Origin of the sequence: Pantoea sp. ACRSB (assembly GCF_022346905.1) — a bacterium.
Lineage (GTDB): Bacteria > Pseudomonadota > Gammaproteobacteria > Enterobacterales > Enterobacteriaceae > Pantoea > Pantoea piersonii.
Window position 1 is genome coordinate 788,092 of record NZ_JAKRNL010000002.1, and the last position, 57,075, is coordinate 845,166.

The 57,075-nt window shown below is 58.7% G+C and carries 55 protein-coding genes (2 of these 55 cut by a window edge); 17 read left to right on the plus strand and 38 right to left on the minus strand.

What is annotated here, in order from left to right:
* A protein-coding gene (gene dapE / locus MHZ89_RS10155) for a succinyl-diaminopimelate desuccinylase (RefSeq protein WP_311782893.1) crosses the window boundary here: on the plus strand, window positions 1-572 show its 3' portion. 556 nt of this gene lie to the left of the window's left edge; 572 of the gene's 1,128 nt are visible here — the last part of the coding sequence; the start codon falls outside the window, past its left edge; its stop codon occupies window positions 570-572.
* A 23-nt stretch (window positions 573-595) separates the two neighbouring features.
* Window positions 596-784 (plus strand): YpfN family protein, encoded by a 189-nt coding sequence (locus MHZ89_RS10160; protein WP_311782894.1) that lies wholly within the window; start codon window positions 596-598, stop codon window positions 782-784.
* A 51-nt stretch (window positions 785-835) separates the two neighbouring features.
* Here MHZ89_RS10160 and ypfH read toward each other — a convergent pair whose 3' ends face one another.
* The 6 genes from ypfH to dapA form a co-directional block, all read right to left on the minus strand.
* Window positions 836-1,519 (minus strand): esterase, encoded by a 684-nt coding sequence (gene ypfH / locus MHZ89_RS10165; RefSeq protein ID WP_311782895.1) that lies wholly within the window; start codon window positions 1,517-1,519, stop codon window positions 836-838.
* A 73-nt stretch (window positions 1,520-1,592) separates the two neighbouring features.
* Window positions 1,593-3,566, minus strand: coding sequence for a GNAT family N-acetyltransferase (locus MHZ89_RS10170; RefSeq protein ID WP_311782896.1), 1,974 nt, complete (start codon window positions 3,564-3,566; stop codon window positions 1,593-1,595).
* Window positions 3,566-4,423, minus strand: coding sequence for a neutral zinc metallopeptidase (locus MHZ89_RS10175; RefSeq protein WP_311782897.1), 858 nt, complete (start codon window positions 4,421-4,423; stop codon window positions 3,566-3,568). Before MHZ89_RS10175 ends, MHZ89_RS10170 begins: the two co-directional genes overlap by 1 nt.
* A 124-nt stretch (window positions 4,424-4,547) precedes the next feature.
* A complete protein-coding gene (gene purC / locus MHZ89_RS10180; RefSeq protein ID WP_033753802.1) occupies window positions 4,548-5,261 on the minus strand; it encodes a phosphoribosylaminoimidazolesuccinocarboxamide synthase in 714 nt (237 codons plus the stop codon).
* A gap of 146 nt (window positions 5,262-5,407) precedes the next feature.
* Window positions 5,408-6,439, minus strand: coding sequence for an outer membrane protein assembly factor BamC (bamC, locus tag MHZ89_RS10185; protein WP_311782898.1), 1,032 nt, complete (start codon window positions 6,437-6,439; stop codon window positions 5,408-5,410).
* A 14-nt stretch (window positions 6,440-6,453) separates the two neighbouring features.
* Window positions 6,454-7,332 (minus strand): 4-hydroxy-tetrahydrodipicolinate synthase, encoded by an 879-nt coding sequence (gene dapA, locus MHZ89_RS10190; protein WP_311782899.1) that lies wholly within the window; start codon window positions 7,330-7,332, stop codon window positions 6,454-6,456.
* A 143-nt stretch (window positions 7,333-7,475) separates the two neighbouring features.
* Here dapA and MHZ89_RS10195 point away from each other — a divergent pair, with 143 nt between their 5' ends.
* Window positions 7,476-8,054 (plus strand): glycine cleavage system transcriptional repressor, encoded by a 579-nt coding sequence (locus tag MHZ89_RS10195; RefSeq protein ID WP_311782900.1) that lies wholly within the window; start codon window positions 7,476-7,478, stop codon window positions 8,052-8,054.
* A gap of 141 nt (window positions 8,055-8,195) precedes the next feature.
* The gene (gene bcp, locus MHZ89_RS10200; RefSeq protein ID WP_120457616.1) at window positions 8,196-8,663 is read left to right on the plus strand and encodes a thioredoxin-dependent thiol peroxidase; all 468 of its coding nucleotides are present in this window, start codon (window positions 8,196-8,198) and stop codon (window positions 8,661-8,663) included.
* A gap of 42 nt (window positions 8,664-8,705) precedes the next feature.
* On the opposite strand, the gene MHZ89_RS10205 is transcribed toward bcp, so the two are convergent.
* From MHZ89_RS10205 to MHZ89_RS10245, 9 genes are all read right to left on the minus strand, one after another.
* Window positions 8,706-10,298: a sensor domain-containing diguanylate cyclase gene (locus MHZ89_RS10205; protein ID WP_311782901.1), complete on the minus strand. Its 1,593-nt coding sequence runs from the start codon at window positions 10,296-10,298 to the stop codon at window positions 8,706-8,708.
* 166 nt (window positions 10,299-10,464) lie between these two features.
* Window positions 10,465-11,298, minus strand: coding sequence for a phosphodiesterase (locus tag MHZ89_RS10210; protein ID WP_311782902.1), 834 nt, complete (start codon window positions 11,296-11,298; stop codon window positions 10,465-10,467).
* 10 nt (window positions 11,299-11,308) lie between these two features.
* A complete protein-coding gene (locus MHZ89_RS10215) occupies window positions 11,309-12,298 on the minus strand; it encodes an ABC transporter ATP-binding protein (RefSeq protein ID WP_311782903.1) in 990 nt (329 codons plus the stop codon).
* The gene (locus MHZ89_RS10220; RefSeq protein ID WP_120457608.1) at window positions 12,295-13,110 is read right to left on the minus strand and encodes an ABC transporter permease; all 816 of its coding nucleotides are present in this window, start codon (window positions 13,108-13,110) and stop codon (window positions 12,295-12,297) included. The genes MHZ89_RS10215 and MHZ89_RS10220 overlap by 4 nt, the downstream gene beginning before the upstream one ends.
* On the minus strand, window positions 13,110-13,979 hold the full coding sequence (locus MHZ89_RS10225; protein ID WP_311782904.1) for an ABC transporter permease: 870 nt from the start codon (window positions 13,977-13,979) through the stop codon (window positions 13,110-13,112). The genes MHZ89_RS10220 and MHZ89_RS10225 overlap by 1 nt, the downstream gene beginning before the upstream one ends.
* Window positions 13,979-15,001, minus strand: a complete 1,023-nt coding sequence (locus MHZ89_RS10230; protein WP_311782905.1) for an ABC transporter substrate-binding protein — start codon at window positions 14,999-15,001, stop codon at window positions 13,979-13,981. Before MHZ89_RS10230 ends, MHZ89_RS10225 begins: the two co-directional genes overlap by 1 nt.
* The gene (locus MHZ89_RS10235) at window positions 14,980-16,017 is read right to left on the minus strand and encodes a substrate-binding domain-containing protein (RefSeq protein ID WP_311782906.1); all 1,038 of its coding nucleotides are present in this window, start codon (window positions 16,015-16,017) and stop codon (window positions 14,980-14,982) included. The genes MHZ89_RS10230 and MHZ89_RS10235 overlap by 22 nt, the downstream gene beginning before the upstream one ends.
* 128 nt (window positions 16,018-16,145) lie before the next feature.
* Window positions 16,146-16,754 carry a DsrE family protein gene (locus MHZ89_RS10240; RefSeq protein WP_311782907.1) on the minus strand — a complete coding sequence of 203 codons (609 nt, stop codon included), beginning with the start codon at window positions 16,752-16,754 and terminating at the stop codon, window positions 16,146-16,148.
* A gap of 34 nt (window positions 16,755-16,788) precedes the next feature.
* Entirely contained in the window at window positions 16,789-17,394 is a 606-nt protein-coding gene (locus tag MHZ89_RS10245) for a DsrE family protein (RefSeq protein ID WP_311782908.1), read from the minus strand.
* 734 nt (window positions 17,395-18,128) lie between these two features.
* On the opposite strand from MHZ89_RS10245, the gene MHZ89_RS10250 reads away from it, so the two are divergent.
* Together MHZ89_RS10250 and arsC are read left to right on the plus strand one after the other, a co-directional pair.
* Window positions 18,129-19,592 carry a M48 family metallopeptidase gene (locus tag MHZ89_RS10250; protein ID WP_120457597.1) on the plus strand — a complete coding sequence of 488 codons (1,464 nt, stop codon included), beginning with the start codon at window positions 18,129-18,131 and terminating at the stop codon, window positions 19,590-19,592.
* Window positions 19,593-19,598: 6 nt separating this feature from the next.
* Entirely contained in the window at window positions 19,599-19,940 is a 342-nt protein-coding gene (arsC, locus tag MHZ89_RS10255) for an arsenate reductase (glutaredoxin) (RefSeq protein WP_311782909.1), read from the plus strand.
* Here arsC and hda read toward each other — a convergent pair.
* From hda to upp, 3 genes are all read right to left on the minus strand, one after another.
* Window positions 19,937-20,638: a DnaA inactivator Hda gene (hda, locus tag MHZ89_RS10260; RefSeq protein ID WP_311783023.1), complete on the minus strand. Its 702-nt coding sequence runs from the start codon at window positions 20,636-20,638 to the stop codon at window positions 19,937-19,939. The two genes, arsC and hda, sit on opposite strands and share 4 nt — an antisense overlap.
* A 91-nt stretch (window positions 20,639-20,729) precedes the next feature.
* Window positions 20,730-22,013 carry a uracil permease gene (gene uraA / locus MHZ89_RS10265; protein WP_311783024.1) on the minus strand — a complete coding sequence of 428 codons (1,284 nt, stop codon included), beginning with the start codon at window positions 22,011-22,013 and terminating at the stop codon, window positions 20,730-20,732.
* A 68-nt stretch (window positions 22,014-22,081) separates the two neighbouring features.
* Window positions 22,082-22,708 carry a uracil phosphoribosyltransferase gene (gene upp / locus MHZ89_RS10270; protein WP_120457591.1) on the minus strand — a complete coding sequence of 209 codons (627 nt, stop codon included), beginning with the start codon at window positions 22,706-22,708 and terminating at the stop codon, window positions 22,082-22,084.
* A 239-nt stretch (window positions 22,709-22,947) separates the two neighbouring features.
* Between upp and purM the strand changes: the two genes are divergently transcribed.
* On the plus strand, window positions 22,948-23,988 hold the full coding sequence (purM, locus tag MHZ89_RS10275) for a phosphoribosylformylglycinamidine cyclo-ligase (protein ID WP_126689532.1): 1,041 nt from the start codon (window positions 22,948-22,950) through the stop codon (window positions 23,986-23,988).
* Entirely contained in the window at window positions 23,985-24,623 is a 639-nt protein-coding gene (gene purN, locus MHZ89_RS10280) for a phosphoribosylglycinamide formyltransferase (protein ID WP_311782910.1), read from the plus strand. The genes purM and purN overlap by 4 nt, the downstream gene beginning before the upstream one ends.
* Before the next feature lie 104 nt (window positions 24,624-24,727).
* On the opposite strand, the gene pstB is transcribed toward purN, so the two are convergent.
* Genes pstB through MHZ89_RS10295 form a run of 3 tightly spaced genes read right to left on the minus strand, consistent with a single transcriptional unit; the run spans window position 24,728 to window position 29,229 of the window.
* A complete protein-coding gene (pstB, locus tag MHZ89_RS10285) occupies window positions 24,728-25,495 on the minus strand; it encodes a phosphate ABC transporter ATP-binding protein PstB (RefSeq protein ID WP_311782911.1) in 768 nt (255 codons plus the stop codon).
* A 12-nt stretch (window positions 25,496-25,507) separates the two neighbouring features.
* Complete coding sequence (gene pstA / locus MHZ89_RS10290; RefSeq protein WP_311782912.1) at window positions 25,508-27,148, minus strand: phosphate ABC transporter permease PstA; 1,641 nt, start codon at window positions 27,146-27,148, stop codon at window positions 25,508-25,510.
* The gene (locus tag MHZ89_RS10295) at window positions 27,145-29,229 is read right to left on the minus strand and encodes an ABC transporter permease subunit (protein WP_311782913.1); all 2,085 of its coding nucleotides are present in this window, start codon (window positions 29,227-29,229) and stop codon (window positions 27,145-27,147) included. The genes pstA and MHZ89_RS10295 overlap by 4 nt, the downstream gene beginning before the upstream one ends.
* Before the next feature lie 151 nt (window positions 29,230-29,380).
* Between MHZ89_RS10295 and ppk1 the strand changes: the two genes are divergently transcribed.
* From ppk1 to mgtE, 5 genes are all read left to right on the plus strand, one after another.
* Complete coding sequence (ppk1, locus tag MHZ89_RS10300; protein WP_311782914.1) at window positions 29,381-31,441, plus strand: polyphosphate kinase 1; 2,061 nt, start codon at window positions 29,381-29,383, stop codon at window positions 31,439-31,441.
* A 3-nt stretch (window positions 31,442-31,444) separates the two neighbouring features.
* Window positions 31,445-32,971 (plus strand): exopolyphosphatase, encoded by a 1,527-nt coding sequence (gene ppx, locus MHZ89_RS10305; RefSeq protein WP_311782915.1) that lies wholly within the window; start codon window positions 31,445-31,447, stop codon window positions 32,969-32,971.
* A 38-nt stretch (window positions 32,972-33,009) separates the two neighbouring features.
* A complete protein-coding gene (gene tehB / locus MHZ89_RS10310; RefSeq protein WP_311782916.1) occupies window positions 33,010-33,606 on the plus strand; it encodes a tellurite resistance methyltransferase TehB in 597 nt (198 codons plus the stop codon).
* 124 nt (window positions 33,607-33,730) lie between these two features.
* On the plus strand, window positions 33,731-33,922 hold the full coding sequence (locus MHZ89_RS10315; protein ID WP_311782917.1) for a YfgG family protein: 192 nt from the start codon (window positions 33,731-33,733) through the stop codon (window positions 33,920-33,922).
* Between the two features lie 123 nt (window positions 33,923-34,045).
* On the plus strand, window positions 34,046-35,479 hold the full coding sequence (gene mgtE, locus MHZ89_RS10320; RefSeq protein ID WP_311782918.1) for a magnesium transporter: 1,434 nt from the start codon (window positions 34,046-34,048) through the stop codon (window positions 35,477-35,479).
* On the opposite strand, the gene MHZ89_RS10325 is transcribed toward mgtE, so the two are convergent.
* Together MHZ89_RS10325 and MHZ89_RS10330 are read right to left on the minus strand one after the other, a co-directional pair.
* Window positions 35,473-35,997, minus strand: coding sequence for a DNA-binding protein (locus MHZ89_RS10325; RefSeq protein WP_311782919.1), 525 nt, complete (start codon window positions 35,995-35,997; stop codon window positions 35,473-35,475). The genes mgtE and MHZ89_RS10325 overlap by 7 nt on opposite strands.
* Before the next feature lie 9 nt (window positions 35,998-36,006).
* Entirely contained in the window at window positions 36,007-36,258 is a 252-nt protein-coding gene (locus MHZ89_RS10330) for a hypothetical protein (RefSeq protein WP_311782920.1), read from the minus strand.
* A 196-nt stretch (window positions 36,259-36,454) separates the two neighbouring features.
* Between MHZ89_RS10330 and MHZ89_RS10335 the strand changes: the two genes are divergently transcribed.
* Window positions 36,455-36,634, plus strand: a complete 180-nt coding sequence (locus MHZ89_RS10335; RefSeq protein WP_311782921.1) for a DUF2158 domain-containing protein — start codon at window positions 36,455-36,457, stop codon at window positions 36,632-36,634.
* Window positions 36,635-36,650: 16 nt separating this feature from the next.
* Here MHZ89_RS10335 and MHZ89_RS10340 read toward each other — a convergent pair whose 3' ends face one another.
* From MHZ89_RS10340 to guaB, 3 genes are all read right to left on the minus strand, one after another.
* Window positions 36,651-37,433, minus strand: coding sequence for a DUF3750 domain-containing protein (locus tag MHZ89_RS10340; protein WP_311782922.1), 783 nt, complete (start codon window positions 37,431-37,433; stop codon window positions 36,651-36,653).
* Between the two features lie 99 nt (window positions 37,434-37,532).
* On the minus strand, window positions 37,533-39,113 hold the full coding sequence (gene guaA / locus MHZ89_RS10345) for a glutamine-hydrolyzing GMP synthase (RefSeq protein ID WP_311782923.1): 1,581 nt from the start codon (window positions 39,111-39,113) through the stop codon (window positions 37,533-37,535).
* Window positions 39,114-39,185: 72 nt separating this feature from the next.
* Window positions 39,186-40,652, minus strand: coding sequence for an IMP dehydrogenase (gene guaB, locus MHZ89_RS10350; protein WP_120457561.1), 1,467 nt, complete (start codon window positions 40,650-40,652; stop codon window positions 39,186-39,188).
* Between the two features lie 169 nt (window positions 40,653-40,821).
* On the opposite strand from guaB, the gene xseA reads away from it, so the two are divergent.
* The 3 genes from xseA to MHZ89_RS10365 are packed head-to-tail and all read left to right on the plus strand — an operon-like array spanning window position 40,822 to window position 43,594.
* Window positions 40,822-42,195, plus strand: coding sequence for an exodeoxyribonuclease VII large subunit (gene xseA, locus MHZ89_RS10355; protein ID WP_311782924.1), 1,374 nt, complete (start codon window positions 40,822-40,824; stop codon window positions 42,193-42,195).
* A gap of 47 nt (window positions 42,196-42,242) precedes the next feature.
* Window positions 42,243-43,256 (plus strand): M4 family metallopeptidase, encoded by a 1,014-nt coding sequence (locus tag MHZ89_RS10360; protein ID WP_311782925.1) that lies wholly within the window; start codon window positions 42,243-42,245, stop codon window positions 43,254-43,256.
* Complete coding sequence (locus tag MHZ89_RS10365; RefSeq protein WP_311782926.1) at window positions 43,253-43,594, plus strand: protealysin inhibitor emfourin; 342 nt, start codon at window positions 43,253-43,255, stop codon at window positions 43,592-43,594. The genes MHZ89_RS10360 and MHZ89_RS10365 overlap by 4 nt, the downstream gene beginning before the upstream one ends.
* A 98-nt stretch (window positions 43,595-43,692) precedes the next feature.
* Here MHZ89_RS10365 and MHZ89_RS10370 read toward each other — a convergent pair whose 3' ends face one another.
* The 12 genes from MHZ89_RS10370 to pbpC form a co-directional block, all read right to left on the minus strand.
* Window positions 43,693-43,851 carry a type I toxin-antitoxin system Hok family toxin gene (locus MHZ89_RS10370; protein WP_081141507.1) on the minus strand — a complete coding sequence of 53 codons (159 nt, stop codon included), beginning with the start codon at window positions 43,849-43,851 and terminating at the stop codon, window positions 43,693-43,695.
* A 321-nt stretch (window positions 43,852-44,172) separates the two neighbouring features.
* A complete protein-coding gene (locus MHZ89_RS10375; RefSeq protein ID WP_311782927.1) occupies window positions 44,173-46,605 on the minus strand; it encodes a glucose/quinate/shikimate family membrane-bound PQQ-dependent dehydrogenase in 2,433 nt (810 codons plus the stop codon).
* Window positions 46,606-46,996: 391 nt separating this feature from the next.
* Window positions 46,997-48,487 carry a ribosome biogenesis GTPase Der gene (gene der / locus MHZ89_RS10380; protein WP_311782928.1) on the minus strand — a complete coding sequence of 497 codons (1,491 nt, stop codon included), beginning with the start codon at window positions 48,485-48,487 and terminating at the stop codon, window positions 46,997-46,999.
* A gap of 164 nt (window positions 48,488-48,651) precedes the next feature.
* Window positions 48,652-49,833, minus strand: a complete 1,182-nt coding sequence (gene bamB / locus MHZ89_RS10385) for an outer membrane protein assembly factor BamB (RefSeq protein WP_311782929.1) — start codon at window positions 49,831-49,833, stop codon at window positions 48,652-48,654.
* 19 nt (window positions 49,834-49,852) lie between these two features.
* Window positions 49,853-50,470, minus strand: a complete 618-nt coding sequence (locus tag MHZ89_RS10390) for a YfgM family protein (RefSeq protein WP_120457548.1) — start codon at window positions 50,468-50,470, stop codon at window positions 49,853-49,855.
* A 39-nt stretch (window positions 50,471-50,509) separates the two neighbouring features.
* A complete protein-coding gene (hisS, locus tag MHZ89_RS10395; protein ID WP_269949959.1) occupies window positions 50,510-51,784 on the minus strand; it encodes a histidine--tRNA ligase in 1,275 nt (424 codons plus the stop codon).
* 101 nt (window positions 51,785-51,885) lie between these two features.
* Window positions 51,886-53,007 carry a flavodoxin-dependent (E)-4-hydroxy-3-methylbut-2-enyl-diphosphate synthase gene (gene ispG, locus MHZ89_RS10400; RefSeq protein ID WP_120457544.1) on the minus strand — a complete coding sequence of 374 codons (1,122 nt, stop codon included), beginning with the start codon at window positions 53,005-53,007 and terminating at the stop codon, window positions 51,886-51,888.
* 37 nt (window positions 53,008-53,044) lie between these two features.
* On the minus strand, window positions 53,045-54,055 hold the full coding sequence (gene rodZ / locus MHZ89_RS10405) for a cytoskeleton protein RodZ (RefSeq protein WP_311782930.1): 1,011 nt from the start codon (window positions 54,053-54,055) through the stop codon (window positions 53,045-53,047).
* Window positions 54,045-54,776 (minus strand): type IV pilus biogenesis/stability protein PilW, encoded by a 732-nt coding sequence (pilW, locus tag MHZ89_RS10410; protein WP_311782931.1) that lies wholly within the window; start codon window positions 54,774-54,776, stop codon window positions 54,045-54,047. Before pilW ends, rodZ begins: the two co-directional genes overlap by 11 nt.
* Window positions 54,777-54,858: 82 nt before the next feature.
* Window positions 54,859-56,028, minus strand: a complete 1,170-nt coding sequence (locus MHZ89_RS10415) for a bifunctional tRNA (adenosine(37)-C2)-methyltransferase TrmG/ribosomal RNA large subunit methyltransferase RlmN (protein WP_311782932.1) — start codon at window positions 56,026-56,028, stop codon at window positions 54,859-54,861.
* Window positions 56,029-56,213: 185 nt separating this feature from the next.
* On the minus strand, window positions 56,214-56,645 hold the full coding sequence (gene ndk, locus MHZ89_RS10420) for a nucleoside-diphosphate kinase (protein ID WP_003848684.1): 432 nt from the start codon (window positions 56,643-56,645) through the stop codon (window positions 56,214-56,216).
* A 171-nt stretch (window positions 56,646-56,816) separates the two neighbouring features.
* Window positions 56,817-57,075, minus strand: partial view of a peptidoglycan glycosyltransferase PbpC gene (gene pbpC / locus MHZ89_RS10425; RefSeq protein ID WP_311782933.1) — the 3' portion only. It continues 2,066 nt past the right edge of the window; the window shows 259 of its 2,325 coding nt (coding positions 2,067-2,325); its start codon lies beyond the right edge, outside the window; it ends in the stop codon at window positions 56,817-56,819.

The window sequence follows — 57,075 nt, forward strand, 5'->3', positions numbered from 1 at the left end:
CCATTCATGGCGTACAGGGTCACGTTGCTTATCCTCATCTGGCGGATAACCCGGTGCACCGCGCGATGCCCGCGCTTAATGCGCTGGTCGCCACCGAGTGGGATCGCGGCAATGAATTTTTCCCGCCGACCAGTATGCAGATTGCTAACGTGCAGGCTGGCACCGGCAGCAACAATGTTATCCCGGGCGAATTCTTCGTACAGTTCAATTTCCGCTTCAGCACCGAACTCACCGATCAGATGATTAAAGATCGCGTCGCGGCGCTGCTCGACAGCTATCAGCTACGTTATACCCTGGAGTGGGTGGTTTCCGGTCAGCCGTTCCTGACGGCGCGTGGCAGGCTGGTGGACGCCGTGGTTAAGGCGGTATCGCACTATAATGAAATTAAGCCGCAGCTGCTGACCACCGGCGGCACCTCAGACGGGCGCTTTATCGCGCGAATGGGCGCGCAGGTGGTTGAGCTTGGCCCGGTGAATGCCACCATTCACAAAATCAATGAATGCGTGAAGGCAGCCGATCTGCAAACGCTGAGCCGCATGTATCAGCGCATTATGGAACAGCTGGTCGCCTGATCGCGATCGAGAGGAGCAGGCAAATGGAATTTATTAAAGATTACTGGTGGATCATTGTGATCCTGTTGCTGGTCGGCGTACTGATGAATGTTTATAAGGATCTAAAACGCATCGACCATAAAAAATTTATGGCCAATAAACCCGACCTGCCGCCGCACCGCGACTTTAACGATAAGTGGGATGACGACGACTGGCCGAAGAAGAAAAAGTAACAGGTCAGGCTACGCTTCCCTGATAACGCCCTCGCCTGCGCGAGGGCATTTTTACATCATCATAATCACATCGTCGTCGCCGGGTTTCGCTCCGCTTAACGCCTCATCGAAATAGCGCTTCGGCACGGTGTAGTGCAGGTGCTGCAGCGCCAGCGCCATGCTGCGGTCGTCTACCGCGTGCGGCAGATCTTCCACAATGTCGAGCGTCACGTCTCCGCCCAGCGCGGTGAGCCGCTGCGCAGCCTGCTCGGCGTGCTGCATCGGGATCTGCTCGTCATACTCGCCGTGGATCAAATGAATAGTGGTGCGCGTTGACGCCTGTTCCGGCAGCGTAGCGTAGCGGCCGCTGAAGGCCACGACGCGGCCCGCCAGATCCGGCTGCGCTTTCACACCCTCCAGCACCATGGTGCTACCCTGCGAGAACCCCACCAGCGCGGTAGCGTCGGCGCGCACGCCGCTCTGCTCCTGCCAGTGCCGCACTGAATCAACGAACTGCGGCAGTACGGCGTTAACCCGCTGCTGCTCGCTCTGGTCATGCTGCGCGGTTTCACTGAACCAGTAATGGCCCGGCGCAGGCGCGCCGACCGCGACCACCTGCGCCTGCGGAAACTCGCGCGCGAACCAGCTGCCCAGCTGCGCCATAGAGTGAGGATTATCGCCTACGCCGTGGTAGAGCAGAAACAGCTGTTGCGCTGTCGCGCTCGGCTGCTGAACAATAACGTATTGCAGTGTCATATCGACCTCCTCAGATCACTATACGCCGCCCTGCGCGGAGCGTTATTGGGAAAATTTGAACAAGTTTGTGGATTTATTCCACTTGCTGACGCAGCTGCCTGGCGCGCGCCGCGTCCAGCGCGCTCAGGGCGGCGGCGGCCTCAAGCCGTAGTTGAGCGACCAAAGCCTTGCGCCCGCTCAGCCCCGCCTGCTGCGCAAGTCGGCCAGTATCCGCCTGCGGCTGCAGCGCGGCTTCCAGCAGCGGAGGAACAAAAATCCTGGCGGCGAGCCGGTGCAGCACCGGCAGACTCGCCTCCAGCGGCCGCTGCGCCCAGGCAAACCCCGCCACCAGCAAGGCATCTTCGTCGGTGAAAGAGAGCGGCATTTCAGGCAGCGCAATCGACTCCGCTACCTGCTGACGCAGCTGCGGCCAGTCGCGCGCCAGCCGCTCTGCAGCGCGCCGCTGAAGATCCGCGCCTGCAGGCGTCAGCGCGCGCATCGCCATCGCCGCATAGCAGCCGCTGCTGGCCTCGCGCTGCGTGCCGATACGCACCAGAGTAAAGCCGCAGGCGCGCCAGAAGGCCCACAGCGCATCGGTATAGCCAAAGCTGACAGAGAGAAAATCAACATCCTGTCGCCCCTGCGCGGCGGCCACTAATGCCTGCCCGATGCCCTGAAGGCGCTGTTCCGCCGCCACCGCGATGCGGCTGATACGGCGGGACCGCAGCGTCGCCGCCTCGACGAATCCGGCGTGCGCGGCCAGCGACTGCGCGACCAGATTGCCGCGCGGCCGTCGCCTGCCCGCCCAGACCGCCTGCGCCAGTTCGGGCGTTAAGCCGCCCTCCTCCACCAGCCAGAGCGCACCCTGTAAAGCGGGCGCTTCGCCGCTCAGCCACAGCGTCATGCCAGGCGCATCCATTAAGCGCCTCAGATCGAGCGGCGAGGTGCGATAGTGCGCGCTGGCCAGCAGACGGTATGCAGCTTCCGGCTGCGCGGGGTCTTCGCGCCAGGCGTCGGCGGGCATGAGCCGCGGCGCGGCGGGCAGTGAAACCGGCGCGGGCGCGGCGTCCTCAAACAGCAGCGTCTGGTTGATCCAGGCTTCCAGCGGGTCCTGACGCGACCAGCGCAGCGGCTCATCCAGCGTAAAGTAACGCGCCTGCGCCAGCCCGGCGCAGAACTTCAGGATAAAGCCCCGCCCGGTGCCCTCGTATCCCTGAACCGTGGTCGTCAGCAGCACGCGCGGGAAGCGTGCCACCAGCTGGGTAAGGAGCGGCGCAGGGATCGCCGCGGCTTCATCGACTATCAGCCAGTCAGCGGCGGGAACCTCAGGCTGAGCGAGAATGGCGTCGGGCGCCATAAAGTGAAAATGATCGGCGGCAAAGCGCATCACCACCTCTGTAGAGGCTTTCGCCGGCGCGGTGATAAGCGCCCGGGGGATCTGCTGCGCCAGCATTCCCGCCAGCGCAGATTTGCCGCGGCCGCGTGGCGCGGTCAGCACCGCGACGCCTGACACCATCGCCAGCAGCTGCTGGACTATCGCTTTTTGCTGCTGCGGCGCGCGGCACTGCCAGCGAGGCAGGGCCGGCAACGGCGCGATACGTGCCGGTTCCTCCTGACGCAGTAGCGCCACGCCAGGATCGGCGAGCACCATTTTTTGCAGATGGCGAATAAAGTGCGGCGCAGGGAGAGGTTCGGCGACGTCGGCCCAGCGCAGGCTGTCCTCGTCAGGCTGCTGCGCCCAGCGCGCCCACGGCGGCGCTAACAGCAGCATCCAGCTTCCGGCGCGCAGCGTGCCCGCCAGCGCGGCAAACGCCTCCGCGTGAAAACCGCGTCGCGCATCGAAAACGGCGTGCGTAAATTCGCGGCCGAGCAGCGTGCGTAACGCCGCGGGCGCGCAGTGCGGAAGGTCGTCGTCGATGGGCGCATCGCTCACCGCCAGCCAGTCGCCAGGCAAAGCGGCGCGCCACTCGGCGGCGCGCGCCAGCGACCAGTCCGACTCGCCGCTAATGACGCAGAGCCGTCTGACGCCCGCCTGCTGCATCTGACGGCTGAGCTGTTCAGGCGACATCAGTTAGCTGCAAAGGTGTTGCACTGTCCGGGATCGCCGCTGTCGAATCCGCGTTTAAACCAGGTGTAGCGCTGCTCCGAGGTGCCGTGTGTAAAGCTGTCAGGCACCACGCGCCCCTGGCTGCGCTGCTGCAGGCGATCGTCGCCGATAGCCTGCGCCGCGTCGAGCGCCTGTTGCAAATCGCCGGTTTCCAGCCAGTTATCCTTGCTGACGTAATAACCCCAGACGCCGGCGAAACAGTCCGCCTGCAGCTCCATTTTCACCGACAGATGGTTGATTTGCGTCTGGCTCGCGCCCTGCTGCATTTCGCGCACTTTCGGTTCGATGCCGAGCAGTTTTTGCACATGATGTCCTACCTCATGCGCCACAACATAACCCTGCGCAAACTCGCCGCCCGCGCCGAGCTTGTTTTTCATTTCATCGTAGAACGACAGGTCAATATAGACGCGCTGATCAGCCGGACAGTAGAACGGCCCCATCGCCGTCTGGCCAGTTCCGCAGCTGGTCTGGGTCGCGCCGCGATACATCACCAGCGTTGGCGCGGTATACTCTTTGCCCATCTTCTGGAACAGTTTGCTCCAGGTATCTTCGGTGGAGGCCAGGATAACGCGGGTAAATTTCGCCGCTTCGTCGTCATTAGCGCTGACGCGCTGCTGCTGGCTGGTGGGCGCGACATTGCCGCCAGTAAGCAGCCCCGTCAGGTCATACCCGTAATAGCCAGCGACCGCGACCACGACCAACAGAATAATACCGCCCTTCCCGCGCGGCAGCCGGATCTGCCTTCCGCCGCTATAGGCCGGGCCTTGATCTCGACGGTCTTCTACATTGTCGCTCTCGCGACGTCCTTGCCAGCGCATAATCTGCTCCTGATTAAGATAGTTAACGTGATTTTAGTTGCGCGGCGAGACAACTACCAGCCTTGCGGCCAAATGAAAAAAGGAGAGCCGAGGCTCTCCTTTTTCGCTTTCAGACGGGATTAGTTCAGTCGAGCTTAACGCCCAGCCGTTGCGCTACCTCTTCATAGGCTTCGATCAGGCCGCCCAGGCTCTGGCGGAAACGATCTTTATCCATCTTGTCCATCGTCTGCTTGTCCCACAGACGCGCGCCGTCCGGTGAGAATTCGTCGCCCAGCACCACTTCGCCTTTGAACAGGCCGAACTCCAGTTTGAAATCGACCAGGATCAGGCCCGCGTCGTCAAACAGTTTGCTCAGCACCTCGTTGGCTTTAAAGGTCAGCTCCTGCATGCGTGCCAGGTTCGCTTTGCTCACCCAGCCGAAGGTTTCACAGTAGGATTCATTGACCATCGGGTCATGCTTCGCGTCGTCTTTAAGGAACAGATCGAACAGCGGCGGATTGAGGATCATCCCCTCTTCCACGCCCAGACGTTTTACCAGCGAGCCGGCCGCGCGGTTGCGTACTACGCACTCCACCGGCACCATCTCCAGCTTTTTCACCAGCGCTTCGTTGTCGGAAAGCAGCGCCTCCATCTGGGTCGGAATGCCCGCTTCCTGCAGCTTAGTCATAATGAAATGGTTGAACTTGTTGTTTACCATTCCCTTGCGATCGAACTGCTCGATTCGGGCTCCGTCGCCTGCTGACGTATCGTTGCGGAATTCGAGTACCAGCAGATCCGGATTGTCGGTGCTGTATACGGTTTTCGCTTTACCGCGATACAACTCAGCTCGCTTTTGCATCTTGTTAACTCCAGACTTGAAAATTTCGGGTGTTCTGCGACGGCGGGCCGCTGGGGGATTGCCGCGACGCAATCGTTTACTTCGCCGCGCGCTATTATGCCAGAGACGAAAAAAAAAGGCCGGAGAATCTCCGGCCCTGAGGCGATTTATTTGTTAAGAGCCGCCTGGAACACGGCCACCAGCGCATCGTTCTGCGACTGGGTGAGCACGTGGCCTTTGGGATCGATAAACTGCAGGCTGCTGCGGTTACCCAGATCGCCGACCTGGACTTTATAGTCGCCGTTCGGCAGTTCCGGATCTTTCGCGCCGACATCATCCCACGTGCTGCTGCCCGGCGATTTATAGGTAACGCTGAGGCTGCCCTGCGGGCGGTTGCTGTCGGTCACTTCCATGCCGATGCGCTTCATCGCCTGCGGCAGACGCTGCCAGGCAACGTTGAACGGCGTACGCAGCACCAGCATCGGCAGACCGGTATCGTCCGCGCCGCTCTGCACGTCAATGCTGCCGCTGGCGCGACCCGCCGCCGCGTTTTCGCTGGCGAGGTCGATTTTATCCAGCCCGGCGCTGATCGCATTAAGCATCTGCGCGGTGTAGCGCTGGATCTGCACCGGCGAGGTGACCGCTTCGCCTTTCTGCTGCAGCTCAAGCAGGCGTACCGTCAGCACCTGCTGATAGCTCTGCGACTGCACGCTGATCTCATAGCGGCCGCGATACTGATTGTCTTCGTCGGCGCGGTTCCACTGCACCCAGTCGGTGGTCAGCTGCTGACGCGCATCGTTGCGCTGCGCAACAGGAAAGTTGCTGGATTCAACAACTTTATTCACCTGCGACCAGACGGAGCCGCGGTTTTTTTCCAGCATTAGCACGCCGGTATTGCCGGTAAACTGCGCGCGCGCGCCGTTGACCAGCGCCAGCGGCTGAGCCGGCGGACGAATATCGAGCTGCTTGCCGACGTTGCCGCTGGCGGCGGTGTGCGGCACGTCGTAATCACCGTGTGCCACCGGCAGGATCATACCAGCCGGCGCCTGCAGATCGTGCAGCTCACTGGCCTGTAAATAGGACTCGTCACCGCTTACCTGACGTTTATAACGTTGATCGTTAGAGCACGCCGTTAACAGCATCGCAGTAGACAGCGCCACGACGGTCGCAACCGTTGAGCGCTTTACAGAATGATTCATTGAAACTCCCTAACTTATCGCAAACCCGCTTTAATCAGCGCCTGCTCAACTTTTGGTATGGCCGCTGAAGTCAGCGGCGTCATCGGCAGACGCAGCGTGTCACTGGCGATTAATCCTAACTGTTTCGCTGCCCATTTGACCGGGATAGGATTGGGTTCACAGAAAAGCGTCTGGTGCAGATGCATCAGACGCTGATTCAGGCGACGCGCTTCAGCGAAATTGCCCTGTTGCGCCAGCGCGCACAGTTCAGCCATTTCACGCGCTGCGATGTTGGCCGTTACCGAGATAACGCCCTTGCCGCCCAGCTGCATAAGGTCCAGCGCGCTGGCGTCGTCGCCGCTGACAATAATAAAGTCCTCATCGACCAGTGCTTGGATCTGGCTAACGCGCGATAAGTTCCCGGTCGCCTCTTTGATTCCGATAATATTTTTGATTTCAGCAAGGCGAGCGACGGTTTCCGGCAGCATGTCGCAGCCGGTGCGTGAGGGGACGTTATATAACATTTGCGGCAGCGCCGTACTTTCCGCGATCGCTTTAAAGTGCTGGAACAACCCTTCCTGCGTCGGACGGTTGTAGTACGGCGTTACGGTCAGGCAGCCAACCACGCCGCTGTTTTCGAAACGTTTGGTGAGAGAGATGCCTTCTGCGGTGGCGTTAGCGCCGGTACCGGCAATCACCGGAATACGTCCGTCCGCCAGCTCCAGCGTCAGCATCACCACATCGCCATGCTCTTCATGGCTCAGAGTCGCGGATTCGCCGGTGGTGCCGACGGAGACGATCGCCGCGGTGCCGCTGGCGACGTGATAATCAATCAGTTTCTTCAGACTCGTACGGCAGACATTACCTTTGTCATCCATTGGCGTAACGAGCGCAACAATACTTCCCGTGAACATTGGCGATCCCCTCGACAAACAAGTGCTTCATGGTACGTTTTACTTCTGTTGAAAAGCAAGCAGGCCACGCCCCTCCTGCGCTTGTCAGCAGTTTTTTTTATGTTTACCTTATGGTTATTAGCGAATGAACAGGAAATCCCACTTTGCCGCAGTCTCAGCCCCACCATTTGGTGATCACCGCACTGGGTGTTGACCGTCCGGGTATCGTCAATACGATTACCCGCCATGTCAGCAGCTGTGGATGCAATATCGAAGACAGCCGTCTCGCCATGCTCGGGGATGAGTTCACCTTTATTATGCTGCTCTCCGGCAGCTGGAACGCCATCGCGCTGATCGAATCGACGCTGCCGCTGAAAGGCGCGGAGCTTGAGCTGCTGATCGTGATGAAGCGCACCAGCGCCAGAACGCGTCCGCCGATGCCGGCGACGGTCTGGGTTCAGGTCGAGGTGCCTGATTCTCCCCATCTTATTGAGCGGTTCACCGATCTGTTCGACAAACATGCGATGAATATTGCTGAGCTGGGCTCTCGCATCAAACCAGGTCAGGCAGATCAGACGCCAACGCTCTATATTCAAATAACGGCGCACAGCCCGGCGGGTGTAGGCGACTCGCAGTTTGAACAGGCGTTTTATGCCTTGTGCCGCGAACTCAATGCTGAAGGTACGCTGCGTTTTTACAGCCTGGCCGATGAAGATGCGGCGACGCTTCAGGGTTCACGCTAAGCTGTAAATAAACCGGGGCTATTCCTCCACATCACTGATGTCTGGCTATGTGGCGCAATATCCCCTGATGGCGACTTTCCACCTGACGCGGTTCGTCAGGCAGCCTGTCGCCCACAGCATAAAGAAAAATGGAGAGTAGTGATGAATCCACTGAAAGCCGGTGACACCGCACCGAAATTTAGCTTGCCCGACCAGGATGGCGAACAGGTAAATTTAACCGACTTCCAGGGACAGCGCGTTCTGGTCTATTTTTACCCGAAAGCGATGACGCCAGGATGCACAGTGCAGGCTTGCGGCCTGCGCGACAATATGGATGAACTGAAAAAAGCGGGCGTGGAAGTGCTGGGCATCAGCACCGATAAGCCAGAAAAGCTGTCGCGCTTCGCTGAAAAAGAGCTGCTGAACTTTACGCTGCTCTCTGATGAAGATCATCAGGTCTGCGCAGCGTTTGGCGTCTGGGGCGAAAAATCCTTTATGGGTAAAACCTATGACGGCATTCACCGCATCAGTTTCCTGGTGGGCGCCGACGGCAAGATCGAAAAGGTGTTCGACGATTTCAAAACGTCCAACCATCACGATATCGTGATGGACTACCTGAAGTCGCTTTAACACACGCGGATGCGGCTTAGCGCCGCATCCCGCTTCCTCTCTTTACGAGACAGAACTTCCCGCAAGCGGCGTTTGCGCTTCCGCTACCCTGACGCAGTTTCGCCCGTCATTTTTCGCCTGATAAAGCGCGGCGTCTGCCTGTTTCAGGCTCTGTTCCAGCGAAACCGCCTCATCTTGCCAGCCCGCCACCCCGACTGAAAGGGTAATGGTGCCGACCTCGGCCAGCGATGCCGCGGCGATGCTGACGCGTATGCGTTCCGCAATGCGGCGCGCCTCCTCGATATCGGTCATCGGCAGCAGCATCAGGAACTCCTCTCCGCCATTGCGGCATACCACATCGCTCTGACGCGCGCTGGCGCTCAGCGTTTCCGCCACCTGCTGAATCACCCGGTCGCCGACATCATGCCCCCAGTTGTCGTTGACCCGCTTAAAGTGGTCGATATCCAGCGCCAGTACGGCGAACGGCTGACGCATCGTCTGATAAAAGTCGAGCACCGCACTCAGGCCGCGCCGGTTAAGCAGCTGCGTCAGCGGATCGGTCTGCACTTCTGACTTAAGGCGGCCGATCTTGTCCTGCACCAGGCCGATGCCGGTCAGCAGCGCGCGCTTAACCTGCGCCGCCTCGAAGTACCAGGCATGAACAGCACTAAGCTCCTGTGAAACGCCGGGCGCATCCATCTGACGCGCCTTACGCGCCAGCTGCCAGAGCGGCAGCGCGATCAGCCGCGCCAGGATCACCGCCACCAGCAGCGTCAGCAGCGCGAAAGGCACCGAGCGTTTCAGCACCTGCATCAGCAGGCCGGAAAGCGGCTCAAGCGTCACGGCGGTAGGCTTAAGCGCCACCACCGTCCAGCCCGTAGTCGGCACCACCGCATAGCCGGCGAGGCGCGACGGTTCGCCCGCCAGCTGTAGCTGCAGCGAGCCGTTGGTCTCTTCCTGATGACCGTTAAGCAGCGCAGGCAACGTTTTGCCGATCAGCTGCCCGTTCTGGTGATAGAGCACCCGGCTCTCGCTGTCCAGCACGTAGACGCTGGTGCCGTCGCGATAGTACTGCTCGCCAAGCAGCGTATTCAGAATACTCTTCTTTTTCAGATAGATGGTGCCGCCCACATAGCCGAGATAGCGTCCGTCACGGCTCCAGATCGGCCAGGAGACGAAGATAATCAGGTTGTTCGCCGCCGAAATAGTGGGTTTGCTGATGGCAGGCTGTCGCGCGCTTAGCGCTTCGCGCGACGCCTCGCTGGTAAGATGCATGCCCTGCAGCATCAGGGATTCCGGCGAGATAGCTTTAACGACGCCGTTAGCGTCGACCACCGCCACCGAGTTAAAACTGCTGGTCTGCTCGCGCAGGCGATCGACCTCCCGACGCAGCAGCGCGGGATTATCAAAATCGTCGCCGAGCAGCCTGGCGCTGTAGTGCAGCTGCGACTGCGCCAGCTGGAAAAAAATTTCGGTGGTGGAGGCCAGCTTGGTGGCGTAAGCGCGATTCGCCTCCAGCGTGCTGTCGATCAGCGCCATACGCTGCACGCGCCAGGTAGCATAGAGCGCGTTGGTCAGCGTAACTACGATGCTGACAATAGCGAGTAACGCGATAAGCGTGCGCAGATCGGTTCTGGGACGCAGGCGCATTAACATAGCGCGCCCGCTGCAAAAGATAAGTACATGCTGAAAGGCCTGAGAATGTCGTTATTGTGGGAGGTTATCTGCCCTGGTGAGGCAAGGGGCAAGTGTACACCCTGCCGCCCTCCTGAGCACCTTTCCAACCGTTACATTCTCTGACACCCGCTATTCGCGCCCGGCGTTAATCAATCAAACCGTGTTGATCGTAGAATGGCCAGGGGCCGGAATAGTCGCCGATGGCGCACTGGTGCGTCACCATCATCCCCTGCTCCGGCTGCCAGCAATGCAGCAGGAAGCCTGGCGGCTCCAGCACAAAATGGGCCGGGCCGTCCGGCTGCAGGTCAAACGCCACCTGATGGGACACGCCCGGCGCGCACACCGCCAGCGTACCGGCAAAACGCGCCTGCAGGCTGCGGTGCAGATGGCCGCACAGCACGCGCTCTACCTGTGGATGGCGGGCAATAATGGCCGCGAGCGCGTCGGGATTGCGCAGCCGCTGGCGATCCATATGGTCGATGCCGCAGATAAAAGGCGGATGGTGCAGCATAACCAGCGTCGGCGCGGCCGGTTCGCGCGTCAGGCTTTCCTCCAGCCACGTCAGCTGATATTCATCGACATAGCCCCAGGGCTGTTCCGGCACGCTGGAGTCGAGCGCGAGCAGCTTCAGCGGCCCTACCTTCAGCTGCCAGTTAAGCGTAGCGCCGTGTTGAAGGTAGTCATGATCAATAAAGACTGCGCGCAGCGCCTGGCGATCGTCATGGTTGCCCGGCATCAGGCGGAACGGCAGCTGCAGGCGGCGCAGGGCCAGACGCAGCGTCTGATACTCCTCCACCGTACCGAAATCGACCAGATCGCCGGTGATCACCACCATATCCGGCTGTGGCCGCAGCGCGTTAAGGGTGTCGATGGCGCGCAGCAGCGCGGCCTGCGTATCCACTTTTTTATAGGACAGGCGACCGTTCGCCTTGATATGCAGATCGCTGATTTGCGCAATCAGCGTAGGTTTGGCAAACACAAAACTCTCCTTAATAACCGGTAAATTCCAGCGCGGCGCGCGGCGCCAGCGTCCAGGTGACGCGTTGCCCGGCGTGCCAGGCCTCCCGCGCATGACGCTCTACCTGAATCGGCGCGGCGAGACCGATATCGATCTGCAAACGCTGCGCGGCGCCTAAAAAAGTGCTGCCGACGATGTAGCCGTGGCGCGCGTAGCGGTTGTCGTCCGCCAGTAAGATATCCTCCGGGCGGCAGAACTGACGCGGCTCGCCGTGGACGTCGGTCTCGACGCAGTTAATCGCGCCGACGAAATCGGCGACGAAGCGCGTCGCTGGCCGCTGATAAATCGCCTGCGGCGTGTCGATCTGGGCGATACGCCCCTGCTCCATTACCGCGATGCGGTCGCCGAGCGCCATCGCCTCCTGCTGATCGTGCGTGACGTAAACGGCGGTAATGGCGAGCTTTTTCAGCAGCGCGCCGATCTCAAGCCGCAGGCGCTCGCGCAGTTTGGCGTCAAGCGCTGCCAGCGGCTCGTCGAACAGCAATACTTTCGGCCGCGCGGCCAGCGCGCGCGCCAGCGCCACGCGCTGCTTCTGGCCGCCGGAGAGTTTGTCGATAGCGCGGTTTGCCAGCGCGCTGAGATCCACCAGCGCCAGCATCTCTTTCACCCGCGCTTCACGCTCGACGCGCGCCACCCCTTGCACTTTCAGGCCATATTCGACGTTTTGCGCCACGTTCATATTGGGAAACAGCGCGTAGTTCTGAAATACCATGCCGACGTTGCGCTTCTCGATCGGCAGCGCGGTGACGTCGCGATCGTCGAACCAGACTTCGCCGCCCTCGTCGCTGCTCTCCAGCCCGCTGATAATGCGCAGCGTGGTGGTTTTGCCACAGCCGGATGGCCCAAGCAGCACCAGGGTTTCACCGGCGTGAACGGTAAGATCGAGCGGATGCAGCGCGGTATGTTGATGAAAGCGGCGCGAGCAGCCGCGCAGCGTGACGGTAACGGCATCGTTATTCATGCCAGCTCCTTAACAGCGTTTCGCGTCGCCTGGCGCGTCAGCCAGTGATTGCAGGCGTTCAGCATCAGCAACAGCGGTAAAATCATAACGATAAAAATCAGCGTATAGGCCGATCCCACTTCCAGCCGCATCGAGGCGTAGCTGTCCGCCAGCCCTACCGGCAGCGTTTTCGTCAGCGGCGTATGCAGCATCCAGGTGATATTGAACTCCCCTACCGAGAGCGTAATCACCATAAACGCGCCCGCCAGGATGCCGTTGCGGCAGTTGGGCACCACCACGGTGAAAAAACGACGCCAGAATCCGGCCCCCAGGCTGGCGGCTGCCTCTTCAAGGCGCGGCAGCTGAATCGCCTGCATCACCGCCAGCACTGGACGGATCATAAAGGGCAGCGTAAAAAGCACGTGGCCGATCAAAATAAACAGCCAGCTGTCGCGCAGGCCGTTAAACCGGCCATAGAGCAGAATAATGCCGAGCGCGGTAGCCAGACCCGGCAGCGCCACCGGCAGCATCAGACACTCTTCGATGCGGGCGGACCAGCGCGGCGGCGCCTTCAGCAAACCCCAGGCAGCGGGCAGCCCGATCGCGACAGTGATCGCCAGGCAGCAGAGCGCAATCAGCAGCGACAGCCAGAAGGTATCGGCGTACAGCTCCCACACCTGTCCAACCCACTTCAGCGTCAGGCCGCTGCGCAGGCCGATAAAGTAGTTCTCCGTGACGCCCGCCAGCATCGACAGCACCACCGGCACGATCATAAACAGCGCCGTCAGCGTGGTGATGCCAGCCTGCAGATAAAACAGCGTACGACGTTTCATCACGCTTCCTCTCCCGACGCCCGCGTCAGGGCGCGCGCCAGCATCAGGCCCAGCCAGGCGACCGCGCCCATAACCACCGACAGCGCCGCAGCGGTGGCGAAATTGGCGTAGTTGGTGAACTCGCCGTAAATCGTCAGCGGCAGCACGCTAAGGCTGGTGCCCAGCGTAAACGCGGTGCCGAAGGCGCCCATACTGGTGGCGAAACAGAGCGCGCCGCTGGAAAGCAGCGCCGGCTTCAGTCCCGGCACGATGACGTCCCAGGTAATGCGCCACTGACTGGCGCCCAGCGAGCGCGCCGCCTCTTCCAGCGAGCGATCCAGTTTTTCGCTCGCTGCCACCAGCGTGACGATGGCGCGCGGCAGCGAAAAATAGAGGTAGCCGATAAAGAGGCCGCTGAGCGAATAGGCGAGCGTCCAGCGCTCGTGAAACAGGCTCATGCTCAGCTGCGCCAGCACGCCCTGGCGGCCCGCCAGCATCACTACCAGGAACCCCACCACAACGCCGGGAAAGGCGAGCGGAAAGGTCAGCAGCGCCAGCAGCGTACCGCGCCCGGCGAAGCGCTGACGCGCCAGAAAACAGCCGACCACGGCGGCGATCAGCAGCGTCATCAGCGTCACCGCCAGCGACAGCAATACGGTGTTGAGCAGGCTTTGCAGATACTGCGGCTGGCTAATGACCGTCCAGTAGCCGCTCTGCTGCGTGGTGCGGTCGGGCGTGACGCCGATCTGTAGCAGACGCGCAAAAGGCAGCAGCCAGAAGGCGGCAAAAAACAGCAGCGCGGGCAGCAGCATCCAGGGCCAGCGCGCGCCCTGATGCGCCCGACGGCGCAGGGCCGTCGGCGCGCGGCTGCGGGTATCCAGCAGCAACATTAACGGATCTCGCTCAGGTAGCGGGCGGAGAAGGCTTTTTGTGCATCGGCCATCTGCTGGTAATCAACAGTCTGGGCGCGGGCGTAGTCGCTGTCAGGCAGGAATTTCGCCTTCGCCTCGGCGGACATCGCCGACGGACGCACCGGACGCAGGTAGGCGTTGGCCCAGATAGCCTGCCCTTTATCCGAGAGCACGTAGTCGATCACTTTTTTGCCGTTGACTTCGTGCGGCGCGTTCTTCACCAGGCTGATGACGTAAGGCACCGTTACCGTACCCTCTTTCGGGATCACAAAGGCGACGTTGGCATGGTCTTTATATTTGGCGCGGTAGGCGTTGAAGTCGTAGTCGAGCAGAATCGGGATCTCGCCTGAAATCAGGCGCGCATAGGCGGTCTGCTTTGGAACGATCGGCTGACTGGCCTGCAGCTTTTTGAACCAGCTGAGCGCCGGAGTAAAGTCCTGCATGGTGCCGCCTTTCGCCTGGTTCACCGCCACGGCGGCGACATAGCCGACAAAGGCGCTGGAGGGATCGAGATAGCCCACCATACCTTTATATTCCGGCTTAAGCAGATCGTCCCAGGATTGAGGCACCGGCGCGCCACCCAGCGCATCGACATTGACCATAAAGCCCATGGTGCCGGAGTGCAGCGCCACCCATTTGCCGTCGGGATCTTTCATGCCTGCCGGGATCTCATCCCAGTGCGCCGGTTTGTAATCGGCGATCACGCCGGTGCCCGCCGCCTGGATGCCAAAACTTACGCCGTAATAGACCACGTCGGCGACCGGATTACTCTTCTCGGCGACCATCTGCGCCAGCGCCTGGCCGGAGTTTTTATTATCCTGCGGCACCTGAATGCCGGTATCACGCGCGATGGCTTTCAGCTGCGTTCCCCAGTCCGCCCATTCCGGCGGGCAGTTGTAGCAGATCGCGCTTTCCGCCGCGTGGGCAGCCTGGCTCGCCATACCGCATGCAGCCAGCAGCGCCGCAGCGGTTAACTTTTTCATTTTGTTGTGCGTTGACATGTGGATTCCCTGGAGTTGACGAAAGTAGAGCGCGGCGCGGGCGCGATGCTCTCGCCCAACCGCAGGTGGTGTGCCAGCATGCGGGGCCCGCCGCTGGATTGTTGTAAAAGCATATCGATAGCGCATGCGCCAAGCAGATCGCTGGGCTGCACTACCGAGGCAAGCGACGGAGAAAGATGTTCGCCGGTTTCAATGCCGTCGAAGCCCATAATTGAGAGCTGGGTCGGCACCTGAACGCCCGCGCGCGCGGCGGCACCCATCAGGCTGATGGCCAGCAGGTCGTTACTGCAGATCACTGCCGTCAGCGGATTTGCGCCCTGCAGACGCGGCCGCAGCTGCTGAAAATCGGAGCGCGTATGGCTCGGCATCTCAATCAGCGGAAAGGGTTTCAGCCCCGCCTGCTGCATCGCGTCGCAGTAGCCGAGAAAGCGCTGCTGCGCGCGATCGGACTGCCAGACCGGCCCGGTAACCATGCCGATATGACAATGGCCCAGCATCAGCAAATGTTCGGTGGCTTCAGCCATCGCGCGGCGGTTATCAACGCAGACGCTCGGCCAGTCCGCGCTTTGCGGCACGTTGTGCGCCAGCACAAAGGGCATCTGCGCCGCGGCCAGCGTCGGCAACACGGCGCTGCGATCCGCGTCGGCCACCGTCAGCACCAGCCCGGCGACGCGCTGACGCAGCATATGCTCCACAATTGCCGCTTCGCGTTCGGCCTGATAGTCGCTGGTGGCGACCAGCAGGCCAAATCCAGCCAGCCGCGCCTGCCGCTCCATCGCCTGAAGCTGCTGCGCAAACACCGGATTCAGCAGTGAAGGCAGCAATACGCCAAGCGTGGTGGAGCTTTGGGTGCGCAGCTGACGCGCGATATGGTTAGGCCGAAAGCCGAGCTGATCGGAAGCCGCCAGCACGCGCTGCAGCGTACTCTCTTTCAGCAAATGGGGATCGGAGAAGGCGCGCGCCGCCGTGGCGCGAGAAACGCCCGCCAGTTTCGCTACGCTGATTAAATCCGTCATTTTTCCCCCTCAATACGCTGATGAGAACGATCTCATTGGCGCTCAAAGTAAAGGGGTTGTATGACAGAACAATCGCAGCGGGATGACGAACAGATGACAGCGGCGCGCGGCCGCTGTCAGAGAAGGGCTTACAGCATCAGGAAGGCGTAACCTTCGTTTTGCAGCGTTGCGACGGTGGTGCCGCTGGAGATGGTGTGGGTAACGCGCTGATCGATCCACTCGCGCTGCAGGTTGTGGAAAGCCACCGACTGGTCGCAAATCGATACCTTCACGCCCGCTTTTTCCAGCTCGTCGATCAGCTTAAGGTTCGGGTTGTCCACGCCGTACGCTTTATGGAACTGCTCGTTGTTCAGCGCCGCCGACACCGCATCGCTGTTGATCGATACCACAAAATTCAGCTGATTCAGCGGCACGCCTGCAGCGTAATAGAGGTTAGTTACGCGTGCGACGCGCTCCAGACCCAGGTTCGGCTTACGAATATCGCCTTCACTGCGGTTAACCTGGAAAACGATTTTATTGCTCAGGCCCGGTACGGTGCCTGGTTTATAAGCGGGCGTATCGACATAGTGAATTTTGCCGTAGCCTTCAATCGCGGGCGTACTCCAGAAATCTGCTGGCTGCGTGTTGTTATCGGCGAATTTGCCGCTTACTTTTTCATATAATTCCGGCAGCTGTAATACATTGCCGCCAATAAACCCGGCTATAGCTGCCACCACAATATAGGCCGCTGGACGCATCGTTATTCTCCTGCTTGTTATTTTCAAAGTGTGATTACATCTGTAGCCATGCGTAACCCTGGTTCTCCAGGGTTGAGACCGTGGTCGGGCTGGAAAGCGCATGGACAACTGATTTATCGATCCAGTCGTTGGGGTAATGGTGGAAAGCCACCGACTGGTCGCAGACGGAGACCTTCACGCCCAGCTTATTCAGCTCGCCGATAAGCTTGAGGTTGGGATTGTCTACGCCATAAAACTGTTTGAAATGGGCGTTATCCAGCATCGCTGGCGTTGCGTCGCCCGTCACCGAGACCACGAATTTCAGATCTTCGGCGGGAACGCCGGAGGCGACATAGAGATTGACCACGCGCGCTACGCGCTCCAGGCCAAGGTTAACGTCAGTCATCGCGCCGTCGCTGCGGGTGATCTGGAAAACGATTTTATTGCTCAGGCCCGCAACCGGTTTGAAGGCGGCATCCGGCTCGTAGTGGATCTTTCCATAGCCTTCAACGGCAGGCGTGCTCCAGAAGCCTTCGGGATCGCTGGGTTTGGCGGCGAAGTGGTTAACGACCTTTTGATAGAGCGCGCCGCTCTGGGTAACGCCCGCGCCAACAGCACCGCCAATAATAGCGATGAGCGCGTAAGATACAGCTGAACGCATAAATTCTCTCCGGACAACAGCGTAGGGCTGATTCACATCCTGAATCGGGTGAGCTATCTATACCACAGCCCCGGCGTGGCAAAAGGGTGCGGCGCTAAGCCGCTGCGCCCGATTAATTTCAGATGAAATTATTAATTAACCAAATTAATAAAGGCGCTCGATGGGGCTGCACTTATAGCTCTTTATTGGGATGGATCGATATAAAAGCGTTCAGCGAAGTTAAATAGAAAGGTTTTGGGTAAATAACGTACCAGTTATTAATATGGCGCAAGACGGGTAAGCTCTTACACAATAAAAATTATTGATATTCACTTTTGGCGCCCAGCGCTTTTGCAGCCGTTTTTTTCAGAGTAAGCCTGGAAAAAAACATGCCACATTCAATTTTTTTGAGCAAATTTACATATCTTTAATCGGCAGAGGGATCGGGAGCTGACTGATTCAGCAGGAGAAAACGTCTCTTACAGGCGCGTCAATAATAGTGCCCGCTGCTACAGCGCATTTATGCTGGCGGTGCGGCTTGTCAGCCTAAAAACACGCTGCCTTTTTTAACGAAAGCTTGCCTGCCGTTAATATTCAATTTTTTGCTGCAAAGGCACGATTACAGCCTCCGTTAATGGCAAAGCAGACCGTTTCTTTCTCTCAAGGCTCTGGTTAAGATAGACGCGACGCGTCTTTTACCCTGAAAAAGCACAATGTACTTTCCAGGCCTCTGAGTTTCTCTACAGGATCCAGGCATGTTGAACCGGTTAAAGAAAACGCTACTCGCCGCGCTGCTTCCCACGCTGATGCTGATGCCGCACGCGCCCGCCTGGGCTGACGTCAGCGACTCGCTGCCCGATATGGGCACGACCGCTGGCTCGACGCTCTCTATCGGCCAGGAGATGCAGATGGGCGACTTTTATGTGCGTCAGCTGCGCGCCAGCGCGCCCTTAATTAACGATCCCCTGCTCAACCAGTACATTAACCAGCTCGGCCAGCGCCTGGTCGCCCATGCCGACTCGGTAAAGACGCCCTTTCACTTTTTTCTGATCCAGAACGACGAGCTTAACGCCTTCGCCTTTTTTGGCGGCAATGTGGTGCTGCACGCCTCGCTGTTTCGTTTTACCGAGAATGAAAGCCAGCTTGCCTCAGTCATGGCGCATGAAATCTCACACGTTACCCAGCGCCATCTGGCGCGCGCAATGGAAGATCAGAAGCGCAACGCGCCTTTGACCTGGGTCGGCGCGCTGGGATCGATTTTACTGGCGATGGCCAGTCCGCAGGCAGGCATGGCGGCGCTGACCGGTACGCTGGCGGGTACGCAGCAGGGCATTATCAGCTTTACGCAGGGCAACGAACAGGAGGCCGATCGCATCGGCATTCAGGTGCTGCAACGCGCCGGATTCGATCCCGAAGCGATGCCGAACTTTTTACAGAAGCTGGCCGATCAGAGCCGCTTCTCCTCAAAACCGCCGGAAATCCTGTTGACGCACCCCCTGCCGGACAGCCGCCTGGCGGATGCGCGCAACCGCGCCAACCAGATGCGCCCGGTGGTGGTGCAGTCCTCGCAGGATTACTACATGGCGAAAGTGCGCGCGCTCGGCATGTACGCCACCGGCCGCAACCAGCTTACCGACGAGCTGCTGGATGAGTATGGCCGCGGCAATAGCCGCCAGCAGCAGGCGGCGCAGTACGGCAAAGCGGTGCAGTTTTTACAGGCGAAAAGTTTCGCCAGCGCGAAAAAAATCATCGAGCCGCTGCTGGCAAAGCAGCCCGATAACATCTGGTTTCTCGATATCATGACCGATATCGATATTGGTCTGAACCAGCCGCAGCAGGCGATCGCGCTGCTTAACGCCGCAGGCGGCGCAAAAAACAGCCCGGTGGTGCAGCTTAACCTGGCGAACGCTTACGTCGAGGCGAAACAGCCCGCTAACGCCAGCCGCATTCTTAACCGCTATACCTGGTCGCATCCCGACGATCCCAACGGCTGGGATCTGCTGGCGCAGGCGTCGGCGCAGCAGGGGCTTAATGACGAAGAGATGTCGGCGCGCGCCGAGACGCTGGCGCTTAACGGCCAGCTCGATCAGGCGATCACCGCCCTGAGCAGTGCCAGCGCGCAGGTGCCTGTCGGCAGCCTGAAACAGGCGCGCTACGACGCGCGAATTGACCAGCTGCGCCAGTTGCAGAGCCGTTTTAAACAGTATCAAAAAGGATAAACGCTGATGGTCACTCTTTATCACAACCCGCGCTGCAGCAAGAGCCGCGAAACGCTGGCGCTGCTGGAGGCGCAGGGCGTCGAACCGGAAATCGTGCGCTACCTGGAGACCCCGCCGGATCGCGAAACGCTGCAAATTCTGCTGCAAAAACTCGGCCTGAGCAGCGCCCGTCAGCTAATGCGCACCAAAGATGAGCTTTATAAAACGCTGCAGCTGGAAAACGCCAGCGAAAGCGAACTGCTTGACGCGCTGGCGTCGCACCCGGCCCTGCTGGAGCGGCCCGTGGTCGTCAATGACGATCGGGCGCGAATCGGCCGTCCGCCGGAAGCGGTGCTGGCGATCCTTTAAAGACCGAGCGTCTCTTTTACGAAGGGAATAGTAAGTTTGCGCTGCGCGCTGATGGAGGCGTGATCGAGACGATCCAGCGTATCGAACAGCGTGCGCATTTCGCGATCGAGGCGTTTCAGCAGGAAGCGCCCCACGTCCTCCGGCAGCTCAAATCCTCGCATGCCGGCGCGCAGCTGCAGCGCCTGCAGTTTATCTTCATCGCTCAGCGGCTGCAGACGGTAGATCTGCCCCCAGTCGAGGCGCGACGCCAGATCGGGCAGATTAAGATTAAGCTGGCGCGGTGGTCGATCGCCGGTGATCAGCAGTCGGGTTTTGCCCGTTTCCAGAATACGGTTATAGAGATCGAAGATCGCCATTTCCCACGCCTCTTCTCCCGCGATGCACTCGATGTTGTCGATGCAGACCAGCGCCAGATGCTCCATGCCGTCCAGCACGTCCGGTACAAACCAGGTACGCTTATCCAGCGGCACATAGCCGACTGCTTCACCGCGCGCCGACATTTCTGCGCACGCGGCGTGCAGCAGATGGCTGCGGCCTCCGCCTTCGCGCGACCAGAAATAGAGATAGCTGCCGTGTTGCTGACTGAGGGCGCCTTTGAGCGCGGCAATAAGGGACGGGTTTTCCCCCGGCCAGAAGCTGGCGAAAGTTTCGTCGTCCGGTAAGTAAAGTGGCAGTGACAGTTGTGCCGGCGTGTTCAGAAGCACCTCAAAGAGAACAGGCAAAAAACGGGGCAAGTCTACCACAGTTTTCGCCGGGAGAGGATAACGGGCGTCCCTGCCCGCAAGGGGCTTAGTGACCGCCCTTCTCTTCCGCGTCCAGCACCACTTCCTCTGGACGTAGCAGCGAAATAACGCGGAAAATCAGCGCCAGCAGCACGCCGACCAGCGTCGCCAGCGCCATGCCTTTCAGCTCGGCGGCGCCGATATGCACTTTCGCTCCGCTGACGCCGATGATCAGGATAACGGAGGTCAGGATCAGGTTTTGCGCCTTGCTGTAATCGACCTTCGATTCAATCAGCACCCGGATGCCCGACGCGCCAATCACACCATAAAGCAGCAGCGAGACGCCGCCCATAACCGGCACCGGGATCGCCTGAATTGCCGCCGCCAGTTTGCCGACGCACGACAGCAGGATTGCGATGATCGCCGCGCCGCCGATTACCCAGGTGCTGTAGACGCGGGTAATCGCCATAACGCCGATATTTTCGCCGTAGGTAGTATTCGGCGTCGAGCCGAAGAAGCCGGAGATAACGGTTGAAAGACCGTTCGCGAACATTGAGCGGTGCAGACCGGGATCGCGGATCAGATCTTTTTTCACGATATTCGCGGTTACGACCAGATGCCCGACATGTTCAGCGATGACCACCAGAGCAGCGGGCAGAATCGTCAGCATCGCCGCCCATTCGAAACGCGGCGTATAAAAGGTCGGCAGCGCGAACCAGGGCGCGTTATAGACTGGCGTCCAGTCAACGATGCCCATCGCGAAAGAGAGCGCATAGCCTGCGACCACGCCGACCAGGATAGGGATAATGGCGAGGAAACCACGAAACAGCACCGAGCCGAAAACCGTCACCGCCAGCGTCACCAGCGAAATGATTATCGTCGTGCTGTCGGCGCTGCTCCCTTCCGCCGGCAGCAGACCCGCCATATTGGCCGCCACGCCCGCCAGCTCCAGCCCGATAACCGCCACGATTGCGCCCATCGCCGCCGGCGGGAACATCACGTCGATCCAGCCGGTACCCGCCTTTTTCACAATCAGCGCGACGATGCAGAACAGCACGCCGCACAGGATAAAACCGCCCAGCGCCAGCTCATAGCCCAGCGGCAACAGCAGCAGCACCGGCGAGATAAAAGCGAAGCTGGAGCCGAGATAGGCGGGGATTTTGCCTTTACAGATAAAAAGATAAAGCAGCGTGCCGACGCCGTTGAACAGCAGCACCGTTGCCGGGTTGATATGGAACAGGATCGGCACCAGCACCGTCGCGCCGAACATGGCGAAGAGATGTTGCAGGCTGAGCGGTATGGTTTGCAGTAACGGCGGGCGTTCGCTAACGCCAATGGCGCGACGAGTCATCATTTATCCCCTTAAAAGGTTGTGTTTTTTTGCCAAAAAAAAGCCGACTCTCTGGTCGGCTGATTCAGTTATTTAGTTCCGAAAATTTTGTCGCCGGCATCGCCCAGCCCCGGAATGATATAGCCCTTTTCATTGAGTCCATGATCGACTGAAGCGGTGTAGAGCTCCACGTCCGGATGCGCCTTCTCCAGCGCGGCGATCCCTTCTGGCGCGGCAACCAGAACCAGCACCTTAATGCTGGTGCAGCCCGCTTTTTTCAGCAGATCGATTGTGGCGATCATAGAGCCGCCCGTTGCCAGCATCGGGTCGACCACCAGCGCCAGGCGCTCTTCGATATTGGAAACCAGCTTCTGGAAGTAAGGCACCGGCTCCAGCGTCTCTTCATCGCGGTAGACCCCGACCACGCTGATACGCGCGCTCGGCACATGCTCAAGCACCCCTTCCATCATCCCCAGACCGGCGCGCAGAATCGGCACTACGGTGATTTTTTTACCTTTGATTTGATCGATTTCCACCGGGCCGTTCCAGCCTTCGATGGTGACGCGCTCGGTTTCCAGATCGGCGGTGGCTTCGTAGGTCAGCAGGCTGCCGACTTCCGACGCCAACTCGCGGAAGCGCTTTGTACTGATATCGTGCTCACGCATCAAGCCCAGTTTATGTTTGACCAGCGGGTGTTTAACTTCCACGATCTTCATTGGTGTTCTCCCGGAATGAGTTGAGCTAAAAAAAAATCGCGGGATTATACCGCCTTTTCGCAAGCGCGCCATATGTCGTTGCGCAAAGAGGGAAACATTAGTTCCTGTATTCAAGGATTGATGAAAATCGTCCGGCGCGCAATTTGACCAGGCAATGGGGCTCGCAAACGTTTGCCTGCGCTGTTAGAATTGCCGCGCTTTTTGTTAACCACCAACCGCAATCGCGTGGGGATTCCGCAGTGACCGACAAGACCTCTCTCAGCTACAAAGACGCCGGCGTTGATATTGATGCTGGTAATGCTCTGGTTGACCGTATTAAAGGCGTAGTGAAAAAGACTCGCCGCCCGGAAGTGATGGGTGGGCTGGGCGGTTTCGGCGCACTTTGCGCGCTGCCGCAGAAATATCGCGAGCCGGTGCTGGTCTCCGGAACCGACGGCGTCGGCACCAAGCTGCGTCTGGCGATGGATCTGAAGCGCCATGACGCTATCGGCATCGATCTGGTCGCCATGTGCGTGAACGATCTGGTGGTTCAGGGCGCGGAACCGCTGTTTTTCCTCGACTATTACGCCACTGGCAAGCTGGATGTCGAGACCGCCTCTTCCGTTATCACCGGCATCGCCGAGGGCTGTCTGCAGTCCGGCTGCGCGCTGGTCGGCGGCGAAACCGCAGAAATGCCGGGCATGTACCACGGCGAAGATTATGACGTGGCCGGTTTTTGCGTCGGCGTGGTCGAAAAATCGGAAATTATCGACGGGTCAAAAGTGCAGGACGGCGACGTGCTGATCGCGCTGGGCTCCAGCGGCCCGCACTCCAACGGTTATTCGCTGGTGCGCAAAATTCTTGAAGTAAGCCAGACCGATCCGCAGACCAAACAGCTGGACGGCAAACCGCTGGCGGATCATCTGCTGGAGCCGACCCGCATCTATGTGAAAAACATTCTGAGCCTGATCGAGCAGGTCGATGTGCATGCGATTGCTCACCTGACCGGCGGCGGCTTCTGGGAAAATATTCCGCGCGTACTGCCGGATAATACCCAGGCGATTATCGACGAGAAGAGCTGGGAATGGCCTGCCGTCTTTAACTGGCTGCAGCAGGCGGGCAACGTCAGCCGTCACGAGATGTACCGCACCTTTAACTGCGGCGTAGGCATGGTGATTGCGCTAAGCGCTGCCGAAGCGGATAAAGCGGTCGAGCTGATGCGCGCCGCAGGCGAGAAAGCCTGGAAAATCGGCGTGATTAAAGCCTCAGACTCGGAAGAGCGCGTGGTTATTAACGCATGAAAAAGCTGGTTGTGCTGATTTCCGGCAACGGAAGCAATCTTCAGTCCATCCTCGACGCCTGCACCAGCGGGCGTATTAACGGCAGCGTCGCTGCCGTTTTCAGTAATAAATCGACCGCTTTCGGCCTGACGCGCGCGCGCGAGGCGGGCGTGCCGACCCATACGCTGGCGGCCAGCGATTTTCCCGACCGCGAGGCGTTTGATCGCCAGCTGATGCAGGAGATTGACGCTTACGCGCCCGATCTGGTGGTGCTGGCGGGCTATATGCGCATTCTGAGCAGCGCCTTTGTCGCTCACTATCAGGATCGCCTGCTGAATATCCATCCTTCGCTGCTGCCAAAATACCCCGGCCTGCATACCCATCGTCAGGCGCTGGAGAACGGTGACGCCGAACACGGCACCTCCGTACACTTCGTCACCGACGAACTGGACGGCGGCCCCGTCGTGCTGCAGGCCCGCGTACCTGTCTTCCCTGGCGACGACGAAGATGAGATCACCGCGCGCGTGCAGCATCAGGAGCATGCGATCTATCCGCTGGTGGTTAGCTGGTTTGTCGAGGGACGTTTAGCGATGCGCGAAGGCAAGGCCTGGCTGGATAATCAGCCACTGCCGCCGCAGGGCTATGCGTACGATTAACAGCTATCGGGCCGTTGCCAACTGACGGCTCACAAAGTCACATGCAGGCGTCCCGCGTCAGGGACGCCTTAAACGCTTTTGCAATGGGCTGATATCACCCTCCGCTAGCCGTAGCGTCCGGTAATGTAATCCTCGGTGCGCCGGTTGCGCGGCGAGGTAAAAATGCGATCCGTTTCATCAAACTCCACCACCGCGCCCTGATGCATAAAGGCGGTGTAGTCGGAGACGCGCGACGCCTGCTGCATATTGTGGGTGACCAGCACCAGCGTAAAATGCTGCTTCAGCGTGGTCATCAGCTCTTCGATCACCAGCGTAGAGATGGGATCGAGCGCAGAGGTCGGCTCATCCAGCAGCAACACCTCTGGTTCAATAGCAATGGCGCGGGCGATCACCAGACGCTGCTGCTGACCGCTGGAAAGCGTCAGGGCGTTCTGCCCTAGCTGATCTTTTACTTCGCTCCACAGCGCCGCCGCGCGCAGCGCGCGTTCGCACGCCTCGTTCAGCACCCGCCGGTCGCGCACGCCCTGCAGCCGCAGGCCATAAACCACATTTTCATAAATCGATTTGGGGAACGGATTGGGCCGCTGAAACACCATGCCGATACGACGCCGCAGCGCCGACAGATCCTGCGACGGCTGCATAATGGCGTGGTCGCCCAGCAGAATTTCGCCCTCAATACGGCAGCTATCCACCACGTCGTTCATGCGGTTAAAGCAGCGCAGCAGCGTCGATTTGCCGCAGCCAGACGGCCCAATCAGCGCGGTAATGCGCTTTTCAGGAATACGCAGCGAAATATCATGCAGCGCCTGACGCTCGCCATACCACAACGAAAGGTGGTTTAGCGTCAGCGCCGTTTCGGTATCGGGCATCATAGTCATCATCTTTTATTGGGTCATCAGGCGGTAGCGTTCGCGCAGCCGATGGCGCAGCGCCATCGCCAGCAGGTTGAGCGACAGGATAATCAACACCAGCAACAGCGCCGTAGCGTATACCAGCGGGCGATCGGCCTCGACATTGGGGCTCTGAAAGGCGAGATCGTAAATCTGGAAGCCGAGGTGCATAAACTTGCGGTCGAGATGCAGATAAGGAAATACCGCGTCAACTGGCAGCTCCGGCACCATTTTTACCACGCCCACCAGCATCAGCGGCGCGGTCTCTCCCGCCGCGCGCGCTACTGCTAAAATCAGGCCGGTCAGCATCGCGGGAAGCGCCATTGGCAGCACGACGTGCCACAGCGTTTCCGCCTGGGTCGCGCCCAGCGCCAGCGAGCCCTGACGCAGCGAGTCGGGTATACGCGACAATCCCTCTTCAGTGGCGACAATCACCACCGGCAGCGTCAGCAGCGCCAGCGTCAGCGACGCCCACAGCAGCCCTGGCGTGCCGAACGTGGGATTAGGCAACGAGCGGGAAAAGAAGAGCTGATCGAGCGTGCCGCCTGCCAGCCAGACAAAAAAGCCCAGCCCAAAAACGCCATACACAATCGACGGCACGCCCGCCAGATTTACCACCGCGATGCGCACCAGCCGCGTCAATGCGTTGCGACCAGCATATTCATGCAGCCAGATGGCTGAGATGACGCCAAACGGCATGACGACCAGCGACATCAGCAGCACCATCAGTACAGTGCCGAAAATCGCTGGAAAGGCGCCGCTTTCGCTTTCGCCATCCGCGGGCGAATCGCTGACGAAATGCCAGATCTGACGCAGCGTGTGCGTTAGCTTTTGCTGCGCGTTCATGGCGTTAGGACGCCATGCCTCAACCACCTGTGCCAGCGGAATGGCATGCTCGCGATCCTGCGCGTCGCGCAGAATCAGCACGTCGCGCTGGCTCTCGCGCTGCAAGTCGGCCAGCTGACTGCTGAGCCGGGCGAAACGGCGCTGCAGCGCCGCCTGGTTGGCCTCGAACTCCGACAGCGCGCGCGTATCGAACTGCTGCTGCTGCCGTAGCCGATCGGCGCGCACGTCCAGCGCCGCCAGCTGGTCGTTGAGGCGTGTCAGATCGACGTGGCGAATGCGGTTGATTTTATGCAGTAGCGCGCGCACCTGATCCAGCCGCTGGTTCAGCAGCGCATCGGGATCGCGCGCCGTCAGCGCCTCGTTATCTTCGCGCAGGCCGGCAAACCAGCCGTAGGCGTTGCCGCCGCTGCGCCGCTGCAGCACCATCACCTCTTTCGGCTGGCTGACATTCAGCGCCTCACGCGCATAGATCACGCGGAAATCGGGCGCGTCCCAGTCGCGGTTGCCGGTTTTAATCAGGTAGCGATGGACCTGGCTTACCGGCGGCAATGCATCATTCTCCGCTGCTGGCGCGGGGAAATGGGGTTGATGCTCAAGGGTTTCGCCCAGCAGCGCTGTTGACTGGCCGCCGGGCTGCGTCATCTGGTAGAGATCGACGCGCTGCGGCCAGAAGGCGCGCACTCCCTGCCACGCCAGCAGCGCAATCATTAGGGTAAAAGCCAGCAGACAGACGCCGACCGCGCCTGCGGTCAGCCAGCGCCAGCGGTCATTTTGTCGCATCGCCTTCATGCCTGGCCCTCGTGCTGGCTGTATCGCTGGCGCAAGCGCTGACGGATCAGCTCGGCCAGCGTGTTAATAATCAGGGTAAAGACCAGCAGCATCAGCGCGCTGAGAAACAGGATTCTGTAGTGCGCGCTGCCTGCCGCCGCCTCCGGCATCTCAATGGCGATGTTAGCGGAAAGCGCGCGCAGCCCGGAAAAAAGACCGCCCTGGCTCTGCGGCGTGTTGCCGGTCGCCATCAGCACAATCATGGTTTCCCCTACTGCGCGGCCAAAGCCAATCATCAGCGCGGCGAAAATGCCAGCCGACGCGCCCGGCAGCACCACTCGCGTCAGGGTCTGCCAGGGCGTTGCGCCCAGCGCCAGCGACCCCTGCCCCAGCGCCGCAGGCACGCTGAACAGCGCATCCTCCGAGAGGGTAAAAATCAGCGGCACCAGCGCGAAGCCCATCGCCAGACCGGCAACCAGCAGGTTGCGCTGTTCATAGTGCGGCAGCCATTCCGCAGCGTCGCGCATCAGGAAGGTGGGGATAATCAGCGTAGCCAGCGTCACAATCAGCAGTAACGGCAGCAGCAGCATCACTTCGCGCCCCGGCTGACGCCAGCGCGGCGGCAGATGCCGACTGAGCGCGCCGCAGATAAGCAGCGTCGCCGCCAGCGTCAGCGGCAGCAGCAATACGCCGAGCAGCGCCTGGCTGATATGCGGCGCCAGCCACAGCCCGGCGATAAGCCCAATAACCACGCTGGGCAGCGCGCCCATCATCTCGATTGCCGGTTTAACCCAGCGTCGCAGGCCCGGCGCCATAAACCAGGCGGTATACATGGCGGCCGCCAGCGCCAGCGGCGTGGCGAACAGCAGCGACAGGGCTGCCGCTTTCAGCGTACCGGCAACCATCGGCATAAAGCTGAACTTAGCCTGATAGCTGTCTGCGGCGTTAGTAGACTGCCAGACCCAGTCCGGCGCGGGGTAATTTTCATACCAGATTTTTTGCCAGAAGCTGCGCCAGCTAACGTCTGGCCAGGGGTTGTCGAGACGCAAGACCTGCCAGCTGCCAGCGCGCTCCAGCAGCAGCGCGTCGCCGCGCGGCGAGAAGGCGGCGCTTTCTATCCCAGGCGCAAGCTGGCGTTGCAGGACGGGGCCAGGCTGCTTGCTGGCGAACAGTTTCAGCGCGCCGCCGGGCTCCAGCGTGGCGAAGACGCGGCGCTGCGTTTCTGTGACGATCTCTGCGGTCGGGCTGCTCCCGGCGAAAGTGCGAATTTCATGCAGGCGCGGCCCTTCCGCTCCGGCGATAGCGAACCACTGCGTGACGCCGCGGCCATCCTGAATCAACAGGCTTCGCCCGCCTGCCAGCAGATGCAGGCTACGCGGCGGCTGCGCCAGCGACACCGTTTCGCGCAGCGTCGCCCGGTCGTCGTCGAGCTGCCAGACGCGCAGCACGTTGCCCTCGCTGGCATAGAGCAGATCGCCCTGCGGCGACAAAAGCAGATGATCAGCATGCGCCTGCGGCAGCTCGACGATGCGCGGTGCCTGCTGAGGCGCCAGCGTCAATACGCGCAGACCCGCGTCGGTCAGCAGGCTGATACGCCATTTGGTTTCGTTTAGCGTCGCCAGCGCCATCGCTTTTACCGCGCCCTCCGGCAACCGCAAGGGCGTATCGCCGAGCGGATAGCGCCATGTGCCGTCTACCGGCTGCAGCAGCGTCAGCGCGCCCTGCGCGTTAAGCAGCAGCGTGCGCTGGTCAGCGCTGCTGACCACCTGCTGCGGCGCCGGACGCAGCATCAGCGGCGTTTCCGCAGGCTGACCGTTAAGCGGAATAAAGCGCGCCGCGCCGTCCTGTCCGATTCGCCAGCCCCGATCGCCCTGATTTCCCACCATCAGCGCCGGCTCGCTATCCCACAGCCGCTGCGCGGCCTGGGGATGAACGCCCGGCGCGGCGAACAGCGGCAGTACCACCCAAATCAACCAGAAAAAGAGCAGTAGCATCAGCAGTAAAATAGCGATGCCGCAGGATGTGACCAGACGCCGCGTGAAGCGGTCGATAGCGCGGCGACGGCGGTCGCTGAAGTTGACGGGAATATGCTTTAGGCTCATGCGGCTCTGAATGAGATCGGTAGTAAGCCGCTATGTTGCCCGTAGCTGGTTGATAAGACAACTATTGACGTTGGACAAGGTTGCCATACTCTCGCCATAATGATGTTGGACACTGGTTCTTTAAGTCCTGCGAACGCGATATGGAGTCAGAATGGGTCAGGAAAAGCTGTATATAGAAAAAGAATTGAGCTGGTTGTCCTTCAACGAGCGCGTTTTACAAGAAGCGGCGGACAAAACCAACCCGTTAATTGAGCGCATGCGTTTTTTGGGGATCTATTCCAATAACCTTGATGAGTTTTACAAAGTACGCTTTGCCGATCTTAAGCGGCGCATCCTGATTGGCGAGGAGCAGGGATCGCCCGGCCTGCCGCGCCATCTGCTGAAGAAAATTCAGCAGCGCGTCATGAAGTCGGAACAGGAATTCGACGGTCTCTATAACGAGCTGCTGCTGGAGCTGGCGCGCAACCAAATCTTTTTGATTAACGAGCGCCAGCTTTCGCCCAATCAGCAGGTATGGCTGCGCCACTACTTCAAACACGATTTGCGTCAGCACATCACGCCGATCCTTATTAATCACGACACCGATCTCACCGAGTTCTTAAAAGATGACTATACCTACCTGGCGGTAGAGATCATCCGCGGCGAGGAGATTCGCTATGCGCTGCTGGAGATCCCTTCCGATAAGGTTCCACGCTTCGTTAATCTGCCCGCTGAATCGCCGCGCCGCCGCAAGCCGATGATCCTGCTGGATAACATCCTGCGCTACTGTCTCGATGACATCTTTAAAGGCTTCTTTGATTACGACGCGCTGAACGCCTATTCAATGAAGATGACACGCGATGCGGAATACGATCTGGTTACTGAGATGGAGTCGAGCCTGCTGGAACTGATGTCCTCCAGCCTCAAGCAGCGTCTGACCGCCGAGCCGGTGCGTTTTGTTTATCAGCGCGATATGCCTGACGCCATGGTGGAGCTGCTGTGTAATAAGCTGACCATCTCCAACTACGATTCAATCGTGCCGGGCGGCCGCTACCATAACTTTAAAGATTTCATCGGCTTTCCGGACGTTGGCAAAAGCAATCTGGTCAACCGCCCGCTGCCGCAGATCCGCCATATCGGCTTCGACGGCTTCCGTAACGGCTTCGACGCCATTCGCGATCGCGACATTCTGCTCTACTATCCCTACCACACCTTTGAGCATGTGCTGGAGCTGCTGCGTCAGGCCTCCTTTGACCCGAGCGTGCTGGCGATCAAAATCAACATCTATCGCGTCGCGAAGCATTCGCGCATTATGGATGCGATGATGCACGCCGCCTATAACGGCAAAAAGGTGACCGTTGTGGTGGAGCTGCAGGCGCGTTTCGACGAAGAGGCCAATATTCTGTGGGCCAAACGCTTAACCGAAGCGGGCGTGCACGTTATTTTCTCTGCGCCGGGCCTGAAGATTCACGCCAAGCTGTTCCTTATTTCACGTAAAGAAGGCGACGAAGTGGTGCGCTACGCCCATATCGGTACCGGCAACTTTAACGAGAAAACCGCGCGTATCTATACCGACTATTCGCTGCTGACCGCCGATGCGCGCATCACCAACGAAGTGCGCCGGGTATTTAACTTTATTGAAAACCCTTATCGTCCGGTGAGCTTTGAGCACCTGATGGTGTCGCCGCAGAACTCGCGTCAGATGCTCTACCAGCTGATCGATGCGGAAATCGCCAACGCGCAGCAGGGTCGCCCCTGTGGCATTACGCTGAAAATTAATAACCTGGTGGATAACGGTCTGGTCGATCGTCTCTATGCGGCATCCGGCGCAGGCGTGAAGGTCAATCTGCTGGTGCGCGGCATGTGTTCGCTCATTCCCGATTTGCCTGGGATCAGTGAAAATATTCGCGTGATCAGTATCGTTGATCGCTATCTTGAGCACGATCGCGTCTATATTTTCGAAAACGGCGGCGACAAAAAAGTCTTTCTCTCTTCCGCTGACTGGATGACGCGTAATATCGATCATCGCATTGAGGTCGCAGTCGCGATCCTCGATCCGCGCGTGAAACAACGCATTCTGGACATTATCGCTATTCTGTTTAGTGATACGGTGAAAGCGCGTATCGTTGATAAAGAGTTGGGGAACCGCTATGTTCCGCGCGGCAATCGTCGTAAGGTCCGCTCTCAACTGGCGATTTATGATTACATCAAGAAACTGGAACAGCCTGAATAATCTATGCCCATTTCTCATAAAAGTACGCCAAGACCGCAAGAATTTGCGGCAATCGATCTTGGCTCAAATAGCTTTCATATGGTCATCGCGCGCGTGGTCGACGGCGCTATGCAGGTGCTTGGTCGTCTGAAGCAGCGCGTGCATCTGGCTGACGGTCTGGACAGCAAAAATCGCCTGAGCGAAGAGGCGATGGAGCGCGGGCTGAGCTGCCTGGCGCTGTTCGCTGAACGTTTGCAGGGTTTCAGCGCGAGCAACGTCACCATTGTTGGCACCCATACCCTGCGCCAGGCGGTAAACGCGGAAGAGTTTCTGCAGCGCGCGGCGGAGGTCATCCCCTACCCTATCGAGGTCATTTCCGGTCATGAAGAGGCGCGCCTGATTTTTATGGGCGTCGAACATACGCAGCCGGAGAAAGGACGCAAGCTGGTGATCGACATCGGCGGCGGCTCGACCGAACTGGTGATCGGCGAAAACTTCGAGCCGCAGCTGGTTGAAAGCCGCCGCATGGGCTGCGTCAGTTTCGCCCAGCTCTATTTCCCCAACGGTGAAATCAGCCGCGAAAACTTCCGCCGCGCGCGCCTTGCGGCGACGCAAAAGCTGGAGACGCTGGCGTGGCAGTATCGCCTGCATGGCTGGCAGTACGCGCTCGGCGCGTCGGGCACCATCAAGGCGGCGTGCGAAGTGCTGCAGGCGATGGGTGAAAAAGAGAAGATGATTACGCCAGAGCGGCTGGACATGCTTTATGACGAGGTTATAAAGCATAAATCATTCAACGCGCTGAGCCTGCCGGGCCTTTCTGAAGAGCGTAAATCGGTGTTCGTGCCGGGGCTGGCGATTATTTGCGGCGTGTTCGACGCGCTGGCGATTCGCGAGCTGCGCCTCTCTGACGGCGCGCTGCGCGAAGGCGTCCTCTACGAGATGGAGGGCCGTTTCCGCCATCAGGATATTCGCAGCCGTACGGCGCAGAGCCTGGCGAACCATTACGCCATCGACAACGATCAGGCGCGTCGCGTGCTGGATACCACCGATCAGCTCTATCTGCAGTGGCGCGATCAGAATCCTAAGCTGGCGAACCCGCAGCTGGCGGCGCTGTTGAAGTGGGCAGCGATGCTGCATGAAGTCGGACTGACCATTAACCACAGCGGTATGCAGCGCCACTCCGCCTATATTCTGCAAAACACTAACCTGCCCGGTTTTAACCAGGATCAGCAAACGCTGCTGGCGGCGCTGGTACGCTTCCATCGCAAAGCCGTCAAGGTCGAAGATCTGCCGCGCGTCACGCTGTTCAAGAAAAAACAGTTCCTGCCGCTGCTGTTTCTGCTGCGCCTTGGCACCTTACTCAATAATCAGCGTCAGGCGACTACGCGACCCGACTCGCTCAAGCTGACCACCGATGAGGGGCACTGGACGCTGACGTTCCCGGCGGGCTATTTCAGCCAGAACAATCTGGTGCAGCTCGATCTGGAGCGTGAACAGACCTACTGGACTGAGGTCACCGGCTGGAAACTGACGCTGGAAGAAGAAGCCTGAGGAGGTGGGCGCCTGCGCCCACGTAATAAAAGCGAACCATGATTAAAACTGAAAACTATTTTGCCGAGACTTATGGGCTGACGCCGACCCACTCTGAAGTGCTGGCGGCGCTGCCTTATCTCAATCCAGGCAAAGCGCTGGATCTTGGCTGCGGCAATGGCCGCAACAGCCTGTTTCTGAGCCAGAATGGCTTCGACGTCACCGCCTGGGATCACAATCCCGCCAGCCTGGCGCGCCTTGAGCAGATCGTCGCGCAGGAAGGGATAACCAATATTCATACCGAGCAGCGCGACCTGAATCAGACGCGCTTCAATGGCGGCTATACCTTTGTGCTCTCCACGGTAGTGATGATGTTCCTGCAGCCGGAAACCATTCCGCAGCTGATTGCCGATATGCAGGCGAGTACGGTGAGAGACGGGCATAACCTGATTGTCGCGGCGATGAGTACCGATGATTACCCCTGCCCGCTTGCGTTCCCCTTTACTTTTAAGTCGGGCGAGCTGAGCCACTACTACCGCAACTGGCATATCCTGAAATACAACGAGCACGTTGGTCAGCTACACAAGCGCGATGAACAAGGCAACCGCATCAGCTGCCGCTTCGCCACCCTGCTGGCGCAAAAAGCCAGCCTGTAAACCGGGGCTGCGCAACGCGGCCCACTCCAGCCCTGCTCTTTTTTTAATCGGCGGTTGATTTCAACGCAGCATTATGACTAAATGTTGCCATCGCCCGACAGGGTAATTACAGGAAACACCTCGCGTGAACAGCGCCATCCCTTCCCGAAGACGTCCCAAATCCGGTTCCTTTACCCGGATCGTTTTACTGATTAGCTTTATTATTCTTGTTAGCCGCCTGATCTTTATCCTGCCTGCCGCTTTTGAACATCATCAGCAGAAAAAAGCCGCGCCGCAATCTGCCCCTTTGAGCACCGCTATCCGCGACAACACTTAACCGTCTTGACCCTTTGCCGCTTCCGGCTAAACGCAGTCTGAATAACCGCGTCTTTTTTTGCGTCCTTTTGCGAGGCGAACCGCTACACTTCGTGCTGTAACTTTCAGACACAAGGGACTCGTTATGTCTGCCTCGCATACTCAACGTTTAAGTGAAATTCGTCATCGCATTCTGACGCTGCTGCTCAGTGAGCCGGATCTGGTGGACGCACTGCTGGAGAAATCCGGTGAGCGCAGCCCTGAACAGCAACGTGAAAATGCGGCGCACCAGGCTGCGCTGGAGCAGGATATCGCTCAGCTGCACGCAGCGGATTTAGCCGATATCCTTGAAGCGCTGCCGGAAGAGGAGCGCCAGGCGCTGTGGCGTCTGGTTCCTACCGCACAGCGCGGCCATGTGCTGGTCGAGGCTTCTGAAACCGTCTGGGCCAGCCTGACGGAGGAGATGAGCGACCGCGATATTCTGCGCGCCATTGAGCCGCTCGATATTGACGATCAGGTCTGGCTGGCGCGCTACCTGCCGCGCGATCTGACCGGTCGTCTGCTGGCGACGCTGGAGCCGGGTCAGCGCGCACGCGTGCTCAGCGTGGTCGATTTTGATCGCGATCGCGTCGGGCGCATTATGGATTTCAATATTCTGACGGTGCGCGCCGACGTCACGCTGGCAACGGTGCAGCGCTATCTGCGCCACCGAAAAAGCATGCCGAACGGCACAGACAAAATTTTCATTACCGATGAAAACAATCTGCTGCTGGGCGAGCTGTCGCTGACTGATATTCTGCTGAACAAGCCGAAAAAACGCGTCGAGGAGGTGATGAACACCTCGCCCACCACCTTTCAGCTTAATGATAAAGCCGAGGACGCGGCAGGCGCGTTTGAACGCTATAACCTTATCTCCGCAGCGGTAATCGACGCGAAAGGCAAGCTGATTGGGCGCGTCACCATAGAGGACGTAGTCGATCTGGTTAACGAAGAGAATGAAAGCAATATTCGCCGTATGGGCGGCATCAGCCAGGAAGAGGATGTGTTCGCGCCGGTGCGCAAAGCCGTACGCCGACGCTGGGCCTGGCTGGCGGTCAATCTCTGTACCGCCTTTATCGCGTCGCGCGTTATCGGCCTGTTTGAAGACACCATCTCCCAACTGGTGGCGCTGGCAACGCTGATGCCGATTGTAGCCGGTATCGGCGGCAATACCGGCAACCAGACCATCACGATGATTGTGCGCGCGCTGGCGCTGCATCAGGTCGAACCGGGCAACTTCTCGTTTTTGATTGCGCGCGAACTGGGCGTCGCGCTGCTTAACGGCCTGTTCTGGGGCGGCGCAATGGGGCTGATTACCTGGCTGATGTACGACAATCTCGAGCTGGGTGGGGTAATGATGCTGGCGATGATGCTTAATTTGCTGCTGGCGGCGCTAATGGGGGTATTGAACCCGCTGATCATGACCAGACTGAAACGCGACCCGGCGGTAGGCTCCAGCGTGCTGATTACGGCGATTACCGATACCGGCGGCTTCTTTATTTTCCTCGGTCTGGCGACGCTGTTTTTGCTGCATCATTGATTGTTGACGTCAGCGGCGGATGCCATGCAGTGCGCGTAGCGCTGCATCGTCTGCTGCAGGTTGAGCCGCAGCGTTACCTGTGCCAGCTCGCGCACCGCGGCGGGAATAACGTAGCTGCCGCGCTGTTCCAGCCACTCCAGCACATCTGCCAGATGCCAGAGCGCGGTTTTGCCGTCATGCACCGGCAGCGGAAACTGCGGGCTATGGCTGAGCATCAGCTTACGCATATTCTGTCGGGAAACGCCGATAATGTCGGCAACATCCGTCAGGCCGACAAGGTCGGGCGCAGCCTCGGTGAGCTGCGCCCCAGGCAGCGCGCTCTGCACATTCCTGATGGCGCTGAGTACCGCTCGCTGTGCACTGGATGCCTCACGGGTAAACTCCAGCGCCACTTTTCCCGGCACGCCCAGCCCCACCAGCGCATCGTCACAGCCCGCCTCAATCAGCTGCTTTAAAAGCTCTTCTTCCGGTAAAAAAGGTTTCGGCAGCTGAAAACGCAGCGTAAAAATATATTCCATGTTTTCTCCTTAATGCAGTTTGCGAACCGCAATACATTTATCAACCACCCGCCGCAGCGCTCGCGCGTGGTTAAAAGCGTTCCGCGGCGTACTCCAGATAACGCTGATGCAAAACTCTCCGCAGCGGCATGCCGCCGAGTGCATGGGACAATACATTTTGCCCCAGCCATGATGCCCCATTGTTACTATCTGCCACCCGTACGCTTCGGCATGCCGCAGCGCCGCTTCAATCTCTTTAGCTGGATGCCGTCTTCTTTCCATCGTGATGCACCTTATCCTGAACCCTCACGGTTGTCAACTGACAACTTGATATCGGTTTTTTTGTCTGTTCAGCAGCATGCCCGAAGTTGCCTGGCTCAGGGAATTTCATGAAAAATCATGGAAGAGCCGCCGCAAAAAATTTTATGCAGGGGCGCGCTGTGCGCCCTACACTTCCTTAAAACCAAAGGAGAAAAGCATGTTTAAACCTGATGATTTTGTGCAGTCGAAAACCGGTGGGCCAAAAATGCTGGTGCTGCGCGTGGAAGGCGAAACGCTGTGGTGCGCGCGCGTTGATGACGCGGCAAAAAAAGAGATTGAGGTGAAGGCAGACAGCGTAAACCTCTACCATGAAGACGGGGATTTCGGCGTCTGCTGACGCCTGCGCCGGGCCTTTAGCCCGGCGGATTATCCTGTTGAACGTTCTGGCTGCCGATCCCGCCAATAAAGGGCAGACGCAGACGCAGCGGGGTAAAATCCACGCCCATATTCAGACCCAGAACGTTAAGCTCAAACCCCTCTTCCGCCCCCAGCGTCACGCCAGCGATGCCCAGAACGGAAATCTGAATTCCTCGGCCCGACGGCGGCAAACCAACTGGACGCCACAGCGGCCGGTAATCTTTGCCGAGCGCGTTGGCTGGCATGTCGAGTTTTAATGCCGGCACTTCGCGTCCGATATGTGCAAGAAAGGTATTGCTGTTCGGTCCTGGCCAGGCGTGGTAAGTATGTGGCCAAGGGTAAGATTTAATCGCCGCCTCAATACGCGGGATCATCGCCTCAGCCTCCGCGCCGCGGTGCTCTACCAGCAGGCGCGGCTTTGCGCCATACCAGTAGCCGTCCGGCAAATTGCTGTTGCGGCGTACTTTGTCGCCACTGCCCCAGCTAATCACTTCATAACGGTTGTAATGCGTCTCGCCCGCACGCTTGAAGATAATCCAGGGGTGCACCGCTACCGCCCCTTTCCAGCCGTAGGTCGGCGCGGCATAGACCTGCACAATAGCCTGATCCACATAGCGTTGCGGATCGGGGGCCAGACCCGCGGAGTCGCGCCGGGCTGACCACCAGCCTCCCTGACTGCCGGAAAGTTCTCCATGGCGCGTCGCCTGTGCCAGACTGGCGCCCAGCGACAGCAGGATCACCAGCAGAATGCAGAGGCTAAACGCTTTAAGTGGCAGCATAGGGGTATCCTGGAGTAAGGGGCGGAAAGAAAATCGCCAGCCTGTCTGGCGACAGGCTGGCGATTGATTAATCAACGCGCTTCAGTGTAAGCGGAAAGGTTATTCCCACTCAATGGTCGCCGGCGGCTTGCCGCTGATATCGTATACCACGCGGGAGATGCCGTTGACTTCGTTGATAATGCGGTTAGAGACGCGGCCGAGGAAATCGTACGGCAGATGCGCCCAGTGCGCGGTCATAAAGTCGATGGTCTCTACCGCGCGCAGCGAAACGACCCAGTCATATTTACGACCGTCGCCCATCACGCCCACGGAACGCACCGGCAGGAACACGGTAAACGCCTGGCTCACTTTGTTATAGAGATCTGCTTTACGCAGCTCTTCAATAAAGATCGCATCGGCGCGACGCAGCAGATCGCAATACTCTTTTTTCACTTCGCCCAGTACGCGCACGCCGAGACCCGGACCCGGGAACGGATGGCGATAGAGCATATCGTACGGCAGGCCCAGCTCCAGACCGATCTTGCGCACTTCATCTTTGAACAGCTCTTTCAGCGGCTCAACCAGGCCCAGCTTCATCTCTTTCGGCAGGCCGCCCACGTTGTGGTGCGATTTAATGACGTGCGCTTTGCCGGTGGCGGAGGCGGCGGACTCGATCACGTCCGGATAGATGGTGCCCTGCGCCAGCCATTTTACGTCGGTCAGCTTGCTCGCCTCTTCGTCGAACACTTCAACGAACACGCGGCCAATGATTTTACGCTTGGCTTCCGGATCGTTTTCGCCCGCCAGCGCATCAAGGAAGCGCGCTTCAGCCGGTACGTGAACGATATTGAGGCCAAAGTGATCGCCGAACATATCCATCACCTGCTCCGCCTCATTCAGACGCAGCAGACCGTTGTCGACGAATACGCAGGTCAGACGATCGCCAATAGCGCGGTGCAGCAGCATCGCGGTTACGGAGGAATCCACGCCGCCTGACAGGCCGAGGATCACTTTGTCGTTGCCGACCTGCGCACGAAGGCGCTCAACCGCGTCTTCAATGATTTTCGCTGGGGTCCACAGTGCCTCGCATTCGCAGATGTCGAGCACGAAACGCTCCAGCATGCGCAGTCCCTGACGGGTGTGAGTAACTTCCGGATGGAACTGCACACCGTAGAAACGCTTCTCTTCATTGGCCATGATGGCGAACGGACAGGTTTCGGTACTGGCAACGGTCACAAAATCGGACGGAATGGCGGTTACTTTATCGCCGTGGCTCATCCAGACGTCGAGCAGCGGCTTGCCTGCGGCGCTGATAGCGTCTTCAATGTCGCGGATCAATGCGCTTGGGGTGAGGACTTCTACCTGCGCATAGCCGAATTCACGTTCGTTAGAGCCTTCGACTTTGCCGCCCAGCTGCATCGCCATGGTCTGCATGCCGTAGCAGACGCCAAGCACCGGAACGCCTGCATTGAAAACGTACTCCGGCGCGCGCGGGCTGTTGAGTTCGGTGGTGCTTTCCGGACCGCCGGAAAGGATGATGCCGTTCGGGTTGAACTGGCGGATCTGCTCTTCGGTGACATCCCATGCCCAGAGTTCGCAGTACACGCCCAGCTCACGGACGCGGCGCGCGACCAGTTGCGTGTATTGAGAACCAAAATCGAGAATCAGAATGCGATGCTTATGAATATTTTCCGTCGTCATTGAGGCGTTTCCAGAGCGGGTAACTTGATAATGAAAGCGCCCGGCTTATGCCGGGCGGTAAATCTTAAGGGATCAGGACCCCATACGGTAGTTCGGTGACTCTTTGGTGATGGTCACATCGTGCACGTGGCTTTCGTTGATGCCCGCGCCGCTGATGCGTACAAACTCCGCTTTGGTGCGCAGGTCGTCAATGGTCTGGCAACCGGTCAGGCCCATACAGGAGCGCAGGCCGCCCATCTGCTGGTGAACAATCTCTTTCAGGCGGCCTTTATAGGCAACGCGGCCTTCAATGCCTTCCGGCACCAGTTTATCGGCGGCGTTATCGCTCTGGAAGTAACGGTCAGAGGAACCTTTTGACATCGCGCCCAGCGAGCCCATACCGCGATAGGATTTAAAAGAGCGGCCTTGATAAAGTTCGATCTCGCCAGGGGACTCTTCGGTGCCAGCCAGCATAGAGCCGACCATAACGGCTGCCGCGCCGGCGGCAATAGCTTTAGCGATATCGCCGGAGAAGCGGATACCGCCGTCAGCGATAACCGGAATGCCAGTGCCTTCCAGCGCTTCAACAGCGTCAGAAACGGCAGTGATCTGCGGAACGCCTACCCCGGTCACGATACGGGTAGTACAGATAGAGCCAGGGCCGATGCCGACTTTTACCGCGCTTACGCCCGCCTTCGCCAGCGCCAGTGCGCCTGCGCCGGTCGCGACGTTGCCGCCGATAATGTCTAAATCAGGATATTTTGCGCGCGTTTCGCGGATACGCTGCAGCACGCCTTCTGAATGGCCATGGGATGAGTCGATCAGCAGCACATCGACGCCAGCAGCGACCAGCGCATCGACGCGCTCTTCGTTGCCCGCGCCCGCGCCAACTGCCGCGCCAACGCGCAGACGTCCCTGCGCATCTTTACAGGCGTTCGGTTTACGTTCTGCTTTCTGGAAATCTTTAACGGTGATCATGCCGAGCAGATGGAAGCTGTCGTCCACCACCAGCGCTTTCTCAACGCGTTTTTCGTGCATTCTCTGCAGCACGACATCACGCGCCTCACCCTCTTTTACCGTTACCAGACGCGCTTTCGGCGTCATCACCGCGGTAACCGGCTGCGTCAGATCGGTGACGAAGCGCACGTCGCGGCCGGTGATGATGCCCACCAGCTCGTTGCTTTCGTTCACCACAGGATAGCCGGCAAAGCCGTTGCGCTCGGTCAGCGCTTTCACTTCCGCCAGCGTCGTAGTTGGCAGTACGGTTTGCGGTTCGGTAACCACGCCGCTTTCATGTTTCTTCACCTTGCGAACTTCTTCCGCCTGGCGCTCAATCGACATATTTTTATGGATAAAGCCCAGACCGCCTTCCTGCGCCAGCGCAATAGCCAGGCCCGCTTCGGTCACAGTGTCCATAGCGGCGGAGAGCATCGGGATGTTCAGACGAATATTTTTCGTCAGTTGAGTGCTGAGATCGGCCGTGTTAGGCAGAACGGTGGAGTGAGCAGGAACGAGCAGAACGTCGTCGAAAGTAAGGGCTTCTTTAGCGATTCTTAGCATGGCAATATCTCAACCTGGGGTGAATGAGAACAGATAAAATATTGCCGCGGCATTATACAGGCCGTAATCGTTTGCCTCCAGCATTATTTTAGAAAAACTCTTGATCCTCTCTATCAGCCATGTAGTATCGGTTAATTAACCCTCTGATTTACTATTTGATCTCCATCACATGTCGCTACCGCCGATCGCTAATGTTTTTACCGTCAGCCGCCTGAACACGACGGTGCGTCAGCTCCTGGAACAGGAGATGGGATCGGTGTGGCTGAGCGCGGAGATCTCTAATTTTTCTCAGCCCGCTTCAGGCCACTGGTATTTCACGCTGAAGGATGACGGCGCGCAGGTGCGCTGCGCCATGTTCCGCAACAGCAACCGTCGCGTCACCTTCCGTCCTCAGCATGGCCAGCAGATTCTGGTACGCGCTACCATTACGCTTTATGAGCCGCGCGGCGACTACCAGCTGATCATCGAAAGTATGCATCCGGCGGGCGAAGGCGCGTTGCAGCAGCAGTTTGAATTGCTGAAGGCGAAACTGGCGAGCGAAGGCCTGTTCGACCAGCAGCACAAACAGCCCCTGCCCGAGCCAGCGAAACAGGTCGGCGTGATTACCTCGGCAACCGGCGCGGCGCTGCATGATGTGCTGCGCGTGCTGCATCGTCGCGATCCTTCACTGCCGGTCGTTATCTATCCTACGCCGGTTCAGGGCGCGGATGCGCCAGCCGCCATCGTGCGCGCAATTGAACTGGCGAACCAGCGTGCAGAGTGCGACGTGCTGATTGTCGGGCGCGGCGGCGGCTCGCTGGAAGATCTCTGGAGCTTTAATGAAGAGCGCGTGGCGCGCGCCATTTTTGCCAGCCGTATTCCTGTCGTCAGCGCGGTCGGCCATGAAACCGACGTGACTATCGCCGATTTTGTCGCCGACCTGCGCGCGCCTACCCCGTCCGCCGCTGCTGAAATAGTGAGCAGAAATCAGACGGAACTGCTGCGACAGTTGCTCTCACAGCAACAACGGCTGGAAATGGCCATGGATTATTATCTGGCGCAGCAACAACGCCGCTTTTCCCGCCTCGATCATCGCCTGCAGCAGCAGCATCCTCAGCTTCGCCTGGCACGACAGCAGACCGCCCTGTTCCGCCTGCAACAGCGGCTGAACGAGGCGATGGAAAACAAGCTGCGTCAGACGATGCGTCAGCAGGATCGCCTTGCGCAGCGTCTCGCCGCCCATCAGCCGCAGCCGCGTCTGTTTCAGGCGCAGCGCCAGCTGGAACAGATGCGCTATCGTCTGCAACAGGGCATGGAAAAGATGCTTAACCGCGACAGGCAGCGCTTTGCAACGCTTGCCGCGCAGCTGGAAGGCGTCAGTCCGCTGGCGACGCTGGCGCGCGGCTTCAGCGTAACCACCGATCTTACTGGTCAGGTGGTGAAAAAAACAGCCCAGCTACAGAGCGGCGATATGCTGCGCACTCGCCTCGATGACGGCTGGGTGGAAAGCCAGGTAACCAGTCTGCTGCCAGAAAAAAAACGACGCCGTAAGACCACTTCCTGAGCAAAGACTATACTTTTTGACACATTACTTGTGCCAAGGAGTCGGGTATGTCCTACAGCGTTATTCCTCCCTATATCTTGCGTAACATCGTGACCCACGGTTCCACCCATCAGCAGGATTATGCGCGCCGCACGCTGCTGCACGTTCAACATCTGATGGCGGAGAACTGGCAGAAGCCGGTCGCGCCGAAGACGGCGGCGGGCGGTCATGTTGAGCGTGAAATCTACGATGCGAAAAACACCCAGAACCTGCCAGGCGATCTGATACGCACCGAAGGTCAGTCAGATATGGGCGACGTCGCCGCCAGAGAAGCCTGGGATTATCTCGGCGTCACCTACGATTTTTTCTGGCAGGCCTATCAACGTAACTCGCTCGATAATCAGGGGCTAAAGCTGCTCGGCACCGTTCACTATGGCAAGGCGTATCAAAACGCCTTCTGGAACGGGCAGCAGATGGTGTTCGGCGACGGCGATGGCGAAATATTCAATCGTTTCACCATCGCTATCGACGTGGTCGCACATGAGCTGACGCATGGCGTGACCGAAACTGAAGCCGGGCTGATCTATTTCGAGCAGGCCGGCGCGCTGAATGAATCGCTTTCCGACGTATTCGGCTCGCTGGTGAAGCAGTATCACCTGAAGCAGAGCGCCGATAACGCCGACTGGATTATCGGCGAAGGGCTGCTGGCAAGCGGCATTAAAGGACGTGGGCTGCGCTCAATGGCGGAGCCGGGTACGGCCTATGACGATCCGATGCTGGGTAAAGATCCCCAGCCTGCGCATATGGATCACTATGTGCAGACCCGTGAAGATAACGGCGGCGTTCATCTTAATTCCGGCATACCTAACCGAGCCTTTTACCTGGCAGCAAAAGCGCTGGGCGGCTATGCCTGGGAACTGGCTGGCTGGGCCTGGTACGATACGGTGTGTGACAAATCACTGCCGCAGGATGCCGATTTCAGCACCTTTGCGCGCTTGACCATTCAACATGGCGAACGTCGCTTTAACCGTTCGGTGGCGCAGTCGATTGAACAGGCATGGAAGGAGGTTGGCGTGCTATGAGTTCCTTTCCTGAACTGAGCGACGATGCGGTCATTGAGGTCGAACGCGAAGGCGGACTGGCCTTTATCCCAGGCCTGCGCGGCGCGCGGCGCTTCGCGCTGGCTCAACTGCCGCAACCGCAAAAACAGCGCGTCTGCCAGGTTCTGGAACAGGCACTGCCGCTGGGTGAGCCTGAAGATAAAGCGCCGGAGATTGGGCGCAGCGATCAACGCTACTTCCGCATACAAATTAGCTATGCCACGCATCGTGAAGTTGGCACCATTGTATTGCTGATCCCGGAACAGATCGCCCCGCCGGAGCTGGAGGCGCTCTGGCGCGACGGTGAAGAGCCTGAATAGTAAAGGCCGTCACGCAAGTGACGGCCTTATGAAGGCGCTTCAGGCCTGTCCAGCCAACAGTCGGTTAAGGCGGGGATTAACTCCCCGCCTTCCGGTTGCTACTTACCAGATTCGTAAGCCATCGAAGCAGCCACCTCGCGCTGGTTGTCCCGGTAGCGGATTTCACACAGCGATTTCCGCGTTAGCCAGGTAAAGATTAAAAGTGTGAGACACACCAGTAATACGCAACATACCAGCGTTAGCTGTGGCAATTTCATGGTCACTCCTCCTTGCGCAGAGCGCGGTAAGAGGCTACCCTGCTGTTGTTCGGACAGTGGGGCAGCCTCGTGGGTTAATGAAAATTAACTACGGGGCTTTCTCTTTTCTGCCTGGCAATCAGCATGCCGATCGCTTAAGGCAGAAACCTCAAGCGCCGCCGCGATTATACCCTCTTCTCTGCCCTGCCCAACCCGCACGCTACTGCTTAGCGAGCCGTTTCTCAGGCGTTTATGCAATTGCCGTCACGCTTACAATTTCTTGTGCGCCAAATAAAAAACCCCACGCCGGAGCGCAGGGTTTTTAGTAAATACGCTTAGCCGTTATGGCAGCGCATAGGCAATCACATAGTCGCCGCGATCGGGCGACTGACGCGCGCCACCTGCGGAGATCAGGATGTACTGCTTACCGTTTTTCGGTGATACGTAGCTAATTGGGCCACCCTGGCTGCCCACCGGCAGGCGCGCTTTCCACACCTCTTTACCGGTTGAGCTGTCAAAGGCGCGCAGATAGTAATCCTGCGTACCGGCGATAAACACCAGCCCGCCCTGCGTCGCCAGCGTACCGCCCAGGGTCGGCATACCGATCGGCATCTGCGCATGCATTTTAATACCGAACGGCCCCGTATCCTGCACCGTACCTACCGGCACCTGCCAGACGATTTTACGCGTCTTCATATCGATCGCCGACAGCGTGCCAAACGGCGGCGCCTGGCATGGGATGCCCAGCGGCGACATAAAGCGGTTTTTGTTGACCGCATACGGCGTGCCTTTCAGCGGAACCGCGCCCATACCGGTATTGATCGCTTCGCCACCGTTACTGCCGCGAGCGATTTTGCTGGTATCGGTCGGGATCATCTGCACCCACAGGCCGAGACGCATATCGTTGACGAACATGTACTGGTTGTTCGGGTCAAAGGAGATGCTGCCCCAGTTCATCCCGCCGAGCGAACCCGGGAAGCTGAGCGACTTATCGGTATCCGGTACGGTGAACAACCCGTTATAACGCATCGATTTAAACGCGATGCGGCACGCCAGCTGGTCAAACGGCGTCGCGCCCCACATGTCAGATTCGGTCAGCGTCTGGTTGCCGATCTGCGGCATCTCGGTCGAATGCGGCTGAGTTTTGGTGTACTGCTCGTTCGGGATATGACCCTGCGGCATCGGCAGCTCTTCGACTTTGGTCAGCGGCTTGCCGGTTTCGCGATCGAGCACGAAGATCATGCCGGTTTTCCCGCCGATAACGACCGCGGGTTTAGTGGTGCCATCCTTCATCGGGAAATCGACCAGGCTTGGCTGCATCGGCAGATCGAAGTCCCACAGATCGTTATGAACGGTTTGATAGACCCACTTTTCTTTACCGGTGGTCGCATCCAGCGCCAGTACGGAGGCGCCATATTTATGATCCAGCTCGGTACGGTTAGCGCCCCAGAGATCCACTGAGGAGCTGCCCATCGGGATAAACACCGTGTTCATCGCCGGATCGTATGACATCGGCGCCCAGGAGTTCGGGGTGCTGCGTTTGTAGTTCTGACCCGGCATCAGGACGGCGTTTGGATCGACATTGCCTGGGTCAAACGCCCAGCGCTGCTTGCCGGTGATAACATCGAAGCCGCGCAGCACGCCGCCCGGCATATCGGTCTGAACGTTATCCGCAACGCGGCCGCCGACCACTACCGTCGTGCCCGCCAGCGTCGGCGCTGAAGTCAGCTGATATTTCGGATCCTGCGCTTCGCCCAGTCCTTCTTTCAGGCTGACCACGCCGTGGTTACCAAAGTCTTCGCAGAACTCGCCGTTGTCGGAGTTGATGGCGATCAGACGCGCATCAATGGTGTTCATCAGAATACGACGCTGACAGGTATCGCCCGCCGCCAGGGTAGCGGCCGGCACCGGCGTTGAGCCAGGTTTGCTCGGCTGGGTCAGCGGTTTGGTGGCGTCAAAGTAGGCCAGACCGCGACAGCGCGGCCAGACTTCCGCCTGCGCGTTGATTTCGCGTTTCCAGATCTGCTTGCCGCTGTCCGCTTCAACCGCAATCACGTTATTGTGCGGCGTACAGAGATAGATCGTGTTGCCAATCTGCAGTGGTGTTTGCTGATCTTCCGCGCCGTTGCCGGTTGGACTAATCGGCGTATCGCCAGTATGGAAAGTCCAGGCGACCTGCAGGTCTTTCACATTGTCGCGCGTGATTTGATCCACAGCGGCAAAGCGATCGCCGCCCGGGGTGCGGCCATAGTTATTCCAGTCCTGCTGCGGTTTGCTTTTATCAACCGGGATCAGCGGCAGCTCTTTGCCGGTGAACGCCACGGTCGGATGCGGCTGGAACATCTGCACCAGCGTGCCGACCATGCCGACGGCGATTATCGCTGAGAGCGCATAAGAGACTTTCGCCAGCGAAGATTTTCCTTCGCGCTTGCGCAGCGCAGGCCAGGTAAGGAACGCCAGCAGCATCAGGCCAGCCGGCACCATCAGGCGCGATACCAGCGGCCAGAACGACCAGCCCGCGTCCGCCAGCGCCCAAATCAGCGTGCCGACGAATACCAGAATAAACAGCACAACGGCAGAGGACTTACGACGGAAGAACTGGATTGCTGACAGCAGAGTCACAATACCTGCAATCAGGAAATACCAGCTACCACCCAGCGAAACCAGCTTACCGCCGCCGATAGCAAAGAACAGGCCGATTGCCAGCAGCACCAGCCCCAGCAAGATCGACCAGATACCCAATCCTTTGCCGGATCGGGATGTTGTTTCAGCCATAACACAAACTCTCCTGAAAAAATAAAGCATCCGCGCCGCTAAGCACTGAACAACGCCGCTGAGCGTGACGTTGTCGCCGGATATAACTTTATTTTATTTCGTAACAGTACGGACCCATGTCCAGGTTGCAGGCATTGTGAGCAAGGAGGCATAAAAGCTGTTTTGCCCTCGTCGCAATACGGGGCAGGATTGTACCACCTGGTACATTATGAGGTGAACATTTATAACGGGTTCTAAACGCGACAATAGCATTTTTGCTACAAACACCCGGACAGGCCGCGCTGTTTGATTGCTTCTTACAGCCAGCCCAGGATCGTTTGCAAAAGTGAGAAAAGCGTCAGAGGTTTTTTCTGCCTCTGAAACAACAAAGGGACCTTTCGGTCCCTTGGGTTTAACGCTTGTTTTTCTTCAAATGCGCAAGCAGGCGCTTACGCTTGCGCTGCTGCGTTGGCGTCAGCAGGTTGCGTTTGCCCGCAAAGGGGTTATCGCCCTCTTTGAACTGAATACGAATCGGCGTGCCCATAACGTTAAGCGAACGACGGAAGTAGTTCATCAGATAGCGCTTGTAGGAATCCGGCAGGTCTTTCACCTGGTTGCCATGGATTACCACGATAGGCGGGTTATATCCCCCCGCATGCGCATACTTCAGCTTCACGCGACGTCCGCGCACCAGCGGCGGCTGATGGTCTTCGGCTGCCATATTCATAATGCGCGTCAGCATAGAGGTGTTAACGCGTTTGGTCGAACAGTCATAGGCTTCGGTGACCGATTCGAACAGGTTGCCGACGCCGCTGCCGTGTAGCGCAGAAATAAAGTGTACGCGGGCAAAGTCGATAAAGCCGAGACGATAATCCAGCGTCTCTTTGACCTCGTCCTTGATCTCCTGCGTCAGTCCGTCCCATTTGTTCACCACGATCACCAGCGAGCGGCCGCTGTTCAGGATGAAGCCAAGCAGCGACAGATCCTGATCGGAGATACCTTCACGCGCGTCGATTACCAGCAACACAACGTTAGCGTCTTCAATCGCCTGCAGGGTTTTAATAACCGAGAATTTTTCGACTGTATCGGTGATCTTGCCGCGCTTACGTACGCCAGCGGTATCAATCAGGATATATTCGCGACCGTCGCGCTCCATCGGAATATAGATGCTGTCGCGCGTGGTGCCCGGCATGTCATACACCACCACGCGGTCTTCGCCGAGGATACGGTTAGTCAGCGTGGACTTGCCGACGTTGGGACGGCCGACGATAGCAAGCTTGATCGGCAGACCGGTAGGGTCAAACGCCTCTTCTTCCTCTTCTTCCAGCGTTTCACCGTTCTCTTCCGCCGCGAGCGCCGCCCAGTAGGCTTCGTTCTCGTCCTCTTCGGTTACTTCGCGCGGATCGACTTCATCCATCCACGGCAGCAAAACGGTTTCCAGCAGGCTGGTGACGCCGCGACCGTGCGATGCGGCAATAGCGTAGATATCACCCAGCCCCAGCGAGTAAAAATCGGCAACCGCTGAATCGGGATCGAGGCCGTCGGTTTTGTTCGCCACCAGGAACGTTGGCTTTTTACGCGAACGGATATGGTTAGCGATCTGCTTGTCCGCTGGCATCAGGCCGGCGCGCGCATCCACCATAAACAGCACAACATCGGCCTCTTCAATCGCCAGCAGCGACTGCTCAGCCATACGCGTTTCGACGCCCTCTTCAGAGCCGTCGATACCGCCGGTATCAATAACAATAAATTCGCGCCCTTCCACTTCGGCGCGACCATATTTGCGATCGCGAGTCAGTCCAGGAAAATCCGCCACCAGCGCATCACGAGTGCGCGTTAAGCGGTTAAACAGCGTGGATTTCCCCACATTGGGACGCCCAACCAGCGCGACCACAGGTATCATAACAATGCCTCAATAAAAAAATTAATCGCCCGAATGGCGTGATTATAACGGTTTTAACCGCCAGGTTCAGGCTGAAGGCGCTAAGAATATCATGCCTGACTAAAAACGAAACGGCTCCTGACGCGTCAGGAGCCGTTAGACGGAAGGCAAATTCCGGTAGCGGATTAACGCGTAATCGCGTAAACCTCGCCGCCTTTGGCCTGAATGATCAGCTTATCGCTGGCGACAACCGGCTCGGTCTGGAAGCCATCGCTGTCTACTTTCTGCTGCGCCACGAAACGACCGTCATCGGTATTGAGCCAGTGCAGGTAGCCTTCGCTGTCACCCACAACCAGGTAGCCGTTAAACAGCACCGGCGCCGTCAGGTTGCGGTGCAGCAGATCGCTCTGACGCCAGATGGCGACGCCGCCATCAGCATTCAGCGCGATAACGCGGTCATCCTGATCCACCAGATAGATGCGGCCAGCATCGACAATCAGATCTTTGACGCCGCCGATCTCACGCTTCCACAGGATCTGGCCGGAACGCAGATCGAGCGCGGTGAGGTTGCCGTTGTATGCCAGCGCATAGACCACGCCGTTGACGATTACCGGCGTCGTATCGACGTCGTTCAGGCGATCGATTTCGGTCGCGCCGCTCGGCTGGGAGATACGCTGCTGCCAGATTAACTGGCCCTGATTCATGATCACTGCGCTGACGCGGCCGTTATCGCCGCCAACAATCGCGCCACCGAAGGCGGTCGCTGGCGCAGATTCGCCGCGCAGCGACAGCGCAGGCATGTCGAGGTTAACGCTCCACTTCACTACGCCGCTGTTCTGATCCAGCCCCTGCAGCATACCGTTGCTGGTATGCACCAGCACCAGACCGTCGCTCACTACCGGGCGCGATAACGCTTCGCCAGCGACTTTAGTCTGCCAGGCGAGACTGCCGTCGCTGCTGTTCAGGGCAAACAGCTGACCGCGCTCACTGCCGATGTAGAGATGATCGCCTGCAGCGGTCACGCCGCCGGAGAGCAGTGCTGAGATATTTTTCGAGAAAAAGCCGGTTTTCTCAGAGAGATCGACTTTCCATTTTTCTTTGCCGTTGGACGCATCCAGCGCTTTTACCACGCCGAAACGATCAGCCGCAAATACGGTATTGTCCTGCCATGCCGGATGCAGGTTAGAGTAGAAATCGCCAACGCCGTCACCAACCGACGTGCTCCACACTTCCTGGGGAGTAAACTGGTTTTCCACCTTTGGCAGCGGGGCCATTTTCACTACATCTTCTTCGCCGCTGAACAGCGAACAACCGCTGAGCAAAGTGACTGAAATCAGCCCTGGCAGCAGGTATTTACGTAATTCCATGCGCTCTCTCTTGACTGGCTTAGCTTAAGTTATTCATCTTCATCTGCATCATTTGCTTCAGCGCGGGAGAAGCGTCTGACTCAACGCCTTTGCTCCACGCATCGCGCGCGCCCTGCTTATCGCCTTTGCTCAGCAGCGCTTCGCCGCGAATATCCGCCACAATGGCTGTCCAGCCATCGCCCTTAACAGCGTCAAGGGTCTTAAGGGCGGCATCCGCCTGATTCTGTTGCAGTTGAATGCGCGCCAGCCGCAGGTTAATTACCGCCTGCAGATTGGCATCCTTAGTGTTCTTCAGACCGTTTTCCAGCAGGGAAGAGGCCTTGTCCAGCTGGTTGGCGTCAACATACTGTTTCGCCACGTCCATCGCCGCCAGCGCACCGTAGGTATTGCTGTTTTCGCTGACGAATTTCGCTACCGCATCCAGCGTCGCTGGCTGATCGGCTTTCATGGCGGTGGTCACTTGCTGATACTGTGCGGAAAGCGCCTTTGACGAGCCCTCTTCATGACTGGCCCAGTAGCGCCAGCCGCCCAGCGCGGCAATGCCGATAATCACGCCGACCGCCAGCGCCTTGCCGTTATTAGCAAAAAAGCGACGTAACGCGTCAACCTGTTCATTTTCATTGCTATAAACTTCCACGCGATCCCTCTCCTTTCTCTGGTTGGCGCCGTGCCACGCTTACTGTAACAGCGTGCGCAATGCAGCGGCAGCCTCTGTCTGCGCCAGCGTTTGCTGATCGCCGCTGCGCAGATCTTTGATAACGACCTGACCGGCTTTCACTTCATCTTCGCCTACCACCAGCGCGACGCGAGCGCCCCACTTGTCGGCGCGGGCAAACTGTTTCTTGAAGTTGCCGCCGCCAAAGTTGGTCATCAGCTTCAGTTCCGGCGCTTCGTCGCGCAGTTTTTCCGCCAGCTGCATAGCAGCAGACTGAACGCCCTGGCCCGAAGCGATAACATAGACATCAACAACGCGCGTCGGTTCAAATTCAGGATTGACCGCCTGAACCAGCAGCACCAGACGCTCCATGCCCATGGCGAAACCCACCGCCGGCGTGGCGCGGCCGCCCAGCTGCTCGACCAGACCGTCATAACGGCCGCCGCCGCACACTGTGCCCTGCGCGCCGAGGCTCTCGGTCACCCATTCGAAAACGGTGCGGTTGTAGTAGTCGAGGCCGCGAACCAGGCGCTGATTGACGCGGTAGGCGATGCCCGCATCGTCCAGCAAGGCGCACAGCCCCTGGAAATGCTCGCGTGATTCATCGTCGAGGTGATCCATCAGCTGCGGGGCGTCGTTAAGCAGCGTCTGCACCTCTGGATTTTTGCTGTCCAGCACGCGCAGCGGGTTGGTGTACATACGGCGCTTGCTGTCTTCGTCCAGCGTCTCTTTGTGCTGCTCAAGGAACGCCACCAGCGCTTCGCGGTAGTTGGCACGCGCCTCCAGCGAACCGATGGAGTTAAGCTCCAGGCGCACATGGTCAGCGATGCCCAGCGCTTTCCACCAGCGTGCGGTCAGCATAATCAGCTCGGCGTCCACGTCCGGGCCCTGCAGGCCGAACACCTCGGCGCCCATCTGATGAAACTGGCGATAGCGGCCCTTCTGCGGACGCTCATAGCGGAACATCGGGCCCATATACCACAGACGCTGCTCTTGATTGTAGAGCAGGCCATGTTCGATACCGGCGCGTACGCAGCCCGCGGTCCCTTCGGGACGCAGCGTCAGGCTTTCGCCGTTGCGGTCATCAAAGGTGTACATCTCTTTTTCAACCACGTCGGTGACTTCGCCGATGGCGCGTTTAAACAGCGGGGTCTGCTCTACGATCGGCATACGGATTTCGCTGTAGCCGTAGCTGGCCAGCACCTGCTTGAGCGTGCCTTCAATGCGCTGCCAGATAGCCGTATCCGCCGGCAGGTAGTCGTTCATACCGCGGATAGCTTGAATATTCTTCGCCACGTTAAAATCTCTTAATGCAAAAAAACCTGTCCGGCATCATACCTTATGAGGATGAAACCGCACAGGTTCATTAAACAAAGTCGCGCTGCGCGCGCCGACGCTTAGTTTTCCAGCTGCTGTACGTTGATGCGGCGGTTCTCGTCCAGCATGGTCGCTTTGGCGCGGATACGCGCTTCAAGCTGATCGATCATATCGTCGTTGTCGAGACGATCGCGCTGACGCACGCCATCCTCGTAGAAGCCGCTTTTCTTGTTGCCGCCGGTCACGCCCAGCGTCGACACTGTGGCTTCGCCAGGACCGTTAACCACGCAGCCGATAATTGAGACGTCCATCGGCGTGATGATATCTTCCAGCCGCTGTTCAAGCGCGTTCACCGTACCGATAACGTCAAACTCCTGACGCGAACAGGTCGGGCAGGCGATAAAGTTGATGCCGCGCGCGCGGATGCGCAGCGACTTCAGAATGTCGAAGCCGACTTTCACCTCTTCTACCGGATCGGCCGCCAGCGAAATACGCAGCGTATCGCCGATCCCTTCAGAGAGCAGCAGCCCCAGCCCGATAGCTGATTTCACCGCGCCCGCACGTGCGCCGCCCGCTTCGGTAATACCGAGGTGCAGCGGCTGATCAATCTGTTTCGCCAGCAGGCGATAGGACTCAACGGCCAGAAAAACGTCCGAAGCCTTTACGCTGACTTTGAACTGATCGAAGTTAAGGCGATCGAGATGATCGACGTGGCGCATCGCTGACTCCAGCAGCGCCTGCGGCGTCGGCTCGCCATATTTTTCCTGCAGATCTTTTTCCAGCGAACCGGCGTTCACGCCGATACGAATCGGAATATTGTGGTCGCGCGCGCAATCCACCACCTGGCGGATACGTTCGTTGTTGCCGATATTGCCTGGATTGATACGCAGGCAATCAACGCCATATTCGGCGACTTTCAGCGCGATGCGATAGTCAAAATGGATATCCGCCACCAGCGGCACGTTTACGCGCTGCTTGATCAGCTTAAAGGCTTCGGCGGCATCCATGGTCGGCACAGAGACGCGGACGATATCTACGCCGACGCGCTCAAGCGCTTTAATCTGATTGACCGTGGCTTCTACATCGGTTGTACGGGTATTGGTCATCGACTGAACGGCGATAGGCGCGCCATCGCCGACAGGCACCTTGCCGACATAAATCCGGGTCGATTTACGACGGATGATGGGTGCTTCGTTATGCATATTCTTTCTCCACAATTGCCCGGGGCGCGATGCTGCGTTATTGCGCACCCAACGTCAGGCGAGCAACCTGGTTATTACGGATAAAACGACTTAAATCAACCGGCTGGTTCTGATATTGCACCTGCACCGCCGACGGTGCGCCGATTTTCAGACGATAGGGCGCAGTACCGGAAAGGCTGAGTTTACCACCGCTACGTTGCATTCCGCTGAACAGTTTTTTACCGGTAGCGTCGGAGACCTCAAGCCAGCAGTCGGCATTGAAGTTCATTACGACGGTATTAGGATCGGCGGCCGCTTCGCCAACGGCTGCGCCGCTGGTTGGCAGCTGGCCAGCGGTAGCTGACGGGCTGGCTGCATTACCGACCGGCGCCTGGCTCGGCGACACGACGGCGCTGTTCGCCGAGGTTGCAACTGGCGCGGCGCTGTTGCCGGCAGGCTGTGCCGGCGCTGTGCTGGAGGGCTGGCTGGCGGCTGGCGCCGCCGCGCTGGCGTCAGCGCTGTTGGTTTCGTCCGGCGCGGCAGGTGCAGCCGTCTCGTCGCTGGCGTCATTGCTGCCGCCGTCGAGCGGAATCGACTGGCTATTGTCGCCGCTGCTGCCATTTTGATCGGCCATAGAGACCAGATCTTCCTGCGAAGCTTTATGGTTTTGCCACCACCACGCGCCAGTCAGGCCGATCACCACGAATAACACTAACCAGGTGAAAATCATCAGCCAGCCGTCGCGTTTTTTGCGGCGTTTGCCCAGCGAGAAGTTCTGCATCGGTTCGATTTTGGCGGCACGCACCGGCGTCTGCTTCGCCATCATCGGCAACAGTTCCTCTTCAGGAATGTGCACCAGACGCGCATAAGAGCGAATGTATCCACGCAAAAAGGTCGATGCCAGATCGGCAGGCGATTTGTCCTCTTCGATATCGCGTACGGTCGTAAGTTTCAGGCACAGGCGTTCAGCCACGTTTTGCTGAGTCAGCCCCATTTTCTCACGGGCCAGACGCAGGCGTTCACCTGTGGAATGTACTGCAGAGTTGTCTTGAGTGGCTTCAGTATTCATTAGCTAAATAACGCTGGTACTGTATCGATTGTGGAAAACTTCGCGCCAACCGGTCGCCATAACGTGTAACGTCAGCAGCGTTTCCCTGTTGCGCGGCGAAACGTATCTGTAACTCTAAGCTGCGCGCCGTAGCAGGCAGATATTGCTGATAAAGCTCTATTAACAGTAGAGCACGCGCCGGATAGAGGGGCCGTTGTTTTTCCGCCTCATCCAGTAATGCGTCGCCTTTCGCGCGGTTCGCCTCAAGCGCCCGACTCAGTGCCGCTCGCGCGGCCAGCATATCTTCCGCCTGAAGATAACAATATCCCGACAGCTCCCACGCATCGATGCGCGCTTCGCTCTCCGAGGCGCCCATCGCCCGCTTAAACTGTTGATGCGCTTCGTCATACTGCCCTAAAGCGCAGAGAAACGCACCGTAATTGTTAGCGACGTAGCCATTTGTCGGCGCCAGCCGCTGCGCCTGTTGATAGTCACGCGCCGCCTCATCGCGGCGGCCCTGTTTTTCCGCCAGACGCGCCAGCGCCAGGACCATTCGGTAGTCGCGCGGTGCGGCGGCCTGCGCCCGCTGAAAGTTGCGGCGCGCGGCGACGAAATCGTCCGCTGCCAGGTAGTGCATACCCAGCGCCAGGCGGGTCTCCGCCGCGCCCGAATAAGGGCTACGACTGACACACCCGGTTACAACAATCAGGGCCAGCAGGCTGGCCGGTAATCCCTTACCCATTTCATTCTCCTGTTCGCGACGTAATTGCGTGGCAGCAGCCTGCCACGCGTCACGACCAGGGAAAACTGCGATGTTCCCTGTTTCAGAGCGCCTTCACAGATATGGCTTCGCCCGCCATTTTTTTACGCATCGTACGCTTGGTGCGGTCAATAACGTCGCCCGCCAGCTGACCACAGGCTGCATCAATATCGTCGCCGCGCGTTTTACGCACGATAGTCGTAAATCCATATTCCATCAAGACCTTAGCGAAGCGGTCAACCCGGCTGTTAGAGCTACGGCCGTAAGGCGCGCCCGGGAAGGGGTTCCATGGAATCAGGTTGATTTTGCTCGGCGTATCTTTTAACAGCGCCGCCAGCTCATGCGCATCGTCGGTACTGTCGTTCACATGGTCCAGCATCACATATTCGATCGTGACGCGTCCCTGATTAGCGTTCGACTTCGCCAGATAGCGCTTCACCGCACCGAGGAACATCTCGATATTGTACTTTTTGTTAATCGGCACGATATCGTCGCGCAGTTTATCGTTCGGCGCGTGCAGCGAAATCGCCAGCGCGACGTCGATCATATCGCCGAGCTTGTCCAGCGCCGGTACTACGCCTGACGTGGAGAGCGTGACGCGACGCTTGGAGAGGCCGAAACCGAAATCGTCCAGCATGATTTCCATTGCCGGTACGACATTGTTGAGGTTGAGCAGCGGCTCGCCCATGCCCATCATCACTACGTTAGTGATGGGACGCTGGCCGGTAACCTTCGCGGCGCCGATAATTTTTGCCGCGCGCCATACCTGGCCGATAATCTCTGAAACGCGCAGGTTGCGGTTAAAGCCCTGCTGCGCCGTTGAGCAGAATTTACACTCCAGCGCACAGCCAACCTGCGAAGAGACGCAGAGCGTGGCGCGATCGTCTTCCGGGATATAAACGGTTTCCACCAGCTGATCGCCGACGCGGATCGCCCATTTGATGGTGCCGTCGCTGGAGCGCATCTCTTCCGCCACTTCTGGCGCGCGGATTTCCGCAATCTGGCTCAGCTTCCCGCGCAGCACCTTATTGATGTCGGTCATCTGCTCGAAATCATCGCAGCAGTAGTGGTACATCCACTTCATCACCTGATCGGCGCGGAACGGTTTTTCGCCCATAGAGAGAAAAAGCTCGCGCATCTGCTGGCGATTGAGATCGAGCAGGTTAATTTTTTCGCTTTTGGGGGCAACGACAACGGGGGAAGCGGACGACGGCGTCACAATCTGTTCGGACATAATGTTCTCTGGCCTCGTTATTACACGTTATGGCTCTGGTTAAGGATAGAAAAAAAAGACGCCCTTGCTGAGACAAGCTCAACAAGGGCGCGATATTGTACAACATCTGCGGTGTGATGCCAGGGTAGACGGCGCGCGTTAGCGATAAATTTGTAAAGCGCGCGGTCCGGCTGGCGTCAACGCGATTAACGCGTGCGCGGGCAGATCTCGTTTTCGCCGAAGAAGTAGGCGATTTCACGCGCGGCAGACTCAGCGGAGTCAGAACCGTGGGTCGCGTTTTCGGTGAAGCTGTCAGCGTAGTCAGCGCGCAGCGTGCCAGCCAGCGCGTTAGCCGGGTTGGTCGCGCCCATCAGATCGCGGTGACGCTGAACGGCGTTTTCGCCTTCCAGCACAGACACCACAACCGGACCAGAAGTCATGAACTCAACCAGACCGTCGAAGAACGGTTTGCCCTGGTGCTCAGCGTAGAAACCTTCAGCCTGCTCTTTGCTCAGCTGCAGCATTTTAGCGCCAACGATTTTGAAGCCTGCGCTCTCAAAACGGTTGTAGATGGCGCCAATTACGTTTTTAGCAACGGCGTTTGGTTTAATGATGGAGAAGGTACGTTCGATTGCCATGTTGACCTCTGTCTTTAGCATCCTGAAGAAACCGGGAACCCGCTCCCGGTAAGAAAACGCGCCGATTATAGGGAGATCAACGGGCGTTGCCTATTAGCTATCGTATGATTTATTGAAAATTATTGATAATTGTCGATGCAGGCTGGCAAATAATGTGCATTGCGTCATTTTTCAGTCGCGGGTAAAGGAGACGGTAGTGAGCTGCCCCGCCTCATCCATCACCACCAGCTGATAGTCACCAGCGTCGCGCAACGCCAGCTGCGCGCGATCCTTCTCTACACCCTGCTCTACCGGCTCGCCGTTTAAAAACCACCAGCGGCGCTCGCCCTGCCCGCCCTGCACCGCTACCGGCAATATCAGCACCGCTTTGCCAGGCAGCGGCTGCACATGCTGTCCATTGATAACGCCGGTAATTACCATCGGCGCCGCA

Coding starts and splice junctions, on each gene's coding strand:
- MHZ89_RS10250 (WP_120457597.1), top strand. CDS start 18,129: ATGTTGAACCGGTTAAAGAAAACGCTACTCGCCGCGCTGCTTCCCACG.
- rodZ (WP_311782930.1), bottom strand. CDS start 54,055: ATGAATACTGAAGCCACTCAAGACAACTCTGCAGTACATTCCACAGGT.
- dapA (WP_311782899.1), bottom strand. CDS start 7,332: ATGTTCACGGGAAGTATTGTTGCGCTCGTTACGCCAATGGATGACAAA.
- pilW (WP_311782931.1), bottom strand. CDS start 54,776: ATGGGTAAGGGATTACCGGCCAGCCTGCTGGCCCTGATTGTTGTAACC.
- MHZ89_RS10235 (WP_311782906.1), bottom strand. CDS start 16,017: ATGACGGATTTAATCAGCGTAGCGAAACTGGCGGGCGTTTCTCGCGCC.
- MHZ89_RS10170 (WP_311782896.1), bottom strand. CDS start 3,566: ATGTCGCCTGAACAGCTCAGCCGTCAGATGCAGCAGGCGGGCGTCAGA.
- der (WP_311782928.1), bottom strand. CDS start 48,487: ATGATACCTGTGGTCGCGCTGGTTGGGCGTCCCAATGTGGGGAAATCC.
- bamB (WP_311782929.1), bottom strand. CDS start 49,833: ATGGAATTACGTAAATACCTGCTGCCAGGGCTGATTTCAGTCACTTTG.
- pstB (WP_311782911.1), bottom strand. CDS start 25,495: ATGATGCCCGATACCGAAACGGCGCTGACGCTAAACCACCTTTCGTTG.
- MHZ89_RS10160 (WP_311782894.1), top strand. CDS start 596: ATGGAATTTATTAAAGATTACTGGTGGATCATTGTGATCCTGTTGCTG.
- bamC (WP_311782898.1), bottom strand. CDS start 6,439: ATGAATCATTCTGTAAAGCGCTCAACGGTTGCGACCGTCGTGGCGCTG.
- arsC (WP_311782909.1), top strand. CDS start 19,599: ATGGTCACTCTTTATCACAACCCGCGCTGCAGCAAGAGCCGCGAAACG.
- MHZ89_RS10175 (WP_311782897.1), bottom strand. CDS start 4,423: ATGCGCTGGCAAGGACGTCGCGAGAGCGACAATGTAGAAGACCGTCGA.
- guaB (WP_120457561.1), bottom strand. CDS start 40,652: ATGCTAAGAATCGCTAAAGAAGCCCTTACTTTCGACGACGTTCTGCTC.
- ndk (WP_003848684.1), bottom strand. CDS start 56,645: ATGGCAATCGAACGTACCTTCTCCATCATTAAACCAAACGCCGTTGCT.
- guaA (WP_311782923.1), bottom strand. CDS start 39,113: ATGACGACGGAAAATATTCATAAGCATCGCATTCTGATTCTCGATTTT.
- mgtE (WP_311782918.1), top strand. CDS start 34,046: ATGTCTGCCTCGCATACTCAACGTTTAAGTGAAATTCGTCATCGCATT.
- MHZ89_RS10365 (WP_311782926.1), top strand. CDS start 43,253: ATGAGTTCCTTTCCTGAACTGAGCGACGATGCGGTCATTGAGGTCGAA.
- MHZ89_RS10325 (WP_311782919.1), bottom strand. CDS start 35,997: ATGGAATATATTTTTACGCTGCGTTTTCAGCTGCCGAAACCTTTTTTA.
- pstA (WP_311782912.1), bottom strand. CDS start 27,148: ATGAAGGCGATGCGACAAAATGACCGCTGGCGCTGGCTGACCGCAGGC.
- MHZ89_RS10240 (WP_311782907.1), bottom strand. CDS start 16,754: ATGCGTCCAGCGGCCTATATTGTGGTGGCAGCTATAGCCGGGTTTATT.
- tehB (WP_311782916.1), top strand. CDS start 33,010: ATGATTAAAACTGAAAACTATTTTGCCGAGACTTATGGGCTGACGCCG.
- MHZ89_RS10370 (WP_081141507.1), bottom strand. CDS start 43,851: ATGAAATTGCCACAGCTAACGCTGGTATGTTGCGTATTACTGGTGTGT.
- upp (WP_120457591.1), bottom strand. CDS start 22,708: ATGAAGATCGTGGAAGTTAAACACCCGCTGGTCAAACATAAACTGGGC.
- MHZ89_RS10245 (WP_311782908.1), bottom strand. CDS start 17,394: ATGCGTTCAGCTGTATCTTACGCGCTCATCGCTATTATTGGCGGTGCT.
- MHZ89_RS10220 (WP_120457608.1), bottom strand. CDS start 13,110: ATGAAACGTCGTACGCTGTTTTATCTGCAGGCTGGCATCACCACGCTG.
- MHZ89_RS10215 (WP_311782903.1), bottom strand. CDS start 12,298: ATGAATAACGATGCCGTTACCGTCACGCTGCGCGGCTGCTCGCGCCGC.
- MHZ89_RS10205 (WP_311782901.1), bottom strand. CDS start 10,298: ATGTTAATGCGCCTGCGTCCCAGAACCGATCTGCGCACGCTTATCGCG.
- MHZ89_RS10335 (WP_311782921.1), top strand. CDS start 36,455: ATGTTTAAACCTGATGATTTTGTGCAGTCGAAAACCGGTGGGCCAAAA.
- xseA (WP_311782924.1), top strand. CDS start 40,822: ATGTCGCTACCGCCGATCGCTAATGTTTTTACCGTCAGCCGCCTGAAC.
- MHZ89_RS10340 (WP_311782922.1), bottom strand. CDS start 37,433: ATGCTGCCACTTAAAGCGTTTAGCCTCTGCATTCTGCTGGTGATCCTG.
- MHZ89_RS10415 (WP_311782932.1), bottom strand. CDS start 56,028: ATGTCCGAACAGATTGTGACGCCGTCGTCCGCTTCCCCCGTTGTCGTT.
- MHZ89_RS10330 (WP_311782920.1), bottom strand. CDS start 36,258: ATGGAAAGAAGACGGCATCCAGCTAAAGAGATTGAAGCGGCGCTGCGG.
- MHZ89_RS10295 (WP_311782913.1), bottom strand. CDS start 29,229: ATGAGCCTAAAGCATATTCCCGTCAACTTCAGCGACCGCCGTCGCCGC.
- purC (WP_033753802.1), bottom strand. CDS start 5,261: ATGCAAAAGCGAGCTGAGTTGTATCGCGGTAAAGCGAAAACCGTATAC.
- MHZ89_RS10360 (WP_311782925.1), top strand. CDS start 42,243: ATGTCCTACAGCGTTATTCCTCCCTATATCTTGCGTAACATCGTGACC.
- ppk1 (WP_311782914.1), top strand. CDS start 29,381: ATGGGTCAGGAAAAGCTGTATATAGAAAAAGAATTGAGCTGGTTGTCC.
- MHZ89_RS10375 (WP_311782927.1), bottom strand. CDS start 46,605: ATGGCTGAAACAACATCCCGATCCGGCAAAGGATTGGGTATCTGGTCG.
- uraA (WP_311783024.1), bottom strand. CDS start 22,013: ATGACTCGTCGCGCCATTGGCGTTAGCGAACGCCCGCCGTTACTGCAA.
- purN (WP_311782910.1), top strand. CDS start 23,985: ATGAAAAAGCTGGTTGTGCTGATTTCCGGCAACGGAAGCAATCTTCAG.
- ppx (WP_311782915.1), top strand. CDS start 31,445: ATGCCCATTTCTCATAAAAGTACGCCAAGACCGCAAGAATTTGCGGCA.
- ypfH (WP_311782895.1), bottom strand. CDS start 1,519: ATGACACTGCAATACGTTATTGTTCAGCAGCCGAGCGCGACAGCGCAA.
- bcp (WP_120457616.1), top strand. CDS start 8,196: ATGAATCCACTGAAAGCCGGTGACACCGCACCGAAATTTAGCTTGCCC.
- MHZ89_RS10225 (WP_311782904.1), bottom strand. CDS start 13,979: ATGTTGCTGCTGGATACCCGCAGCCGCGCGCCGACGGCCCTGCGCCGT.
- ispG (WP_120457544.1), bottom strand. CDS start 53,007: ATGCATAACGAAGCACCCATCATCCGTCGTAAATCGACCCGGATTTAT.
- MHZ89_RS10230 (WP_311782905.1), bottom strand. CDS start 15,001: ATGTCAACGCACAACAAAATGAAAAAGTTAACCGCTGCGGCGCTGCTG.